Source organism: Mycobacterium sp. 852013-50091_SCH5140682 (genome assembly GCF_001665685.1).
Taxonomy (GTDB): Bacteria; Actinomycetota; Actinomycetes; order Mycobacteriales; family Mycobacteriaceae; genus Mycobacterium.
The window spans coordinates 1-56,805 of sequence record NZ_LZTB01000120.1; the positions used below are offsets into that span (position 1 = coordinate 1).

A 56,805-nucleotide genomic window follows, 5' to 3' on the forward strand; every position below is an offset into this window, starting at 1 on the left:
TCAGCGTAGTCTCGTGGGCTCGGAGATGTGTATAAGAGACCGCCTCCGCTGAGGCTGGCCGGCTTCAGCGTGGGTTCGTTGAGCTTCGGCAGATCGGGCTTGCCACCGAGCCCGGCCGGCATGCCGCCAGAAGGCGCGCCCGCAGCTGACGGGGAACCGCCTGCACCCGACGGGGAGCCACCCGACGGCGAAGCGCTGGCGGGCGAACCGGATTGCGGCTTTGTGGCGGCCTTCTGTTCAGCGCTGGCCGGTGAAATGGTCGGCGCCGTAGCCGAGTTCTCGGACTGCGGCCCGGCTTCACCCGGCTGGGGCCCACCCCCGTTGCGGGATAGACCGTTGTCTGGAGCCGTAATGGGATTGCTGGGGCCACCGACGTTGATCGCTCCGTCGGGAGGCGGCTCGAGCGTGATGGCCTTCATCATGGAGGCGTTCTTGTATGTGTTGCGAATCTCGTCGGACTCGGCTTGAAGCTTTGTCATCTCGTCGGCGATGAATTGTGCTGTCAAGCCGTTGAATTCATCGACGCCGTTGACAATCATCCACTTGAGGACCGCGTCGCCGATCATGTACCACTGATAAACGGGTGTGTGTGCCGCTTTCGCGGTTTTCTGCGCATCGGCGATCCGCTCTGCCTCGTCTGCGAGTTCCAGCCACGCGCCCGCGAGTTTGGTAAACCACACCGACATAGCGTCGAACTTTTGGGACGCAGCCTCAGCAGCACTGCCCTCCCACGGCACACCGTAAGTGTTGAACTGCGAGCTCATGGTCGTCAGCTGTGCACTGGCGATACGCCACTGGGAAGCGGCCGTGCGGAGCGAAGATCCGTCGTCGCCGTCCTGCAGACGCTCCTCGGTATCCTTGATCTGAGCGTAGCCTGCAGCCTCGAGCGCCGTCGGAGCATCGATCGCTCGAGGCGCAGGCAAAGCGTCGGTATGCGGCTGCTCGACGGCTACCGCCGGCAGCTGACCGCCGCTGCCGGCCCGGATCGCTTCGGCGACTTCGCTATCCACCCTCTCGTAGGCGTCAGCCGCCGACGTCAGGGCTTGAGTCAGCCGAGTCTTCTGGTTGTCACCGACGACCTGGTAACCCATGATGCCGTCTGCGCCGCGAGAAAAGTTCTGAGCCACCGTGTTGGCAAAATCCAACCCGCAGGGCCGCTGCACCGATGACTGACCCATACTCGTTGGAACTCTCAGGCCTTCGAGGCTCGTCGCTCGCGCCCGAATCTGGTCGGTCATTGCATTTACTTGCTCACCCATGGTCCCCCCGAACCAACTGGAGGCTCGCCTCCGAAGGATGTTGTCATTGTTCCAACGCCATCTGGTAGCGGCTCTCTTCACGCGGATTGATCAGCTGGATGGGCAGCTGTCGATGTCGCGGTGTGTCAATAAAGTTGGGCCGCAAGATGACTCGTCCAACGCCCTGATGCGGGCCGAGGTACGTCGTGGCGTGTGGCCAGGCCACCCGGGGCACGCGCCCGACGCGGCCGTTGATCAGCGACGCGAACTCGCGGAACTGCGGGCTCAGCGTGATCACGGCGCCGGCAGCCGCCGAGCGGATGAGGAACTGGGTGAACAACCGGGCGTCGCCGAGGTTGATGCTGACGTCCACGTCGTCGAACGGCATGTACACCGGGTAACGGTCTGCGGTCTCGCCGATCAGCACACCGGCGGATCCGATCGGGAGCTCGTAGTGCTTGTCGTTCACCGGGCTGATGCCCTGCAGTGCCGCTCGCTGCCCACCGAAGAGGCACGAAAAACCGCGCGGGGTAGTGGGATTGGCCAATGTGGTGAGCAACACGGTGCTGATCGGCGCCATGCCGGGGATGACCCGCACCCGCGTGGTGGTGTGATCGGCCCGCGCCGACCACCACACGTCGGGGCCGCCCGGTGCGCTGTAGGCAGCGGTAAAAGTGCTGCGGCCCTTGATAACCGACCAGGACTCCTTCTCGAAGCTGATCTCCGTGGCCTTGTCGTAGTCGTCGAAGCTGCGGCAGCATTGGGCGTCGATCCCATGGCTGGCCAGCTGATCGGCGATCCGCGTCGTCGACGCCACCAGATACCGGGCCAGGCCCGACACCCCGGAGTCGCGGCGCTGCGCAGAGCGTTGCGTCGTATCGGGATTCGCGCGCAGCACCACCCACGTCCGGCGGTTCGCCGGCGCGGGGTAGGGGCCGACGACCTGCTCGTAGAGCGCCACCAGGCTGGCCGGTGCGGTGCGGCCCACCCGATGTCCCGACGAGACGATGTCGGCCTCCAGGTCGGGGCAATGCGCGAGCAGCAGGTCTTCGACGAGCTTGCTGCTGATGATGTCGTCGGTGACAGCCTTGGAGTTGACGATCACCGTCGGGGTGAACGGCCTTGGCACCAGCTCGATTACGGAGATCAGGTAGTCACCCTGCCAGCGCACCGCGACGTGATCGCCGGGCATCACGGTCGAGCCCACGGCAGGCTCAGAAGCCGGGTCGGGGGTGGTGCGATGCCGCCGACGCCACGAGAACACGGCGGCGATCCAGCCGGTCAGCCGGCGTCCGCGGATCGTCAGTACCGAGAACAATGCGACGAGTACGCCCAGCGTGATGCCCAGCCACAGCAGGTGGAAGTGCATGCAGATGGCCACGCATGCAGGAATAAGGGCGGCGGCCCAGATCGCGTGGCCGGTGCTGAACCGAAAGCCGAACTGGCGCAGGAGGTTCATCGGCGTCGCCTCAACGCGCGCCGGGCCATGGCGGCGACGCCGAGGACGAAGGCCAACCCCAGACCGATGGCTACAACGATGGTGATCGGGCCACGGTCTGGCGGCGGGATGTACACGGGCGGTGGTACTTCCTTGACGCGCATGGGGGCCTTGGCGGGACCGCTCGGGACCTCCCAGGTGAGCGCGGCGACCGGATCGATCACGCCGGCTCCGACGTAGTTGTCCATACCGCCTCCGGGATGCCGTGCGGTGGCGGTGATTCGGTTGATGATCTGTGCGGCAGTGAGATCCGGGAAGCGCTGCTTGAGCAGTGCGGCCAAGCCGGACACGTAGGCAACCGAGAACGACGTTCCGAACAGGGGTTTGGGACCGTCCTGGTCGGCGACGGCGTTGACCGGTTGGCCGTCATACCCGAGCGCGGTGAGGTTCTCACCGGGTGCCGCAGCACCCACCCACGGTCCGGACATCGAGAAGCCGCTCGGCTGACCGTTCTCGGCGATGCTGCCGACGGTCAGCACCATCGGGTCGTACCAAGCGGGGCTCACGATGGTCTGAACTCCCCGCCAGCCGCGAGGGTCTGAGGGGATCGACGGATCCGGCGGGAGGTTCTGGGTGCAGTCGCCGCCGGTGTTGCCTGCGGCAACCAGGATCACCACGTTTTTGACGTTGACTGCGTAGTTGATCGCGGCGCCCAAGGTGGACTCGTCGATGCGCCGGGTCACCTTGTAGCAGGCCGCCTCGCTGATGTTGATGACCTGTGCGCCGATGTTGGCGGCATGCACGATGGAGCGGGCCAGGCTGCGGATGGAACCGGCGGTGGGGGTGTCGTTCGGATTGTTCGGATCCCGTTGTGCGCCCTTGGGTTGGAACATTCCCGATGTCTGGCGCAGCGACAGGATTCGGGCGTCTGGGGCGACGCCGACGAACCCGTCGGTCGGCGATGGGCGACCCGCGATGATCGACGCTGTCAGTGTCCCGTGAGCGTCGCAGTCGGACATGCCGTTGCCGCCCGCGTCGACAAAATCACCACCGGGTTCGGCAGGCACGCGCGGCGACCCGTTGACGCCGGTGTCGATGACGGCCACAGTTACCCCGGCGCCCGTTGCGAACTTCTGCGCCTCGGCGATCCGGAGGTAGTTGTTTGCCCACGGCTTGTCGGCGAAGTTCGAGTTGGGCATGACCGTGGGGCCCTTGCACTCGTAGCGCTGCTCGGTGGGCTCGTCGGGACCCAATTGGTCCGGCGGAACTGCTGCGGCGTCGATCACCGGTGGGTCGATGGCCCACGCCGGCGGTGCGCTGAACATCGCCAGCAACACCGCAAGCATCATGACGGCTAAGCGCTGCACGCCCTACGCACCCCCCTCGACGGTAGATCCGCCTGCCGTGTGCTGATGCACATCCAGCAAACAAATCTTCGCCTGCCCCGAACCGCGTCTACCTACGACAAGCCGACTGGCCATTTGCACGCAGGCAATCATAAGGGTGTACCAGACGTGGGAATTACGCTTTCTTGCTGGGGTACATGGCCGATGACAGCAAGGCCGATTGTTGTCCCAGACTTTCCGTTCGAGGGGTGGCGGCAGCGGCCATAGACTTGTCGGTCAGCAAGTCCGTCAGAATCGGAGGGGCCGATGACGCAGTTCAGGGCTGATACGAGTGCCGTGACCGGGTGGGGGCAGCAGGTCAGCAGCCTCAGCGACGAGGTTGCCAGCTTTGTCAGTGGCGCTCCGGCGACCTCAGGTGTGCAGAACAGCCACGGCACCATCGGCTTTCCGATGCAGGATGTGCTCGACGCTGCGCAGTCGGCGCGAGGCAATGCCTTGGGCGCGACTCAGTCGGCGTCGGCCAAGATCGGTGACCTGCTGAAGCAAGCCGCTCAGGCCTATGAGCGTGGGGACTCGGAGGCCGCTGCGCGACTCAAGGCCCAAGCCGATCGCATGGAATCCGCTCAGACGGAGAACGGCCAAGGCACCGGGACGGTGACGACCAAGGGTGCCCAGGGCGGCCCGCAGCCGGCGGGCCAGATGATGAGCCAGTTCGGTCAGGTGGCCGGGCAGATGATGCAAGGTATGACGCAACCGGTTCTGGGCGCTATGCAGGGGCTTTCGCAGGTCCCGCAGCAGGCCATGCAGGGTGCGCAAGGCATCGTTCAGACCGCGATGCAGGGTGCCGGCGGTGGTGGGACGGCGGCCGCCGATGCGGCGGCGAAGGCCAGCGCAGCCGGAGCCGGGCCCGGTGGGGGAGCCCCAGCCGGCCAAAGGCCACCCGTCCAGAGCGGGATCATGAGTGAAGAGCGGATGCGCGAACTTCAGGGGCTTCCACCGTTCGGCGGTGACGTCATGGGTCACTCGGGTGGCGATGTCATGGGTAATGCGGGCGGAGACGTCATCGTCCACGGTGAATCTCACCCGCGGCTTCCACCGATCTACCGGGACTGGCCTGACACCGGTGACACCTTGGGAACCGGACCTTCACAGGCACCACCGGTCACCCGAAACTGGCCCGACGATGACATGCCCGACACACGCACGTGGGAGTCGCCGCCGTTTTTGCCCGACAAGTCGTAGGGCTGGGCGGGATTTCGTGCGCGTGACCCTAGCTTCAACCTGCGATACTGGGAGTTAGCTGTAGGGATTCCGGGAGGTCGTGGTGGGGCTGCTCGATGCGTTCAATGAGACGTGGTCGCAAGCGCGGGAAACGTTCGGGCAGGGCACTCCTGAGGACGGTTCGAAGTTCGACGGCAGTTCGCGTCTGCTGCAGATGAAATCCAGTGTTGAGGCCGCGGCGCCTGATTCCCGTTGGCAGGGCACGGCTTCGGATGCCTATGCCGCGGCGAACAAGGAACACGCGCAGGTCTACGGCAAGCTCGCCGATCTGGACAAGCGGATGGCCACCGAGGTCACCAATGCCGCCAATGTGGTGACTACGGGTCGGCAGAACCTCGACAACGTCAAGAGCTGGGTCACCAGCATGGCCGCATCGATTCCCGATACCGACGCCGATGAGCGTGACCGCAAGCTGCTGCCGATCGTCAACAAGGGTGTCAGCCAGCTCAGCGACATCATCCAGAAGTCCACCAACGACATGACCGATATCCGTGGTCGCGTCCAGGGCATCAAAGGCGAATACGAGTCTCTTACGAATCAGAAGTTTGCGCCGGGTGAGAAGGGTCCGGGGGAGAAGCCGGACGAGATGGGCAACAAGAAAGGCGACAAGCCCGACGAGAAGGACGTGCACACACGGGCTGAGCAAGACGTGCACAAGACGCTCGCCGGCGATCAACAAGCTGCTGCGCAAGTGGACAAGGTTCTGTCAGGGATCAAACCAGGTCAGAAACTCACGGAAGAGCAATCGGCTTACCTGAGCCAGATGCAGGCTCAGCAGAAGGGAATGAGCGTCGAGGCACTCAAAAAAGCAGAACAACGCCTAGGCGACCACAAGGGTGTCATCGCTAATTCGTGGCAGTTGATGAGTAACAAAGACGTACAATTTTCGGTCACTGAGCCAAAGGTCGGAGCGCTCGATGATCCTAAATATACGACAAGGGGCGGCGCCGATTTATTGCCGGACAGTGTCCGAGACGTCTTGCAACGCGCTGATCAGACCATCGTCACGGACGATCGCCCACTGACGAAAGCTCTAGCATTCGGATCGGAACTGGACAGCATTGCCGACATTGTGAAGGATGGAAATCCGGCATTCCAGACGGGAACTGAACTCGACAGGCAAATGATAGTCGCCGCCGACAAGGCGATGGATGTCATTGCGGATAATCCTCGGACAGGAGGTGCCGAAGCAATCCAGAGTCTGTTCGAAGCCGTTGATGATGATCACCGAATCATCAACGACCAGCTAATGGGTAGGAACGGGGTAAGTGCTGACGACTTTCTCCATGATGTCAATGCGATCGACTGGCCCGACAACGGGAAAGCTGCTGGCCACCTCTTCAGTTGGACTAACGAATCACACGACGCGCATCTCCCGGAAGAGCGAGCTCTGGCAGCGGAAACTGCTGACAAGTATGCGAGTTACATTGGTAGCCACAAGCCTGACTTGATGGGCGGCGCCGATCACCATACGCTCGGGCAGGTAAATCCTGAGCTGGTCAGAGGATATGCTCATGGTCTAAGCCCCTATATACCGGAAATTGCTGGCCTGTCGAGTGTCGGCGACGACGGCAAAGTATTCGCAAATTTTGAACCAGATAAGCAACTATTGGATCAGCCAGTTGCCAAAGGCGTGTTCTCGGTACTGAGTACCGATCCCGAAGCGTACAAAGAGTTCCATGGCGCTGCTAACGCACACGCACTCGCCGCGAGCTACTCATGGGCGGAAGATGTCAAGAATGGGGTGCACGTTTCGCAAAATGATCCGAGGCTAACGGACGCGCAGACGCTGAAGGGACTCTCGGCGGTCGGTACTCAACAGGCAGCGGAGGCTCTCGGCAAGAACGCACACGAAATGTGGCAGGAGCAGAAGAGTGCCTACGAGTTGGGGCAAAAGGCAGTGACTGGCGGCCTGGGCACGATTCCCGGGTATGGCGTAGTTGTCGGTCCTAGCTTCGATGTGTTTGCCACGGTGATGGAAGACTCGATCATCGGCAAAGAGCCAACGGGTGACCATTACACAATTCCTCCTGCGTCAAAAGCAGAATGTGCACGCTTTGCGCTTAACGCACTGAGTGCTAATGACGTACCGCTCGTGTATGACAACATCGATAAATTTGATCCGCAAAAGTACTTTGCCGACCCGCCCCAGGTGGCGGGCACACATGCGGGTGACACGGGGACTGGTGATAATCCATACGAACCGCGCCCCGGTTATCATCCCCAAATACAAGATCTTCCTGGGCTGAAAGCCAACGGAATAAGCGTGAACGATGCTGATTCGGTTCTTGCGAATGTGCTGAACGCTACTGTGCCGGGTAGTCCGACCGATCGTCAGGACGCTACGCAGTCGATGTATGACAAATATAACCAGGTCACGCAGAACCCTGATCCGAAGATCGCGGAGCCGCCGAAATGATCTTAACGCGTACAAGGGCGCTATTGCTCCTATGTGCTGTTGCGGCGCAACTCGTGAATAGCTGCGGTACATCCCATAAAACCGAGGCGCGTGGATGGCCAGGCGTAGCAAGTGCCGTCCGGGTGCAATGGAGTGCCGACCCGGGTGTAGGACTAACTGAGGGAGTTGCCGTTCCTGTGAGGGCGTACCTGGAATCGTATGACCTCGTCGAGTTCACTGGCAATTTTGGCAATGCATACCCAGGCTTCCTCGACGCGGTGCCGCCAAATGAACCAACAAGTGCTTCGGATAAAACCTCGGCATGGGATCGGCGACCAACCGATCGATATCCCACGGGTTGGAATCTCGTCGGGAATCTTCGATTCCATATCCAGTCTGTAGAGAGCACTAGCCGTGGTGCAACCGTGACGCTATGCGAATATCGATATGGACTTGGGCAGAGAAAGCCGGATGGGACCTATGTTCCTTACCTTTCCACCGGTTGGTCCTCAGACAGAGGTATTTTCGGCGTCCGTTTGGACCTGACTGATGTGCAGGAGAAGTCCGAAGCCGACCTCGCGCCACAGCGCGGTCCCGCACTGAGCCCAAATGCCAACGTATTTGGTGGTTGGCAGATAGTCGGTTACCTTACGACCTCCAGTGCTGGATCCACTGACTGGCCGACAAAAGGTCAAGTGGTTTCTGCATGTGTCAGCGGTGCGCCAGACTCACTCGAACGGCGCAAGGATCTGGCCTCTGGTCCATTCACCGCCGCCGATTTCGCGTCATCGCCCGCTGAACCTGGGTGGCCTGAGTAATCGCACGCCGGTCCCGCGAGGACAGCATCAAACCAAATGACAACTCGCACCGTTCGAGAACGAACGGTGCGAGTTGTTGCGCGACAACTACTTACGCGTCGAGGTCTTGCTCCACGAGGCCTGCGACGGTGGCGAGGGCGTCGGCGTCGTCGGATTCGACGGTGACGGATGCTCCGTTGCCTGCGCCGAGGGTCATGATCATGAGGGCGGATCCGGCGTCTACCGGCTCACCGCCGTCGACCGAAAGGGTTACGGGCACACCGGCGTTGACGACGGCCTCGGCGATGATGGCGGCAGGGCGGGCGTGCAGGCCGATGGCGGAGCCGACGATGACGGTCTTGCTGGGCATTGATTCTTCTCCTTAGGTGGTGGCCAGCGCCGGGGCGTCCGACGTGGTGACGGTGGGTTTGGCGAACTGCTTGGCCGTGACCACGGCCAGGGCGCTGACGACGGTGCCGGCAGCGAGTGCGACCACGAACCACGCCAGGTTGCCGATCGCGAAGAACACGAAGATGCCGCCGTGCGGGGCCTTGGAGCTGACGTCGAAGGCCATGATCAGGCCACCGGTGACCGCTCCGCCGAACATCATCGACGGGATGACCCGGAACGGGTCGGCCGCGGCGAACGGGATGGCGCCCTCGGAGATGAACGAGAGACCCAAGAGCCATGCGGCGCGGCCATTTTCACGCTCGGGCTCACTGAACAGCCCGGGCCGCACGGTAGTTGCCAGCGCCATGGCCAACGGCGGCACCATGCCGGCGGCCATCACGGCGGCCATGATCCGCAGTGAGGCGGGGTCGGCGACGTTGAGTCCGGCGGTGGCGAAGGCATAGGCGGCCTTGTTCACCGGTCCGCCGAGGTCGAAGCACATCATCAGACCAAGGATGACACCAAGCAGGATCACCGAGCTGCCGGACAGGCCGCCGAGCCAGTGAGTGAGGCCGGAAGTGATGGCGGCCAGCGGCCGGCCGAGCAGCATGAACATCAGCAGGCCGACGATCAGTGAGGCTCCGAGCGGAATCACCACGACCGGCATCAGCCCACGGAACCACTTCGGCACCTTGAAGGAACTGATCCACAGGGCGGCGAAGCCGGCGATCAAACCGCCCACGATGCCGCCGATGAACCCTCCGCCGACGAAGACCGCCACGGCTCCCGCGGTGAAACCGGGTGCGATACCGGGCCGGTCAGCGATGGCGAAGGAGATGTAGCCGGCCAGCGCGGGGACGAGGAAGCCGAAGGCCAGCCCGCCGAGGCTGAACAGCACCGCCCCGAGGTACTGGGTGAACCCGCCGCTGGGCAGGTTGGTCAGCGAGTTGGTGGTGGCGATGATGTGTGCCATCGAATCCGTTTGACCGGCAGGCTTGTTGGCGATCTCGTAGCCGCCGAACAGGAAGCCGAGGGCGATGAGCAGACCACCGGCCGCGACGAACGGGATCATGTAGCTCACGCCGGTGAGCAGGATCTGCCGCAGTCGGGTGCCCCAGCCCAGGCCGCCGCCGGCGGTGGACGGCGCGGCCGACGCGGCTGCGTCCCCGGCGACCCGTGGTGCGTTGGGATCGCTTGCCGCACTGACAGCTTCGGCGATCATCTTGCCGGGCTCGTTGATGGCGCGTTTCACGCCGGAGGCGATCACGGGTTTACCGGCGAAGCGCTGCCGGTCCTTGACCCCGACGTCGGTGGCGAAGATGACGGCGTCGGCTTCGGCGATGGTCGATGCCGACAGTGGGGTGCTGCCGGACGAGCCCTGGGTCTCGACGGTGAAGTTCACCCCGGCTTCCTGGGCGGCGAGCTTCAAGGCGTCGGCGGCCATGTAGGTGTGGGCGATGCCGGTGGGGCAGGCCGTGATGGCGACTATCGAGACACTCTTGGGCGTGGCCGCCGAAGGAGCAGCTGCGGCAGTCGGAGCAGGTGCAGCAGCGGGGACGGCCGGCGCCGGGTTGACGACACCGTCCACCAGTGCCACCACCTCGTCGGCGGTCGCGGCGCTGCGCAGCGATGCCACGAAGTCCTTGCGGACCAGCGCTCGGGCCAGACTGGACAGCAGTTTCATGTGTTCGGCGCCACCGGATTCCGGCGCGGCGATGAGAAACGCGAGATCGGCCGGGCCGTCGGGGGCGCCGAAGTCGATGCCGGGGGACAGCCGCGCGAAGCCGATGGTCGGCGCGTCGACATAGGGCGATCGGCAGTGCGGGATCGCGATGCCACCCGGCAGACCGGTGGCGGACTGGGCCTCGCGGGCCAGCGCCGCGCCGATCAGGCCGTCGGCATCGGAGCTGCGTCCCGCAGAGGCGAGCGCACCGGCGAGCCGGCCGATGACGGCTTCCTTGTCACCGTCGACGGCGACGTCGAGCAGGACGAGTTCTGGGGTGATGATCGGTTGAGTCATAGCGGCACCTTCATGGCGTGGATATGGACGGCATCGAGGTCGAGTTGGGCGGGGGCGGGCAGGGCAGATCCGGGCAGAGCGGCGGCGGCACTGCCGTAGCCGACGGCCATGCGCAGCCGTTGTGGCGGTTCGGCACCGCCGGCCGCGGCGCGCAGGTAGCCGGCCAGGGAGGCGTCGCCTGCCCCGACGGTGCTGCGCGGGGTGATGGGCGGTGGCGTGGCGTGCCAGGCTCCGTCCCGGTCGACGAGCACGGCACCTGCCGCGCCCAGAGTGGCCAGTACCGCGCCGACACCGCGGTCGATCAACTGGGTGGCGGCTGCCACGACCGGTGCCGGATCACCCTGTCCGGCAGCTTCTTCGAGTTCCGCAGCCGACGCGCCGACCAGGTCGGCCAGTTCTTCGGCGTTGGGCTTGATCAGGTCGGGGGCAGCGACCTCGAATGCCGCGGCGAGTGCCGCGAGCGGGGCTTCGGAGGTGTCCACGGCCACCTGGCAGTCCAGCGGCGCCAGTTGCGCCACGATGCGGGCGTACCAGTCGACGGGGGCTCCGGGAGGCAAGGATCCGGACAGCACGACCCATGACGCAGACAGGGCCCGGTGCACCACGCAGTCGGTGAGAGCGGCCAGGGACGCTTCGTCGAGCAGCGCCCCGCGCTCGTTGACTTTGGTTGTGGTGCCGTCTGTTTCGGTGATCGCGAGGTTGGTGCGGACGGGCTCGGCGATGGGTACCGCGGTGAACGGGACGCCGCGGGAGCGCAGCGCGCTCAGCAGCGGATCGGTATCGGCGGCGGGGAGCACTGCCAGCGCGTCGACACCGGCGAGGGTGAGGGCGCGAGCGACGTTGATGCCCTTGCCGCCGGGCTCGACTGTGACGGTGTCGATGCGTTGTACCGCGCCGCGGATGAGCGGGCCCGGCAGTGTGACAGTGCGATCCAGGCTGGGGTTGGGTGTGACGGTGACGATCATGCGATCACCACCTCGACGCCGTGCGATGTCAGCTCGCCGCGGTCGCCCGCCGGGACATCGCTGTCGGTGATCAGGGTGTCGACGCTGTCGATCGGGGCGAAGCTGATGAAGTCCTCGCGGCCCACCTTGGACGAGTCCGCAGTCACCACAACGTAATTGGCGGCCGCGACCATGGCGCGTTTGATGGCCGCCTCGTCGGAGTCGGGGGTCGAGAGGCCGTGCCGCACGGTGATGCCGTTGGTGCCCATGAATGCGACGTCGACCCTCAGCGTGCTCAACACGGCCAGGGCGTGCTCGCCGACAGCGGCCTGGGTGAGGCCGCGGACCCGTCCGCCGAGCAGCTGCAATGTGATGGTCGGGCTGCCGGCCAGCCGGGCCGCGATCGGCACCGAGTTGGTCACCACGGTGAACTCCCGGTCGGTCGGCAGCTGTGCGGCGATACGTGCCGTGGTGGTTCCGGCGTCCAGCAGTATGGTGGCGCCGCTGAGCGGCAGGAAGTCGAGGGCCGCGGTGGCGATCGCATCTTTTTGTTCGGCCCGGGTGGTGTCCCGTTCACCCACGCCCGATTCGACGAGGTGCAAGGTGCGGGCCGGGACGGCGCCGCCGTGGACGCGATGCAACAGTCCGGCCTTGTCGAGGACGGCCAGGTCCCGGCGGACGGTTTCAGTAGTGACGTCATAGGTCTGTGCCAGCTCTGCGACAGAGGCGCGTCCCCTGGTCATCACCAGCGCGGCGATGGCCTGCTGACGTTCTTCGGCGTACATGACCCTCCGTTTGTGTGGGTTCCGGCACCAACTGAATGTTGATATGTGTTGTTTTACGCCTGATCGTGTTGACTTGTCAACGGTTTCTAGTAATCTGTCTCACATGAGCACTTCATCTCCGGTTACTTCACACGTCGTCCTGCGCGGAGTCCCTGTGGTGGGAGGCGTGCAGTGTGCACCCGTGATCCGCCCGGGCCGGCTGCCCGTCGTCGACGCTCCCGCGGGTGATGTCGAGGAGTCGGCACGGGCAGCGGAAGCCACGCGCTTCAGTACGGCGGCGGCGACCGTCGCCAACCGCTTGCGTGACCGGGCGGGGCGCGCCACCGGCGCGGCCTCCGAGGTGCTGGCTGCCACCGCCACGCTGGCCCAGGACCGGGCTTGGTTGGGCGCTGCCGAGAAACGCATTGCCGGCGGTGCACCTGCGGTGCGCGCGGTCGGCGAGGCCGTCGACCAGTTCGTCGCTCTCTTCACCCAGCTGGGCGGATTGATGGCCGAGCGGGTGACCGACCTGCGCGATATCCGCGACCGCGTGATCGCCGAACTGTCCGGCCTGCCTGAGCCCGGGGTGCCGCTGCCGGATGTGCCGTCGATTCTGTGCGCCGAGGACCTCGCCCCCGCGGACACCGCGGGCCTCGACCCGTCGTTGGTGATCGGCCTGGCCACGACATTGGGCGGTCCCACCAGCCACACCGCGATCATCGCCCGCCAGCTGGGTATCCCGTGTGTCGTCGCGGTCGAGGGGCTCGATGACGTCGCCGCAGGCGCCACGGTCCTGCTCGACGGAACCACCGGCACTCTCACCGTCGACCCCGATCCGCTCGAGGCGGCAACCGCCGTCACCGCCGCGCAACACGCGGCCGAACAGGCCCGGCAATGGACCGGCCCGGGGGCCACTGCCGACGGCCATGCCGTTGCGGTCCTGGCCAATGTGCAGGACGGGGCCGCGGCTCGGGCGGCGCGGCAGACCCCTGCCGAGGGGGTGGGGCTGTTCCGCACCGAGTTGTGCTTCCTCAACCGGGACACCGAACCGTCTGTCGCCGAGCAAGCCAAGATCTACGGCGAGGTGCTCGACGCGTTCGGTGGTCATAAGGTCGTGATCCGCACGCTCGACGCCGGTTCGGACAAGCCACTGAAATTCGCGGGCCATCCCGACGAGGCCAACCCGGCGCTCGGCGTGCGCGGCATCCGGATCGCCGAGGGCAATCCCGGGCTGCTGCACCGGCAGCTGGAGGCCATCGCCGCAGCCGGCACCGCGACCGGCAATCAGCCGTGGGTGATGGCGCCCATGATCGCCACGGCAGCCGAGGCCAGGAGCTTCGCCGACGCCGCCCGCTCTTACGGCCTGACCCCGGGCGTGATGATCGAGGTGCCCGCAGCGGCGCTGCTGGCCGACAAGATCCTCGAGCACGTCGACTTCCTGTCGATCGGCACCAACGACCTGGCGCAGTACACGATGGCCGCCGATCGGATGTCGGCTGACCTGGCGACCTTGACCGATCCCTGGCAGCCCGCCGTGCTGGCGCTGGTGGCCATGGCGGTACGGGGCGGCGCGGCTGTCGGTAAGCCGGTGGGCGTGTGCGGCGAAGCGGCGGCCGATCCGCTGCTGGCTTGCGTGCTGGTGGGTCTCGGGGTGACGTCACTGTCGGCGGCGTCGGCGGCGATTCCGGCGGTCGGCGCGAAGCTCGCCCAGGCCAGCTTGCAGCAGTGCCGCGAGGCGGCCGATGCGGTGTTGGGGACGGCGACCGCGACCGAGGCGCGGGCTGCCGCGTTGACCCTCCTGCAGTAAGCGGGCAGTGGGGAATAATCGGACCGCAGTCCGGTTATAGGGGTATCAGCTCAGATACCCCAGGAGGTACAGATGCCAGCCATCACCGCCGACACCCTGACCCTGCCGCGCATCGCGGCACCCAAGGCGTCGGACACCGAACGCCCCGTTCGGTCCATCACCACCGGCCCGCGCGGCTACGAGGGCGAAGGATTCCCCGTGGTGCGCGCATTCGCCGGTGTCAGTGCCGCCGACCTCGACCCGTTCGTCCACATGGACCAGATGGGTGAGGTGGAGTACCGGCCGGGTGAGCCCCGTGGCACCGACTGGCACCCGCACCGCGGCTTCGAAACTGTCACCTACATGATCGACGGCCGGTTCGCCCACCAGGATTCCCATGGTGGCGGCGGGCTGATCACCGACGGCGCCACTCAATGGATGACGGCAGGGTCCGGCATCCTGCACATCGAGACCCCGCCGGCCGAGCTCGTCGAGAGCGGCGGCACGTTCCACGGCATCCAGCTGTGGGTGAACCTGCCCCGCAAGGACAAGTTCGCGACACCGAAATACCAGGCGATCGAGGGCAACGAAGCCAAGCTGCTGTCGTCGCAGGACGGTGGTTCGCTCGTGCGCATCATCGCCGGTGAGATCGACGGAGCTCAGGGCCCTGGAGCGACGCACACGCCCATCACCATGGCGCACGCCACGGTCGAACCGGGTGCTCAGCTCAACCTGCCCTGGAACCGCGATTTCAACGCCCTGGTCTACGTGCTCAGCGGACGCGGCAGCGTCGGCCCGGTCGCACACCCGATCCACCAGGGACAACTGGCGGTCTTCGGACCCGGTGACCGCATCACGGTGGCCGCCGAGGGCACCCAGGATTCGAACCGGCCCGCGCTGGAGATCCTGCTGCTGGGTGGCCGGCCGATCCGGGAACCGGTGTTCCACTACGGTCCGTTCGTGATGAACTCCAAGGCCGAGTTGATCCAGGCGCTGGAGGACTACCAGTCCGGCAAGTTCGGACAGATCCCGGCGGACGCGCTGATGCCGCACCGGCCGTTCAACTGACGCGTTACCGCATGGTCTCGGCGGGCTGCGGATACAGCAGTTCCAGCTCGCCGAGGTTGGCGGCCACCGCCACCAGCGGCAGCGCGGCCGAGACCGCGAGATCGTCACCGGTGGACTCGGCCCGCAGACATCGCACCAGGCTGTCGCTGATCGGGATCAGTGCCCGGGTGTCGCCCCCGACCAGCCGTGCACAGATCGCCTGCGCATGCACCTCCAGTACGTCCCGCGTCCGCTGATAGGCACCCAGCGGCGGCGGGACGACATCGGCGATCAACTCGGCGGCCGCGCGAACCCGAATCGCCCGGTTGGCAGCCTTCACCACGGGAGCGCGCAGGTCCGACGGGCCGCCGTTCTCCGAAAGATAATGGCGCACAGAGTCGTCCAGAACGCGCGTCGCGCGTAGCCCGTCGTAGCTGAGGGCGTTCACGCGGTCGTCGGCCTCCTCGGACGCGCCCCGCGTGGCGCGCAACACCGCGGCGCGCAAGAATTTCGCCCCGACCACCCGGGCATCGTTGATCGCTTTCGACACCGACGCCGACGCGCCTCGCGGCCACAGCAGCAACGACACCACGATGCCGACGGACGCGCCGACCACGACATCCTCGACGCGGAGCAGGCCTACCCGCCAACCGGTCGGCACGATCAGGTTGAAGTTGATCAGCACCATCATGGTGAAAGCTGCCTGACCAGCCGTGAACGACATGACGCCCGGCACATACGCCGAGCCGAACGCGACCACCGGCAGCAGTGCCCACAGCACCACCGGATCGACCCCGACCAGTTTGATCAGGATCGCGCCGAGCACGAAACCCACTGCCGTGCCCGCCACTGCCCGCAGCACTCGCGTCCCGGTGGCCAGTGCGCTGCTGCGCAGCACTGACATGGCGCCGAGTACCACCCAGAACCCATGCTGCACGGGGAACACATGCGTGACCCAGACTGCCAGCGCCAGGCCGAGGCCGGTGCGCACGCTGTTGCGCAGCACCACCGCCCGGGTGGCCAGAAATCCCCTGGCGATGGCCGCGACCGCGACGGTCTCCGGCATCACCCAGTCGGCGGCGCCCGTCTTCGGCAGCCGCATACCCAGCACTCGGGCCCACACCGGCCGAGCGTCGGCCAATGCGGCGTTGCCGATGATCCGCCCGGTCACCGCGATGGTGGCCGAGGTGGTGCGCCGCACGAGCAGCGTTCGCCCGATGTCGACGGCGGTCTCGTCGTCGGGCGCGTCGAGCACCGCGACGATGTCGTCGCGGTAGGTGCCCTGGGCGACCGTCCGCTGTTCGGCCAGTGCTGCGTGCAGGTCCTCGCCATGGGCCGCCCGCTTGCCCACATCGCGGATGCGCAGCACCGCCGCACTGTCGCGCAGCACCCGCACCGCCGTATCGCGCATCGGGCCGAGCAGGTCCCCGGTATCGCCGGTGACCTGGTCGGTCAGCCAGCCCAGATCGTCGACCACCCGCACCAGGGCCCGACTGCCCGCGGTCAGCGCCACCGGCCGATAGTCGGCGCCGAGGAAATTCGCGTACAGCGCGTTCATCGCGCGGGTGACGTCGCGGCCCGACGCGGTGCCCTCCAGCCGGTCGGCGAGCAGCCGGCACACCTGCGCGGCGTTGCGACGCAACTCGTCGTGATGCCGCGGTGGAAACAGGAACAAGGCCGCGGGCACGCAGACCACCAGCGCGATCAGCCAGCCCAGCAGCCGGTCGGGGATCGGGCCGACGGGCGTGCACAGCGGTAGCACGAACATCAGCAGCGTGGCGCGCTGACCGGCCGCGACGATTTCGCTGAGCACCCCGGAGAACGACACCACCGCGCCGATGACGAACATCGCGGCCACGCTCAGCCAGGGATGTGGCGCCAGCAGTGTGCCGAGGACGATCAGCACGGCGCCGTTGAACGCGAGGCCGCAGTAGGCCAGCGCGCGGGCTGCCCGGTTGCCGGGGAAGTCGGCGGTGATCAGCAGGGAGACGGCGCCGAAGATCGCGAACAGCGGGGTCTGCGAGCCGGGGCCGACGGTGAAGCCGATGGCCGCCGCGATGGGGATCATGATGGCCGCCCGGATCGCCCGGCGCAGCGCGTCGCGTTCGGGGTCGCGGTCACGGATCCGATCTACTGCCCGGTGCCAGAGCTCAACCGGGTTCAGCATGACTGCCGATGCTAGCCGGGTTGACCGATTTCAGGTGCCGGAGTGAACCGGCCAGATTCCAGAGAATCCCGCAGTTGATCGGTAATCCATTGCAGGGCTTCGGTATTGCGCGGCAGGGTGCTCTGCTCATAACCGACGATGAGGTACACGCCCCACGCGGCGAAGTGCCGGGCAGTGGCTTCGTCGCCGATGATCTCCCGGGCCGATTCGTAGATGACGTCGAAGCGCAGCTGATCCACGACAGCCTGCACGGTATAGACGTCGGGATCCAGCGAACTCCACACGCGGATCGCGGCCTCGGCGCCGTGCGGCAGTGCCAGCGCCTCGGCGATGAGGGTGTCGATCCGCCGGTGCGGGTCGGGATCGGCTCGCACGGCCTCCACCACCCGCAGCGTGCGGGCCTGGCGCCAGTGGGCGATCAGCTCCCGGGTGTACGCCGCCCAGTTGGGAAAGTAGTGATAGAAGGACCCGGTGGTGACGCCGAGCCGATTGCACACCTCGGCGAGTTTCAGGCCGCCGTAACCCTGATCGGACAGCACGTCCAATCCCGTGTCGAAGTACGACTCTCGGGAAACGACGCCAGCCATCCAGGCCACGATAGTTCGTCAGTCAACCTATATCGGCCCTGATATTTTGCTGAGAATGTCGCCGATGACGTCGCGACGGCAGGTGTTGCGACAAGTGCCGGGTGTGTTGTGGCACACTTTGTCGTGTGGCGCATACCGCGAGCCGGGGACCAGGCCGTCCCCCCGCAGCTAAGGCTGCGGAGACCCGTGAGCGCATCTTGCATGCTGCGCGCGAGGTGTTCAGCGAACTCGGATATGACGCTGCCACTTTCCAGGCAATAGCCATCCGGGCGGATCTCACCCGCCCCGCGATCAACCATTACTTCGGCAGCAAAAGCGTGCTGTACCGCGAGGTGGTCGAGCAGACCAATGCGTCGGTGATTGCCGCGGGAATTGCCAAGGCCAACGAGTCGTCCACCTTGCTCGGTCGCCTGTCGGCCTTTTTCGCCGCTGCCATGGACGCCGACTCGAGCGACCGATCCACGGCCGCGTTCCTGGTCACCTCAGTGTTGGAGGCTCAGCGCCACCCCGATCTGGTGTCGGATGAGCACGACGCGCTCAAGAGCTCGCGGGCGTTCGTGTCCTGGGCGGTCAACGACGCTGTCGAGCGCGGCGAGTTGAGCGGTGACACCGATATTCCGGCGATCGTGGAGATGCTGATCGCAGTGATGTGGGGCATGGGTTTCTACGCCGGATACGTCGGCAATGCCGACGAACTCGGGGTCATCGTGGACAAGTTCGAGCTGCTGATGGCCAACAAACTCTGGCAGTTGCGCGACTGATGCGTGAGCTGGCACACGCCAGCCGATAGCTTGCCTAACTTGCTGAGTAGCATCGGACAGATGAGCTCACTGCGCAGTCACGACGACACCTGGGACATCGCCACCAGCGTCGGTACCACGGCCGTCATGGTGGCCGCCGCCCGCGCCGCGGAAACCGAGCGCGAGGACCCGCTGATCACCGACCCGTACGCCCGGCTGCTGGTCACCGGCGCCGGTACCGGCATCTGGGAAACCTTGTTGGACAAGGACTTTGCCACCAAGATCGAATCGGCCGACGCTGAGGCAGCGGCCATCTTCGAGCACATGGGCAACTACCAGGCGGTGCGCACGCACTTCTTCGACGCATACTTCGCCGACGCGGTGCAGGCCGGTATCCGTCAGGTCGTCATCCTGGCATCGGGTCTGGATTCCCGGGCCTACCGGCTGGAGTGGCCGGAAGGCACCACGGTGTACGAGATCGATCAGCCCAAGGTGCTGGAGTACAAGGCCGCCACGCTGACCGAGCATGGCGTGCAGCCGACCGCCGAGCGCCACGAGGTCCCGATGGACCTGCGCTTCGACTGGCCGAAGGCGTTGCGGGAGGCTGGTTTTGATGCGGAGAAGCCGACGGCGTGGCTGGCCGAGGGTCTGTTGATGTACCTGCCCGCCGATGCTCAGGACCGGCTCTTCGAGCAGATCACCGAACTGTCGGCGCCGGGCAGTCGCATCGCGGCCGAGACCGCCGGGCACACGGCAGCCGAGCGCCGCGAGGAGATGCGGGAGCGCTTCGCGCGGTTCGCGGCCCAGTTCAATCTGGAGCAGGCCCTCGACATCCAGAACCTGGTTTACGAGGACCCCGACCGCGCCGATGTGACGCAGTGGCTCAACGAGCACGGCTGGCAGGCGCACGGTGTGCACTCCCTCGCGGAGATGCGCCGGCTGAACCGCTCCGTCGACTTGCAGCACCCTCACGACGACGACGCCTTCGCGACCTTCGTCACGGCGCAACGGATTTAGCAGCAGCGCAACAAAAGCGGGGCACCGGATGTTCTCCGGTGCCCCGCTTGAGTTGTCTGTCAGCGGCTCTGGTGAACCGAGGTGTCGACCTGCGGCACGTTCACGTGCTGGCCGATCTGGTTGAGCCAATCCTGGTGGTCCACCCCGGCCGATGCCGGCCCAGCCAGGCCCAAGACGGCGGCGGCGAATCCGCTTGCGACGATGGCGGTGAATCCGAACTTCTTCATTTCTCTTGCCTCTTCTTTGTTCTGTTGCTTTCCTGACTGGTTCAACTTGCGGCCTGCGGTGTTCATTCCGGTAAAACCCCGCGGAACGCCGTGACAGTGCTCACTACGCCGGCGCAGCGCGTGCCTTCGGCTGACCCGGTGCATGGCCGACGATCTCGCCGCCGTATACAGAGAAGGACGCCCGACAGTGGTGATTGCTGACGGGCCCGAGCTGAGCCCCTTTAAGCGAGAGGAACCCTCATGGCAGGAGTGCAGGATCGCGTTGTTGTCGTCACCGGTGCCGGCGGTGGTCTGGGCCGTGAATACGCCCTGACGCTCGCCCGCGAGGGCGCCAGCGTCGTTGTCAACGACCTGGGCGGTGCCCGCGACGGCACCGGCGCCGGCCACAACATGGCCGACGAGGTCGTCAACGAGATCAAGGCCGCGGGCGGACGCGCCGTCGCCAACTATGACAGCGTCGCCGAGTCCGAGGGCGCCGAGAACATCATCAAGACCGCCCTCGACGAGTTCGGCAAGGTCGACGGCGTGGTCAGCAACGCAGGCATCCTGCGCGACGGCACGTTCCACAAGATGACGTTCGAGAACTGGGACGCCGTGCTCAAGGTGCACCTTTACGGTGGATACAACGTCATCCGCGCCGCCTGGCCGCATTTCCGTGAGCAGAGCTTCGGCCGCGTCGTCGTCGCCACCTCCACCAGCGGCCTGTTCGGCAACTTCGGCCAGGCCAACTACGGCGCCGCCAAGCTCGGCCTGGTCGGCCTGATCAACACGCTGGCCCAGGAAGGCGCCAAGTACAACATCAAGACCAACGCGGTCGCGCCCATCGCCGCCACCCGCATGACGCAGGACATCCTGCCGCCCGAGGTGTTCGAGAAGCTCACCCCCGAGTACGTCGCCCCGGTCGTGGCCTACCTCATGACCGAGGAACTGCCCGATACCGACTCCGTCTTCATCGTCGGCGGTGGCAAGGTGCAGCGCACGGCGCTCTTCCAGAACGAGGGCGTCACCTTCACCGAGGTGCCCTCCGTCGATGACATCGCCGCCAAGTGGGGCGAGATCACCGACCTGTCCGCAGCGCAGCAGGCCAGCTTCAAGCTGGGCTAGATCCAGTGAAAGCGCTTGTAGCGCAGGCACTTACCGGTACATCCGGGTTGGCGTACGTCGACGTCCCCGATCCCGTGTCCAACGATGCGGTGATCGTGGACGTCGGCGCCGCAGGCGTCTGCTTCCCGGATCTGCTGTTGCTGCGCGGCGAATACCAGTTGCGGCTGGAGCCGCCGTTCACCCCCGGTATGGAGGTCGCCGGTACCGTGCGGTCGGCGCCGGAAGGGTCGGGTTTCACGGCCGGTCAGCGAGTGTCGGCGATGACGATGCTGGGCGGGTACGCCGAGCAGGTCGCCGTCGCGCCGGCCAGCGTCATCCCCACGCCCGACGGCATCGACGACGGGCAGGCCGCCTCGTTGTTGGGCAACTACTACTCGATGCAGTTCGCGCTGGCTCGCCGCGGCGGGCTGCAAGCAGGCGAGACCGTGCTGGTGCTCGGCTCGGCGGGCGGCATCGGTGTCGCGTCGATCCAGCTCGCAAAGGCCATGGGCGCCAAGGTCATTGCGATGGTGCACCGGTCCGGTGCCGAGGAGTTCGTCACGTCGGTGGGTGCCGATGTGGTGTTGCCGCTGGCCGACGGCTGGCGGCAGGCCGTGCTCGACGCCACTGATGGCCACGGCGTCGACCTGGTCGTCGACCCGATCGGCGGCGAGGCCTTCGACGACGCCATCCGTGTGCTGGCACCCGAGGGCCGGCTGCTGGTGATCGGATTCGCCGCCGGTGGCGGAATCCCGACCGTCAAGGTGAACCGCCTGCTGTTGCGCAACGTCAGCGTGGTCGGGGTGGGCTGGGGCGAATTCCTACGGCGCCACCCGGCGGCCCAGGGGCAGGTCGGAGACGAACTGGCCAAGTTGGTCGCGGCCGGGCTGCGGCCGCCACCGCCCGTGCGCTATCCGTTGTCGGACGGGGCGGCGGCGCTCGACGCCCTGGCCAGTGGCGGGGTGCGGGGCAAGCTGGTGTTGGAGCCACAACGATGAAAGCCCTCGCATTCGACGTGTTCGGGACCGTCGTCGATTGGCGGTCGTCGATCATCGCCGAACTCGCGACCTTTGGTGAACACCATGGGCTGCAGCGGGATTGGCCGGCCTTCGCCGATGCCTGGCGGGCCGGCTACGCCCCGGCGATGGACCGGGTGCGGCGCGGCGAGCTGCCATGGACCCGGATCGACGACCTGCACCGGCAGATCCTGGTTTCGCTGCTGAGCGAGGCCGGGATCGAGGTGGGGGATGACGAGGTCGACCACCTCAACCGGGCCTGGCACCGGCTGAACCCGTGGCCCGATTCGGTGGCCGGGCTGACCAGGCTCAAGGACCGTTTCGTCATCACCACGCTGTCCAACGGGAATCTGTCCCTGCTCACCAACATGGCCAAACATGCCGGGCTGCCCTGGGATTGCGTGATCTCGGCTGAGCTGTTCCGGCACTACAAGCCGGACGCCGAGGCCTATCTGGGCTGCGCCGAACTACTCGACGTGGCACCCGCCGAGCTCACCCTCGTCGCCGCACATCCGTCCGACCTGCGGGCGGCCCGGGCGGCCGGGCTGGGCACGGCCTATGTGGCCCGGCCCCTCGAATACGGGCCGGATCGCGAGGCCCACGTGGTCGAACCGGGCGAGTTCGACGTGTTGGCGACGGATTTTCTCGACCTCGCCGACCAGCTCGGTGCGTAGCGTGGAGCTGTGGACACTGCGTCGAATCAAGCACTGCGCCGCGCACTCGATCTGTTGATCGATCCGCCGGCTGACCCTGACATCAGCAAGGGCTACCTCGATCTGTTGGGCGCGGGCTCGGACGCACCCAAGAACTCGGGGACGATCCAGAAGTGGTGGGCGTCCCCGGTCGGGTCGATGCTCTATGACCGTGCCCAGTTGCTGAACCGGCGGCTGCTGGCGGTGACCCGGCCGCCCGTCGACTGGTTGAACATCCCGTCCGGTGGCGTCGTGCTCGACGTCGGCAGCGGCCCCGGCAACGTCACGGCGGCGTTGGCTCGCGCCGCCGGCCTCGACGGGCTGGCCCTCGGCATCGACATCTCCGAGCCGATGCTGGCCCGGGCGGTGGCCGCCGAAGCGGGCAGGCAAGTCGGCTTCATCCGCGCCGATGCTCAGCGGCTCCCGTTCCGGGATGAATCGTTCGACGCGGTGAATTCGATCGCCGTGCTGCAGTTGATCCCCGATGCCGACGCCGCACTTTCGGAGATGGTGCGGGTGCTGCGGCCGGGCCGCCGGATCGCCGTCATGGTGCCCACCGTCGGCCGCGGCCCGGTGCGCCTGCTGTCGAAGGGCGGCGCGCGGTTCTTCGGTCAGGACGAGATCGGCGACATCTTCGAGGAACTCGGCCTGCTCAGGGTGCGCAGCAAGAGCGTCGGCGCCATTCAGTGGGTGCGCGGCCAGAAGCCGTGAGCACTCTTGGTGTCGTACTGGTCGCTTTAGCCATCGCCGTCGGGCTTGTCGGCATCGTGGTGCCGGTACTGCCGGGCGGATTGCTGGTGTTCGCCGCGATCGCGGTGTGGGCGATCGTCGAGCACACCGCAGTGTCGTGGGTGACGCTCGGGGTCGCTGCGGCGCTGTTCATCACCACCGAGGTGGTGAAGTATCTGTGGCCGGTGCGCCGCATGCGGGCCGCCGACGTCCGGACGTGGAGCCTGGTGGCCGGCGCCGTGCTGGGGATCATCGGATTCTTCGTGATCCCGGTGCTGGGCCTGCTGCTGGGCTTCGTGGCCGGCGTGTACCTGGCAGAGTTGTCGCTGCGGCGGGACGCCCGCCGGGCCTTTGCGTCGACGGTGCATGCGGTCAAGGGGGTGGCCTTGTCGGTCGGTGTGGAGTTGACCGGCGCGCTGCTGGCGACCATCGCGTGGGTGACGGGGTTGGTGTTCAGCAATTGACTGCTCAGCAATGGACACTGGACGCATCCGACGGCGAGTTGCTGCTGCACACGGGCGTCACCGGCAGGGCGGCCCGCATGGGGCACCGGTTGACCATCGCGCTGCGGTCATGGCAAGCGACCGTGGACTGGGACGGCGATCAGCCGTGCGCCGTCGAGCTCACCATCGACCTCGGCTCCCTCGACGTCGTCCACGGTGAAGGCGGGGTGACCCCGCTGTCGGGCGCCGAGAAGGCGGTGGTGCGTACCAACGCGCTGAAGACGTTGCAGGCCAAGCTGTTTCCTCAGGCCACTTTTCGGTCGTCGGCGATCGACCGTGACGGTGACACCCTGCGACTCGTCGGAAGCCTGGAGATCGCCGGGCGCAGCGGGCAGCAGACCGTCGACGTCCACGTGGAGCCGTACGGCGCGGGGCGGCGCATCACGGCTGAGGCGGCGGTGCGGCATTCCGACTTCGGCATCAAGCAGTATTCGATGCTGATGGGCGCGATGAAGGTGGCCGACGAGGTGCAGGTCACGCTCGCCGTAGAACGGTGAACGTCACGGCTCAAGGAGCGGTGGGCGAGTCGTCGATGTGCAGGAGGCCGCAGCGCCACAACATGGCGTACAGCTCACGCAACGGAACCGTCAAGACGCGCGCCACGATGTCGGCCATCGGATCGACCGACATATTGGAGGTTGTCACGCCTGTCACGGTGGGTAATCGAGACGTCGAGTAGTCGAAACCGACGTGACCGAGAGGTGACCAATGCCCGAAAACTCACGACAGGCACAGAGTCACCGCGAAGCGGTGCAAAAGGTCCGCGATGCCCGCGGCTTTGCGCTGACGTTGCCGGTGGTGGGCCGGGTCGCGGTGCCGCCCCCTGAGCAGCTGGCCTTCTACAGCGCACTGGGCCTGCTCGCGGCTGTGGAGATCATCGACTGGCCCGTCGCCGTGTTGCTCGGCGCCGGGCAGGTGCTGATGCGCAACGAACAACGCCGCATCGCTGCGGAAAACCACGAGGCCTAACCCAGGCTCAACCCAGCAGCGTCGTACGCAACCCGGCAAGGTCCGCGTCCGTCACGCCGGCCGCCTTCAGGAAGCCGGACGTCGAACCGTAGGTCTTCTCGAGCGCGCGCCACGCGGCGTCCAGGTACTCCTCGCGTACGCCGAGCACCTCGTCGGTCAGGCGAGCTTCGGCGAATGAGATGACCTCGGCATCGGCTGATCGGGCCCGCACCGACTCGAGGATGCGTCCACGCAGCGCAACGATGGCGTCGTTGCTGCGCAGGAAGTCCGCCATCACGGTGTCGCTCGGTACTCCGACGGCGTTGAGCACGGTCGCCACGGTGAACCCGGTGCGGTCCTTGCCCGCGAAGCAGTGCGCGAGCACGGGCCGGCCTGCGGCCAGCAGCGAGATCACTTGGCGCACAGCGGTATGTGCGCCGGGCAGGGTCGGGAATTCCTCATAGACCTCGACCATGTACCGCTTGGCGGCATCGACGACGTTCTCGTCGCTGGGGGACTCGGCCATCACGCGCTGGAACGTCGATTCGTGCGGCGCTTCCTGATCGGAATCGTCCTGGAAGTGGAACGGCAGCATGTGGACCTCGACGCCGTCGGGCACCAGCCCGGGGCCGCGGCGCTGCACCTCGCGGTAGGACCGCAGGTCGGCGACATCGGTGATGGCCAAGTCGCGGAACCGGTCGCGGCCCGTGTCGGAGAGCGCGCTCAGCTCACTGGACCGGTAGAGCCGGCCGGGTCGGATCCCGGTCGTCTCCGCCACATCTCGGAAGTTCCACGCTCCTGACAGTTCTCCCAGCTCAACGGTCATGCGGACGTCACCGCCGTGCTCGATCGGCCGCACGCCGCAGAAGCGAGCGGGGACTTCTCGCGCCCGAGTTCGGCACGGGCGATGGTGCGCATATGAACCTCGTCGGGCCCGTCGAACAGCCGCATCGCGCGATGCCAGCCGTAGAGCCGAGCCAGCGGGAAGTCGTCGCTGATGCCGGCTGCCCCGTGGACCTGGATGGCCCGGTCGATGACGGTGCAGGCCACCTGCGGGGCCACGGACTTGATCTGGGACACCAGCACGTGGGCAGCTTTGTTGCCGTTCTGGTCGATGGTCCACGCAGCCTTCTCGCACAGCAGCCTGGCCTGGTCGATCTCGTTGCGGGACTTGGCAATCGACTCGCGCACCACACCCTGTTCGGCCAACGGCTTGCCGAACGCGACACGCTTCTGCACCCTGTCGGCCATCAACGCCAGCGCCCGCTCGGCTGCCCCGAGCGCACGCATGCAGTGGTGGATGCGGCCGGGGCCCAGCCGGGCCTGGGCGATGGCGAAACCGCTGCCCTCCTCGTGGAGCAGATTCTCGGCAGGCACTCGCACGTTGTCGAAGACGATCTCGCAGTGCCCGTGCTGGTCCTGCCAGCCGAATACCGGAAGCGACCGCAGGATCTTGACGCCGGGAGTGTCCACCGGCACCAGGATCATCGACTGCTGGGCGTGCGAGGCCGCGTCGGGATTGGTGCGGCCCATCACGATGACGATCTTGCAGCGCGGATCGGCGGCCCCGCTGATCCACCACTTGCGGCCGTTGATGACGTAGTCCGCCCCGTCGCGCAGCATGGTTGTCTCGATGTTGCGGGCGTCCGAGGAGGCCACCGCGGGCTCGGTCATGGCGAATGCGCTGCGGATGTCACCGGCCAACAGCGGCTCGAGCCATTGCTTGCGCTGTGCCTCGGTCGCGAACAGGTGCAGGGTCTCCATGTTGCCGGTGTCGGGCGCCTGGCAATTGATCGCCTCGGGCGCGAGTTCAAGGCTCCACCCCGAGATCTCGGCCAGGGGCGCGTACTCCAGGTTGGTCAGCCCGGACTCCGACGGCAGGAACAGATTCCACAACCCGGCGGCTTTCGCCTTGACCTTGAGCTCCTCGACCACCGGCGGCACGGTGTGGTCCTTGGGGCCCCTCTCCTCGCGATACGCCTCGTAAGACGACTCTGCCGGGAACACATGCTCGGTCATGAAGTCGGTGAGCCGCTTGTGGTAATCAGTCGCCTTGGCCGACATCGCGAAGTCCATGCCAGCCACGATATGACACATGGTTAGACAGGTAGAACATAGGCATGACTGGAACCCTCCCGCCCGAGAGCCGCCCGCCGTTCCCGCCGTTCACTCTGGAAACGGCCATGCAGAAGGTGCAAGCCGCCGAAGACGCGTGGAACACCCGTGACCCGCACCGGGTCAGCCTGGCGTACACGCCGGACTCCCACTGGCGTAACCGGGCCGAGCACATCGTCGGCCGCGAGCAGATCGTGGACTTCCTGACCCGGAAATGGCTGCGCGAGCTGGACTACGTGCTGCGCAAGAGCCTGTGGGGATTCCGGGAGAACCGCATGGCGGTGCGGTTCCAGTACGAGTGGCATGACGCCGACGGGCAGTGGTACCGCAGCTATGGCAACGAGCTGTGGCAGTTCACCGACGACGGGCTGATGGCTAGGCGTGAGGCCAGCATCAACGACGTCCTCATCGAGGAATCGCAGCGGCGCTACTTCGGTCCACGTCCGGAATCGGAGTACGGCCGCGATATCGAGTTGTGGTGATCGTGCAGGCCAGTAACCCCGCCACGACTGCCAGGCCGATGACCACCCCCGCGACGGCGCTCCAACCGGCCGCGTCGAACGCCACCCCGCCGAACCAGCCGACGGCGCTCGACCCTCCGTAATAGAACAGGTTGTAGAGCGAGGAGGCTTGGGCCTTGCCGTCGGCGGATGCGGCGGTGCCGACCCAGCCCGACGCGATGGCGTGCGCCCCGAAGAATCCCGCGGTGGCGATCACCAGCCCCGCCAGCACGGCGACCAGATTGTGGCTCATGGTGATGGCGACGCCGACGATCATTGTCGCGATCGAGGCGAGCAGCACCGTCCGTCGACCGAACCGGGTGGCCTCGGCGCCGGCTCGTGCCGAGGCCCAGGTACCGGCCAGATACGCCACGAACACCAGGCTGACCACGGTCTGCGGCAGGTGGAAGGGCGCGGCCATGAGCCGGAAGCCCAGGAAGTTGTAGATCGCGACGAAACCGCCCATCAGCAGAAAGCCCTGCGCGTAGAGCACCAGTTGGCGCGGTGACCGCAGGTTGGCCCACAGACGCGGGCCCAGTTCGCGGTGACTGCGGGTGGGGGTGAATCCCTGTGCCGGCGGCGCGAGCTTGGCGAACGCGAGCGCGGCCAGGCCGCACAGGACCGCCACCGTCAGCACGCCGACGCGCCAGCCGAAGTGCTCGGCAACGGGTCCGGTGACGAGCCGACCGGCCAGTCCGCCGATGGTGGTGCCTGCGACGTAGGTGCCCGCCGCTCTGGCCGCGTGCCCCGCGTTGATCTCCTCGGTCAGGTAGGCGACTGCGACGGCCGGTACGCCCGCCACCACGAGACCCTCAAGGAACCGGCCGGTCAGCAGCAGTTGGAAACTCGGGGACAGCGGCACCAGCAGGCCGAGAACCGTTGCAGCCGTGACGGATATCGTCATCACCTGAACCCGGCCGATGCGGTCGGCCAGGGCGGCCCACGGGATCACGCCGACCGCGAGCCCGATCGTGGCGGTCGACACGGCCAGCGCGGTGCCTGCGGCGCCGGTGCCGAGATCACGTGCGATCAGCGGCAAAACCGCCTGGGGTGAATACAGTTGCGCGAAGGTGGCGACTCCGGCGCAGAACAGCGCGGCGAGCAAGCGTCGATAGTCGGCGGAGCCGCGCGTATGCCCTTGCCAGTCAGTCGAAATCGCAGGAGCGGCAGTCACTGCATCGACGTTAGGTAGCTACCGTCGATGTGTCCAATGCATAGAACTAGGTATCTTCATGCGCTTGGCGTATGACGAAGTCGGCGAAACGTTCAGCTGCAGGCGGTAGCGGCCGATCCGCGGGCCACGCCAATCCGAGCTGGCGCTTGGCCGAGGTCTGTGACAACGGGACATAGACCGCTCCCGGCTCGGCGCGCTCGGATCGAGGAACGGGCACGACCGCGACGCCGAAACCCGCAGCGACCAGACCCTCCATCGTCGGGATCTCCATCGCCTCGAACACCACCTGCGGCTCGATCCCGGCCTCGGCACACAATTCGTCGGTGAGCTGCCGCAGGCCGAACTCGGGTGCCAACGCGACGAACGGCTCGTCGCCGGCGTCGGCCAGCCGGATTTGGGTCCGATCGGCGAACCGGTGCCCGCGCGGCACCGCCAGGCATAACCGCTCCAGGTACAGGCCGCGCCACCGGTAGCCGTCCGGACGGGGCGAGGTGATGGCCAGGTCGACCCGGCCACCGGCGAGCGCGTCGACGATGTCGTGTGCGGCGCCCTGGATGAGCGCGAACTGCACGCGCGGCGCCTCGGCGCGGAACCGCCGCAGCAGGTCCGGCACGAACCAGCTGGCCTGGGAATGCAGGAACGCCAACCGAACGGTCCCGGTGTCAGGGTCGCGCAACGCGGCGATTCGCTCAGTGGCAGAACGCATCTCGGCCAAGCTGCGGCGGGCGTGCTCGAGCAGGAGCTCGCCGTAGGCGTTGAGCCGCAGCCGGCGGCCGACCCGGTCGAACAACGGGGTGCCCACCTCGTCCTCCAACCGGGCCAAGGCTCGCGACAGAGTGGGTTGGCTGATGTGCAGCTCGGCTGCTGCGTCGGTGACGTGCTCGGTCTCGGCGAGGACGACGAACCAGTGCAGCTCGTCCAGATGCATGAGGGTGATTCTTGCGTGTTTTTCGGGGTTCCGACGTTATTGCCTGTGGGATGCTGTGCGCCATGGCCGAGAAGGTGCGGGTGGTGGTGGGCGATGACCATCCGATGTTCCGCGAGGGTGTGGTGCGGGCCTTGATCTCCAGCGGCGAGATCGACGTGGTGGCCGAAGCCGACAACGGCGCGGACGCACTGGAACTCATCAAGACCCACCGGCCCCAGGTTGCTCTGCTGGATTACCGCATGCCGCAACTGGACGGCGCTCAAGTGGCGGCCGCTGTCAACCGCGACGAGCTCGGCACCCGGGTGTTGTTGATCTCCGCGCACGACGAGTCGGCCATCGTGTACACGGCGCTGCAGCAGGGTGCCGCGGGTTTTCTGTCCAAGGAGTCCACCCGAAGCGAGCTGGTCAACGCGGTGCTGTCCTGCGCCAAGGGCCGGGACGTGATCGACCCGAACCTGGCCGCCGGATTGGCCGGCGAGATCCGGCGGCGCAACGAACCCGACGCGCCGGTGCTCAGCCCGCGCGAGCGGGAGGTGCTCGATCTCATCGCCAAGGGACGGAGCATCCCTGCCATGGCCAAGGAGCTCTACCTGGCCCCCTCGACCGTCAAGACCCATGTGCAGCGGCTCTACGAGAAGCTCGGGGTGTCAGACCGTGCCGCCGCGGTCGCCGAGGCGATGCGGCGCAAGCTGCTGGACTGACATGGCGTTCCAACGGACCGTCGACTTCTTTGCCTCCCAACCCGTCCGGGTGTCAGCCGTGCTGCGGGTTCCGCTGATCATCTTGATCCTTGTGCTGGTCTCGGTGTGGGAGGTGGACCACTGGCTGCCCGAGGTCTACGCGGTGATCATCGGCGTGTACGCCGTCGCGGCGGTGATCTGGCTGGTGGTGGTGCTGCGCGGGCCGATGCCGCGCTGGGTGGAATGGGCCTCGACGGCCGTCGATGTGCTGGTGTTGGTGGCGCTGTGCGCGGTCTCCGGGGGTGCGACGGCCGCGCTGCTGCCGGTGTTCTTCCTGCTGCCGATCTCCATTGCCTTCCAGGACCGCCCGGTGCTCACCGCGCTGCTCGGCGCCGCGACCGCACTGGGCTATCTGGTGGTGTGGATCTTCTACTCCAAGCGTGACGACAACGTCGGACTGCCCAACGTCGTCTACATGCACGTCGGATTCCTGGTCTGGCTGGCCGTGGCGACGACCGCGTTGTCGCTGGTGCTGGTGCGCCGGTCGGCACGGGTGCGGTGGCTGCTGGAGGTGCGCCGCCGCTTGGTGTCGGAATCGGCGCGCGCCGACGACATCCGCAATGCCGAACTCGCCGAGCACCTGCACGACGGGCCGTTGCAGACGCTACTGGCGGCGCGGCTGGATCTCGACGAGATCCGGGAACGCATACCGGATCCCGCCCTGGACAGGGTGCGCGCGGCGCTGCAGGAGACCGCGGCCGGGCTGCGCTCGACGGTCACCGAGCTGCACCCGCAGGTGCTGGCCCAGCTCGGGCTGGCTGCTGCGGTGCGAGAACTGTTGCGCCAGTATGAGAATCGCGACGTGGTGGTGAACTCTGACATCGAAGACGTCGGGCAACCGGAGTCAGAGGCCCTGCTGTACCGGGCGGCGCGGGAACTGCTGGCGAACGTGAACAAGCATGCCCGCGCCACCGAGGTGACCGTAGGACTGCATCGCAAGGGGGACCGAATTGTGTTGGTAGTAGCCGATGACGGCGTGGGTTTCGACCCGGCGAAGGTCACGACATCCGTGTCCAGTGGGCATATCGGCCTGGCGTCCTTGCAGGTTCGCGTTGAAGCCAATGACGGAACCATGGACATCGACACCTGGCCGGGAACCGGTACGCGGGTGACGGTGACGCTCTAGCAACCTATTTCACACACGGAATACCGGACACCTTCATCTGGGTCAGGTCGGTTGGCGCGGGCGTGTAGCTGCCGGTCGCGGTGGCGGCCACAGTGGTCACCGGGGCGCTCACGGTGGTGGATGAAGTGGTTGTCGAAGACGTCGTCTCGCTGCTCGACAGCGCGTCGGTGTTGCGGTCGGCGTATTCGTCGGCGGGAAAGTCGGTCCCGATGGTCAGTTGCACGGCGCCGGGGGCGACGCCGGTGGACGGCTCTGCCGTCAGCCCCAGTTCGTCGGCAAGGGCATGGCCCGCCGTGTCGGCGCCATGCCCGTACTCGACGGTGGTGGTGGCCGACAACGACGATGCGTCACCCACCTGGCCCTCGGTGAATCCCTTTGCCGCGAAAAGAGTTTCGAGATGGGTGGCCAGCCCGTTGAAGGACGACGCATTGATCACGTCGAGCACTGCGCCGTGACCGTTGAGTGTCGAGTCCTTCGCCGGTGTGCTCGTGGGTGCCGAGGCGGAGTCGGGGCCGGAGACCAGGTCGTGCACGATCTTGCGGACGGTGGGGACGTCGATGATGTTGACGTCCTCGCCGAGGGAGTCCTGCCCGAACTCCTTGATCGGCAAGGTGTACAGCGACGGCGGATGATCGGTGAGAGCCGATGCGCGCTTGGCGAATTCGGCGAGGTCGAAACCTGAGTCCAGGGCGACGTTCTGCTTCGCGACGTTGAGCAGGTTGCGCAGCGTGCTGGCGTTGTTGAGCCCACCGCCGTGGCTCAGCGCGGACACCAGGGCGGCGATGAAGGCCTGCTGACGACGCGTGCGGTCCAGGTCGGTGAAGTTCTCGTCGTTGACGTCGCGGCGCTGCCGGACGAACGCCATCGCCTGCGCGGCGTCGATCTCCTGCACACCCTTGTGGAAGTTGGCCCCCGAATAGGGATCCTCGGTGTCGGCGTTGAGACACACGGTGATCGGTTCGACGGCCTTGGCGATCTGGAAGAACGCGCCGAGGGTGACCTCGACGAAGTGGTCGATCGGGATGCCCAGCAGATTGCGCACCGTGGCGATCTCGGCCTTGCGCCCGGCCTCGCGGGCCTGCTGCTCGTGGATGGCCGCGTTGTCGGAGCTCGACTCCATGTTGTCCATCGCGTGCTGGTAGGCCAGCCCGTAGGCCTGCTTGACCTTGCCCTTGCAGGTGCCGCTGGGGCACCCGGCGAGTTGCACGTAGTCGTCGCGGGGGATGGAGAACGCGGTGGCCGGGCCGCCGTCGCCGGGGAGATGGACGACGATCAGCACGTTGGAGTTGTAGCCGCCCACCGTCTCGTCGCCGGCGTGCAGTGCGTCGTAGATGTCCTGCGGGAGCGGATTGCCGTGCTGATCGAGCCGGCTGTCCAGCCCCATGATGAGGATGTTCTGGGTATTACCCGACGACGCGGGACCACCAGCCAGCGCATTGGACGTGGTGATGCCGTTGAGCGCTCCGTGATAGCCGGCCCAGCCCATGCCGGTGCCTGCCAAGACGGCCGTCGCAGCCAGGCTGACGGCAACCCTGCGGGCAACGCGAAGGCCGCGACGCGGGGCGCGGCTGCCCATCCGGTGCCGAGCCGGAGGCTGCGCATGTGCAGGTTGTGTCATAGTCGCCAGTCATTATGGGGTTACCTGCCATTATGCGGCCTGTCAGGACCCCAAACTCCGCGCGATCACCATCCGCTGGATCTGGTTGGTGCCTTCGAAGATCTGCGTGATCTTCGCTTCTCGCATGAACCGCTCCACGCGGTAGTCGCGGGTGTAGCCGGCGCCGCCGAATACCTGCACGGCATCGGTGGTGACTTTCATCGCAGCGTCGGTGGCGATCAGCTTGGCCACGCTGGCCTGCGTCGAATACGGCAGACCGGCATCACGGCGGCGGGCGGCATCCAGGTAGGTGGCCCGGGCGCTGACCACCGCGGCGGCCATGTCGGCCAGCAGGAAGCCCAGGCCCTGATGGTCGATGATCTTGCGCCCGAACGTGGTGCGCTCGTTGGCGTAGCGCACAGCCTCGTTCAGCGCGGCCTGTGCGATGCCGACGGCCACCGCCGCGATACCGAGCCGGCCCGAGTCCAGAGCCGAGAACGCGATCGACAGGCCCTGACCCTCGGAGCCGATGAGTCGGTCGGCGTCGAGCAGTGCGTTGTCGTAGAACGCCGATGTGGTGGGCACCGCGTGCAGCCCCATCTTCTCCTCGGGCTTGCCGAAGGTCAGACCGTCGAGATCCCCGGGCACCAGGAAGCACGACACTCCGCGAGAACCCTCGCCGGTGCGCGCGAACAACGTGTAGAAGTCCGCCTTGCCGCCGTGGGTGATCCACGCTTTGGACCCGTTGAGCACGTAGCCGTCGCCGGACCGCGTGGCCGAGCAACGCAGCGCAGCGGCGTCCGACCCCGCCTGGGGCTCCGACAGGCTGTAGGCGCCGATCTGGGTACCCGAGAGCATGCCGGGCAGCCAGCGCTGCTTCTGCTCGTCGGTGCCGTAGGCCAGCAGCGGATGCGATGACAGGCTGTGCACGCTGACGGCCACGGCAATGGCAGCCCAGCGGGCGGCGATCTCCTCGAGTACCTGCAGGTACACCTCGTAGGGCTGACCGCCGCCGCCCCACTCCTCGGGCTGGGGCAGGCTCAACAGCCCCGCCTGCCCCAGTTGGGCGAAGACCCCTTCCGGATACTTTTCGTCCCGCTCGTGTTCGTCGACGATCGGATCGAGCACCTTGTCCGCGATATCGCAGGTCAGGGCGATGAGTTCACGCGACTCATCGGATGGCAGTAAGCGGTCCACCGGCATACTTGCACATCCTAGTTTCTGGCGGGCTACACGCGTTCGACGGCGGGCAGGGCGGCGAGGATGTCGTTGACGCGGTCGCGGGCGTCGCCGAAGAGCATCTGGGTGTTCTCGCGGAAGAACAGCGGGTTCTGCACGCCGGCGTAGCCCGAGGCCATGGAGCGTTTGAACACGATGACGTTGTCGGCGTTCCACACCGTGAGCACGGGCATACCGGCGATCGGGCTGCCCGGGTCCTCGGCGGCGGCCGGGTTGACTGTGTCGTTGGCGCCGATGACGAGGACGACGGAGGTGCCGTCGAAGTCGTCGTTGATCTCGTCCATCTCCAGCACGATGTCGTAGGGCACCTTGGCTTCGGCCAGCAGCACGTTCATGTGACCGGGCAGGCGACCGGCGACGGGGTGGATGCCGAAGCGGACGTTGACGCCGCGCTCACGCAGCTTGCGGGTCAGGTCGGCCACCCCGTACTGGGCCTGTGCCACGGCCATGCCGTAGCCCGGCGTGATGATCACCGAGTCGGCGTGGGCGAGCAGTTCGGCCGCGCCTTCGGCGTTGATCTCGCGGTGCTCGCCGTAGTCCTTGTCCTCAGCCGGGCCTGCCTCGATGCCGAAACCGCCTGCGATGACGGAGATGAACGACCGGTTCATGGCCTTGCACATGATGTAGGACAGGTAAGCACCGGAGGAGCCGACGAGGGCGCCGGTGATGATCAACAGATCGTTGGACAACAGGAAGCCCGACGCCGCCGCGGCCCAGCCGGAGTAGCTGTTGAGCATCGACACCACCACGGGCATGTCGCCGCCGCCGATGGAGGCGACCAGGTGCCAACCCAGCAGCAGGGCCAGCGCGGTCACCACGGCCAGCAGCCACAGGTGCGGGGAGATGACGAACCACACGGTCAGGACGAAGAACGCGACCAGCGCGCCGACGTTGAGGAAATTCTTGCCGGGCAGCATCAGCGGGGCGGACTTGATGCGGGCCGACAGCTTGAGGTTGGCCACGATCGAACCGGTGAAGGTCACCGCACCGATGAAGACGCCGACGAACACCTCGGCGGAGTGGATGCCGAGCATGCCCTCGGCATGAAGGTGAGCGGCCTCGGCGCCGGCGAGATCATTCTCGACGTGCAGGTAGCCGTTCCAGCCGACCAATACCGCGGCCAGACCGACGAACGAGTGCAGCAGCGCGATCAGTTCGGGCATGCCCGTCATCTCGACCACGCGGGCGCGCCACAGTCCGATCGCCGCGCCGACGATCATGGCGCCGATCAGCAGGGCCAGCCCCAGGGGTTCGATCTTGCGGTCCAGGGCCAGTGCGATGGTCGCGATCAGCGCCACTGCCATGCCGACGATGCCGAATGTGTTTCCGGCCCTTGATGTCTCATGTTTGGACAGGCCGGCCAGGGCGAGGATGAACAGTAGTGCTGCGATGACGTAGGCCGCTGAGGCGACGTTTTCTAAGGTGAACATGGAATCCGTTCGGAGAAAGTCTGTGGTGGGGGCGCAGGCTCTAGCTGCGGGAGAACATCGCGAGCATGCGGCGCGTCACCGCGAAGCCGCCGAAGACGTTGATGCTGGCGAGCAGGATCGCCAGGCAGGCCAGCACGGTCACCGGGACGTTGTGCTGGCCGATCTGCAGCAGCGCCCCGACGACGATGATTCCCGAGATCGCGTTGGTCACCGACATCAGCGGGGTGTGCAGCGCGTGGTGCACATTGCCGATCACGTAGTAGCCGATCACGATCGCCAGCGCGAACACGGTCAGGTGCACCTGCAGTGCGCTCGGGGAGATCGCGATCAGCGCGAAGACCGCGGCGGCGACAGCGAATGTCACTCCGAGGCGGCGTCCGGTCGACATCGGCTGCTTCTGCGGCTTGGCGGCCGGGGCTTCGGCGGCGGCCTTGGCGGCCGGTGCGGCAGACACCTGCACCGGAGGCGGCGGCCAGGTGATCTCGCCGTCGCGCACCACGGTCACCGACCGCTGCACGACGTCGTCGAAGTCCAGGATGAGCTTGCCGTCCTTCTCAGGCGTGAGCAGCTTCAGCAGGTTCACCAGGTTGGTGCCGTACAGCTGGGAGGCCTGAGCGGGCAGTCGGCCGGCCAGATCGGTGTAGCCGATGATCGTCACACCGTTGTCGGTCACGATCGCCTTGTCCTTGACGGTGCCTTCCACGTTGCCGCCGTTGGCCGCAGCCATGTCGACGATCACGCTGCCCGATTTCATCGACGCGACCATGTCGGCGGTGATGATGCGGGGCGCGGGCCTGCCGGGGATCAGCGCGGTGGTGATGATGATGTCGACATCTTTGGCCTGCTCGGCATAGAGCTGCGCTTCGCGGGCCTTGTAGTCCTCACCCATCTCTTTGGCGTAGCCCGTGGTCGAGACCTCGGCCGCAGCCGGATCCACCGCGAGGTATTCCCCGCCCAGGGACGCGACCTGATCGGCGACCTCCGGGCGGGGGTCGGTGGCCCGCACGATGGCGCCCAGGCTGCCCGCGGCGCCGATGGCGGCCAGGCCGGCGACCCCGGCACCCACCACGAGCACCTTGGCCGGGGGCACCTTGCCTGCCGCGGTCACCTGACCGGTGAAGAACCGGCCGAACTCGTGAGCGGCCTCGATCACTGCGCGGTAGCCGGCGATGTTGGCCATCGAGGACAACACATCCAAGGACTGCGCCCGCGAAATGCGTGGCACCGCGTCCATGGCCAGCACGGTGATGCGGCGCGTGCCGAGCTTCTCGACCAGTTCGGGCTTGAGGGCCGGAGAGATCAGGGCGACCAGGGTCGCACCGTCGCGCAGCGCGGCGATCTCATCGTCGGTGGGCGCGTTGACCTTCAGCACCACCTCCGCCGCCCATACCTGCTCGAACGAGCCGATCTCGGCGCCGGCCGCTACGTAGGCACTGTCGGCGAAGCTCGAGGCCGACCCGGCGCCGGATTCGACGACGACGGCATAGCCGAGCTTGGTAATCTGTCCGACAGTCTGCGGTGTGGCAGCGACGCGTGTTTCTCCCGGCTGAGACTCGCGCGGAATCCCGATGATCATCTACTTGTGTCCGATCTGTTGATTGGGCATGGATGAGTCTTGCATTTGAGTTCGGGTCTCTCTCACGTCCTCCAACGGTGAACAGCGCTCTAGGGTTTGAGTCCTATCGTTGACCTGCGGCGTTCAATTCGGTCTGACTCCCAATATCCCCCAAAAGGGGGAGCTGTGAGATGCGTCTCAGAGCCAGTCGCGACGCTTGAACATCACGTACAGCAGGACTACCAGCACGACGATCAGGGTGGAGCTGGCGATGAAGCCCACCACGGTGTTGATGCCCGGATACACGACGTTCTGGCCGTAGAAACCGGTGATGGCCGTCGGGACCGCGATGATCGCGGCCCAGCCGGTGAGCTTCTTCATCACGGTGTTGAGCCGGGCGTCCTGCAGCGACAGATTCGTCTCGAAAACGGTGGTGACCATATCGCGCAGGGATTCGGTCCACTCCGATGCCCGCAGCACGTGGTCGTACAGGTCGGCGTAGAGCGGGTCGAGTTCGGGCGAGATCTTCGAATCCATGCGGCGATGCTGGATGGTGCTGACCACCTCCCGCATCGGCAGGACCACGCGGCGCAGCTGGACGAGATCCTTGCGCAGCCGGAAGGTGCGTCGCTGCAGGCCGCGTTGGGGACCGCCGTCGTCGAACAGTTCGTCCTCGAGCGATTCGATGGCGTCGTCGAGTTCCTGGACCGCCTCGAAGTGTCCGTCCACCACGACGTCGAGCAGGCCGTGCACGAGTGCGCCGACTCCGTACTGTTGCCCGCCGAGTTCGTCGAAGCGCCGTGAGACCTCGTCGGCATCGAAATTGGTGGGCTCCGGTTCGGCCGGCAGTCGCACGGTGATGAGTCCGCGGGGCAGCACGAACGCCGAGATGCGGTGCTTGACCAGTGTGCTCGAGATGTCGTCGGTCGGGATCCTCAGGTGCACCGCATACACCGTGAAGAACGTATGTGTGTGGTACACAGACGCTTTCGTGCGTTCCATGGGCGCCATGGCGTCCTCGACGGCCCAGATGTTGAGCCCGAGTTCCGCGGCGAGAGCCCGCAGTGTGTCGTGATCCGGATCGTAGATGTCAGCCCAGATCAGGGTGTTCTCATCTGTCAGACAGTCCGAGATCCCGTCGAATGTGAAACCGTCGACCGCCCGGCCCGCTCGCCAGATCCTCCCCTGCACCTGGGTCATGGTTATCGAGTCAATCACGCTCCGCTGCAGTGACCATCGGCAACAGGTATGTCCGCACGTACTCACGAGTGTCTTCGAGCGTGGTGAGTTTGATGCTGGAGTGCGGCGTGACGATGAAGGACAACGTCAGCCGGGTGTGCAGTTCGGCGACGGTACGCAGGTGGCGCTCCTGGGCTTCGGTGGTCTGCGTCGTCCCGTACAGGTCGGTGCGCAGCTGTGCGGCGGAGTGCTCGGTGGCGAAATCGATGATGGCGCCTGCGTCGACGGTGAGGCTGGGCAGGATCGTCTCGGGCTCGGTGCGCAGCAGCTGCTTGAGCAGGGCGTGCTCGCGCAGGAACGTCACGGTGAAAACGGTGTCGAACACCATGCGGTCCTCCAAGGTGTCGGCCTGCGCCCGAGCCCGGTCGCTGCCCTCCAGGTAGCGGCGCGCCTCGGCGAGCACGAGGGCGTCGATCAGGGCGTCCTTGGTGGGGAAACGTCGGTAGAGCGTCGCGCGGCCAACCCCGCTGCGTCGCGCGACGTCTTCCATGGTTGTGCGCCGGATGCCCACCAGCTCAGCCTGTTCCAGGGCTGCGGCCAGGATGCGGGTGCTGATCGCGTCCGGCTCGCGGACCAGGGTCAGCACCGCGGGGTCGGGGCGGGCGAGCCGTCGCACGAAGTCGGCTGTTCGCGTCGTCGTCACGCAACTCCTCCTTGCCTGCGGATGCCCGTCGTCGTAGCGTAGTCATCGGCACAAGAGAGACGATGAGTGTCTATTTGTCTCTCCGTCTCATTCTAGTGATCGATCGGGGAGGGTGTTGATGAACATCGGACTTTGGGCGCGGTGGGTGGCCCTGCACGCGGTACCGAGGACGTTCATGAGAATTCAGGCGGTGCGGGGCAATCCAGTGGCCGGGCTGATCGCCAATCACGGGCAAGGCCTCGATCCGTATCCGCTGCTGGAGGAGATCCGGGCGCGCGGGCCACTGATCCGTACCCCCTTCGCGTGGGCCAGCGTCGACCACGCTGTGTGCCGAGAGATATTGCGGGACAAGCGCTTCGGGGTGACGCCGCCGACGGGTATGGAGTTGCCCGCACCGCTGCGGGCATTGCTGGCACGCACCGACCCGGGCGTCGCGAACCCGGTCGAGCCGCCCGCGATGGTGATCGTCGATCCGCCCGACCACACGCGCTACCGCCAGCTGGTGGCGCAGAGCTTCACGCCGCGGGCCATCGACACGCTCGACACCCGGGTTGCCGAGGTGACGCGCGAACTGATCGACCGACTCGCGGAGAGCTCGCAGCCGGACCTGATCGCAGACTTCGCCTCGGCGCTGCCGGTCGCGATGATCGCCCAGATCCTGGGTCTGCCCGACGACACCCATGCGCGGCTGCTGCAGTGGGGACACCACGGAGCACCGTTGCTGGACATCGGAATCCGCTGGCGCACCTACCGCCAGGCCATCGAGGGGTTACGCGGCATCGACGGTTACCTCACCGAGCACTTCCGCCGGGTGCGCACCGGCGCTCCCGACGACAACCCGTTCAGCCGCATGGCCGCCGACAACACCCTCACCGAACGCGAACTCACCGCCAACGCAGCACTTCTCATCGGCGCCGGATTCGAGACCACGGTGAATCTCATCGGCAACGGCATCGTCCTGCTCCTACAGCACCCCCAGCAGCTGCAGCGACTGGGCGACCAGCCCGAGCTGTGGCCCGCCGCCGTTGAGGAGATCCTGCGCATCGACAGCCCGGTCCAGATGACCGCCCGCACCGCGCACTGCGACATCGAGGTTGCGGGACAACGTATTCGGGCCGGTGACATGGTCGCGCTGCTCCTCGGCGGCGCGAACCGGGATCCGAGGGTGTTCCCCGATCCGGCAGTCTTCGACGTCACCCGACGCAATGCGCGCGACCACCTGGCATTCGCGTCAGGAATTCATGCGTGCCTCGGCGCCGCGCTGGCCCGCATCGAAGGCGCCACGGCATTGCGCGCCCTGTTCGAGTCCTATCCCGATCTTCGGCTGACCGAGCCCCCGAAACGGCGGGATCTGGTCAACCTCCACGGATTCGAGCGGCTGCCGGCCCAATTGGGCTGCAGGCGAACGGAGGTCGTCAGGTTGACCGGGTGAGCGCCGTCAGATCCGGTCGAAGATGCTGTTGACGATGTCGTCGCCGATGCCGAAGCCCGCTCCGTTGACGATCGCCTGACCGAACCGCCCGCCCAGGAAGTGCTGCAGCGCCCCGCCCTGTTGCGGTTGGTACTGCGGCTGATAGGCCTGCTGGGCAGGGTATTGCGGCTGCTGGTACTGCGGTTGGTACTGCGGTTCGGGCTGCTGATACACCGGGGCCTGCACGTGGTTGTCCACCAACGCATGGATGGCGGTCAACAGCTGGGTGGTGGAGCTCTCCTCGTCACGGATCGCCAGCGCGATCTCCTTGAGGTCGAGCGCCCACTCCCGTGCGTTGGTGTCCCCGGCGGCAGCCGCAGTCGACAGCTTGCCTGCCAGCGCCTGCAGCAACGCCGACGTCTGCTGTGCTTGTTGCTGCAGTGCGGCGTACTGGCTGTCTACGGTCGCAGTGTCCATGCGCACATGTCTACCGGGCGGCGCTGTGATCCAGCTGAAAGTTTGCCGCCCACGGCATGCAGTGGGGTGAAACGTTGCGCTGCCATGATTCTCGACCGCCGTCCGGATGAGGAACTCCGCCGGTACGCTCAGCTGAGCCGTGTCCGCAGTGATCGGGGGGCAACCGTGAGCGATCGGTCGTCGATATCGGGAGCCACCAGGTTCTGGATCAGCCTGGCCGCCGGCCTGGTCGTCGGCGCCGGAGCCGGCGCGGTGTCGGGGCGCTGGCCGGTCGGATTGCTGACGGTCGTCATCGTCGCGGCGGGGCTCAGCGTGGTGTGGGCGTTGGCCGTGCTGTGGCCCATGGATCCGGACCAGACGCGCGACCATGCGAGTGCTGCCGACGTCCACAATGACGTCGGAGATCTGATGCTGGTGCTGATCCTCGCCGCCAGCCTGACCTCGATCGCCATTCTGCTGGCATCGGCCAACGACGCCGACAAAGCCAAATATGCCGGCATGTCGCTGGTGGCTATTCTCCTGTCGTGGTCCCTGCTGCACACCATGTACGCCGCGCGCTACGCCCGCATCTACTACCAGGGTGAGGTGCGGGACATCGACTTCAACTCCAAAGTCCCGCCACGGTATGTCGACTTCTACTACTTCTCGTTCAACCTCGGCATGACGTATCAGGTGTCCGACACCAACGTCACCACCTCTCATATGCGCGGAGAGGTACTCAAGCACTGCCTGTTCAGCTACATCTACGGCACCGTGATCATCGCGTGCACCATCAATCTGGTTATCAACCTCGTCGGATAAAAACTCTGCGTGAGCAGAGATCTTCTCGTGCGCGCTCAAGCCCGGTACCAATACTCCTCGTGAACCCGACACCGCCGCGACGCTGCTGCCTGCGCGCCTCGTAAGCCTTTCCATCACACAGAAAGTCAAGGTGCGTGTCCGTCGTAACGAGTATTTCCCCAACTGAGCCCGTGGCCGGCGCAACAACCGTTGTTGCCCCACCGTCGCGCTGGCGGGCCCGGTTGACCAAACTCGCCCTGCCGTTGGCGTCGGTCGTCGTGTTCCTGGCTGTGTGGCAGGTGGTGGCATGGGCGGGCATCTGGAATCAGACGTTCGTGCCGTACCCGAGCACGGTGTGGCGCGCCTTCATCGATGTCTCCACCACGCATGACGGCACCCGCGGGTATGCCGGATACCTGCTGATCGAGCACCTCTATATGACGCTGCGCCGAGTCCTGGCAGGCGTGGTGATCGGAGTGGGAGTCGGTGTCGCGCTTGGCCTGCTGATGGGTTCGGTGGGCTGGCTGCGCAGCGTCCTCGAACCCTGGCTGACCTTCCTGCGCGCGCTGCCGCCGCTGGCCTACTTCTTCCTGCTGGTCATCTGGCTGGGCATCGACGAAGCACCCAAGATCACCCTGCTGGCGCTGGCCGCGCTGCCGCCGGCAGCTGTGGCCACCACCGCTGCCGTTCTCGCCGCCCCGGTCGGGTTGCAAGAAGCCGCGCGTGCGCTTGGCGCGACGCGTGCGCAGGTGATCCGTGACGTCGTGGTGCCGGCCGCACTGCCCGAGACGTTCACCGGTATCCGGTTGGCCGTCGGGATGGCGTATTCGTCGGTGGTCGCCGCCGAACTGTTCAACGGCATCCCCGGAATCGGTGGATTGGTCAAGGACGCAAGCAATTACAACAACACACCGGTGGTTCTCGTCGGCATCTTCGCCATCGGGATATCGGGTCTGGTGATCGACGGGGCGCTGCGTACCGCCGAACGCCGGGCGGTCCCCTGGAGAGGAAAGATATGAGAATCGGCAGACTTGCCGCACTGGTCGCGGCGACAGCGCTCACCTTGGCCGGCTGCGCCGTCGACCACTCCGGCCAGGACTCTGCGAAGCCGACCATTCGCATTGGGTACCAGTCATTCCCGAGCGGAGACCTGGTCGTCAAGAACAGCAAGTGGCTGGAACAGGCCCTGCCCGGCTACAACATCAAGTGGACGAAGTTCGACTCGGGCGCCGATGTCAACACCGCGTTCATCGCCAAGGAACTCGACTTCGGCGCCCTCGGGTCGAGCCCGGTGGCGCGTGGACTGTCCGCGCCGCTGAACATCCCGTACAAGGTGGCGTTCGTTCTCGATGTCGCGGGTGACAACGAGGCGCTGGTGGCGCGCAACGGCACCGGCATCAACACGATCGCCGATCTGCGGGGCAAGCGGGTCGCCACCCCGTTCGCGTCGACCGCGCATTACAGCCTGCTCGCCGCACTGGCCCAGAATGGCTTGTCGCCCAATGATGTTCAGCTGATCGATCTGCAGCCCCAGGCCATTCTGGCGGCGTGGGACCGCGGTGACATCGCCGCCGCATACACGTGGTTGCCGACCTTGGATCAGTTGCGCAAGAGCGGCAAGGATCTGGTCACCAGCCGGCAGCTGGCCAAGGACGGCAAACCGACGCTGGACCTCTCTGCGGTGTCCGACGAGTTCGCGGCTGCGCATCCCGACGTGGTCGACGTGTGGCGGCAGCAAGAGGCCCGCGCGCTCAACCTCATCAAGGACGATCCGAGCGCTGCTGCCAAAGCGATCGCCGCGGAGGTGGGGCTGAGCCCCGACGAGGTCACCGGGCAGCTCAAACAGGGCGTGTATCTGACACCCGAGCAGGTGGCCTCGCCGGAATGGCTTGGTACCGAAGGCAAGCCGGGCAACATCGCAGTCAACCTGCAGAGTGCCTCGCAGTTCCTCGCCGACCAGAAGCAGATCCCGGAGCCTGCCCCGTTGGCGACGTTCCAGGGCGCCATCTACACGAAAGGACTCCCCGGTGTCCTCACCAAACAGCAATGACGCCAAGGGCAGTCTGCGCATCAACAACGTGGCACACCGCTACGGCCGTGGCGCCGACAAGGTGACCGCGCTGGGGCCGGTCGACCTCGATGTCGAGCCGGGCGCCTTCCTGGTGCTGGTGGGCGCCTCGGGCTGCGGCAAGAGCACGTTACTGCGATTGATCGCCGGGTTCGAAACCCCGTCCGAGGGCGAGGTACAGGTGGCCGGATCCCGACCGACCCCTGGCGTGAGCTCCGGTGTGGTGTTCCAGCAGCCGAGGCTGTTCCCATGGCGCACCGTCGGCGGCAACATCGACCTCGCACTCAAGTACGCCAAGGTGCCGCGCGAGCGGCGGGCGGACCGGCGTGAGCAACTGCTGGAGCGAGTCGGCTTGGAAGGCACCGGGAACCGCAAGATCTGGGAGATCAGCGGCGGCCAGCAGCAGCGGGTGGCGATCGCCCGGGCCTTGGCGGCCGAGACCCCGCTGTTCCTGCTAGACGAGCCGTTCGCCGCACTCGACGCGCTGACCCGCGAGCGGCTGCAGGACGACGTGCGTCAGGTGAGCGCGGAGTCGGGCCGCACCACGGTGTTCGTCACCCACAGTGCCGACGAGGCGGCGTTTCTGGGCTCACGCATCGTCGTGCTGACCCGGCGGCCCGGCAAGGTCGCGCTGGACCTGCCGGTCGAATTGCCGCGGACCGGGGTGTCCGCCGACGAATTGCGGCGTTCCCCTGAGTATCTGAAGCTGCGTGCCGAGGTGGGCGACGCCGTGAAGGCAGCCGCGGCGTAGCTCCGTGTGCAACACTTGCGCCGAATTCGACGCAAGTGTCGCAAATCCGCAGGCGCAGCTGCCTTTTCGTCGAATTCGGGGTTAGGCGACCCGATCCAGGAAAGCCTTGATCAGTCCGGCCACGTCATCGTTGGCGGTTTCCAGCAGGAAGTGGCCGCCGTCGAGGACGTGGATTTCGGCGTCGACCGCATCTTTGCCGAACGCGCGCGCACCGTCGGGTCCGAAGATCGGGTCGCCGCCGCCCCACACCGCCAGCACCGGAACGGCACTCGTGCGCAGGTATTCGTGCAGGGCCGGGTACAGCGGGGCGTTGGTTGCGTAGTCGCGGAACAGCTGTAGCTGCACAGCGTCGTTGCCGGGGCGGGCCAGCTGCGCGGCGTCGTGCACCCAGGTGTCCGGGTCGACCAGGCTTTCGTCCGAAACACCGGTCAGGTACTGCCATTTGATGCCCTCGATGTCCAGCGCGGTGCGCACGGCGGCCTCGGTCTCGGGCGTCTGCTCGCGCTGGTAATCCCACACGGTGGTCCAGAAGCTCTCGACGAACCCCTCGTCGTAGCCGTTGCCGTTCTGCGTGACGATCGCGGTGATGGCCTGCGGATGCCGCAGGGCCAGCCTCCAGCCGATGGGTGCGCCGTAGTCCTGAACGTAGATCGCGTAGCGGGTGAGGCCCAGCTGTCGCAGGAGGCCCTCGGTCAGGTCGGTGAGCGCGTCGAACGTGTAGGTGAATTCGTCGACGGTCGGTGCGTCGGAGTGGCCGAAGCCGAGGTGGTCCGGTGCGATCACGTGGTAGAGCTCGGCGAGCAGCGGGATGAGGTTGCGGAACATGTACGAGCTGGTGGGAAAGCCGTGCAGCAGAACGATCGCGGGGGCATCGGGGGATCCGGCTTCGCGGTAGAACAGCCGCCGGCCGTCGACGGTGGCGTAACGGTGGTGGACGCGAGCCGACATCTCTAACTCCCTTGATTGGCATTACCGGTTAGGGATAGTCAACGCCGGAGGACATAACCTGTCAATAGGCATTTGATAGTTAGAAATCTACGGCATGAAACAGTGAGGCCTGCTCAGGCGGCGGGGAGGGTGTGCAGATGCCGCGTCCGGCGATTGGACGAGGTCGGTGCAGATCGAACGCCCGGTGCGGTCACGGGCGGCAGGGACCGGGCTGACGTGCCGGTTCGACGGTTACTTGTGGAAATGCGTGAAGGCGCGTCCTTGTCGAGAACGCGCCGAGACGTCAGGACAGCGATTACACCGGGGGATACGCCGGGGGCGGGTACACGCCGCGTATCCCCCAGGGAACCCAGTTGAAGAAGTACTCGATCTCGTCACTGGCGTCGTAGTCCGGATTCGGATCCATGCGCGAAGTCTAGACCGGTTGCCTCCGCGCGGACCAGGCATTGCCTACACTGGTCAACCAACGAGTTGATAGGTGAAGTACGGAGATTCCTATGGCATCCGATCCAGAGGCCGGGCGAGGCCGCGGTGCCGCGTCCACGAACGGTACATCGCGGCGCGACGAATTACTGACGGTGGCCGCCAAACTGTTCGCCGCGCGCGGCTACCACGGCACCCGGATGGATGACGTGGCCGAGGCCGTCGGGCTGAACAAGGCCACGGTCTACCACTACTACGCCAGCAAGTCGCTGATCCTCTACGACCTCTACAAGAGCACAGCGGACTTCACCGTGGAGGCCCTGCACGACGATCCGAGCGCGTCGGCCCGCGAGACCATCTACAACTTCACCCGTCGGCTGCTGGTCGGCATCGCCAACGACCTGGAGAAGGCGGCGGTGTACTTCCAGGAGGGGCCCTACATCACCGAGTGGTTCACCGAGGAGCAGGTCGCCTACATCCGGCACGCCGAGGCGCAGGTCTACGAGCATGTGCGCGACGTCATCGACCGCGGCATCGCCAGCGGCGAGTTCTACGACTGTGACTCGCACGTGCTGGCGCTGGGCTACATCGGGATGACCCTGGGTGCCTACCGGTGGCTGCGGCCGCACGGCAGGCGCTCGGCGCAGGAGATCGCCGTCGAGTTCAGCACCGCCCTGCTGCGGGGACTGATCCGCGACGAGACCGTCCGCAACGAGTCGCCGCTGGGTGTCGAGGTCTAGAACCGGAACTGGTTCAACACGTCGTAGCGGCCGGCGACGGTGGCGTTGAAAAAGCCCAGCAGCAGCCGCTGCGGTGTGAGCGGAATCGTCCGGTAGTTGGCGTACGCCGGAACGCGGTCGATGAGACGCAGCCGCGGAACCCAGCGTTCGACCTCGCTCATGTCGCTGATGCCCCACTTGACCATCCCGTTGCTGAACATTCGGGACAGCTTGGGGCCGATCGGGGCGATGGTGTCGAAATCGATCTCGCCGTGTTCGAAGCGGTCGGTCAGGCGCTGCAGCAGCTCGCGCACGTCACTCTCGGCCAGGTACATCAGCAGCCCTTCGGCCACGATCAAGGTCGGGCGGCCTGTGGGTACCTCGTCGAGCCAGCCGGCAGCGGTCACCGACGATCCGATCATGCGGTAGCCCGGCCCGTCGTCGTAGAGCTTGCGCCGCAGCTCGACCACACCGGGCTGGTCCACGTCGAACCAGTCGACGGTGGCGGGGCGCCGCACGCGGAAGGCGCGGGTATCGAGCCCGCATCCCAGGTGCAGCACGACGGCGTCGGGGTGCCGGGTCAGGAAGTCATTGGTCCAGTCGTCGAGTTGTTTGGCGCGCAGCCCGACGAGGAACTGATTGGCCCACGGCTGCGAGGCCCGGTGCATGCGCTTGAAGTCGTAGTCGATGCGGTCGACGGCTTCGGCGGCCGCATGATCGCCGAGAACCGGTTGCGCCAAGCGGCTTTCGCATGCCCGCAGATACAGCGTGCACAGATTGGTCCATTCCACCGATCCCCAGCGCACCGCGCTGAAGTCAACCTTGCTTGTCGTCATGACCCCTCCTTCGTGATTCCCGGTATTCCGCCCACAGTCGGAGCATTTCGTCGTGGTACGCCCGGCTGGAGAACTCGCAGAAGTGCTTGAAATCCTCGAGTCGTTCGCGTTGGTCGGGGCGGTCCCCGTCGAGGATCGCCAGCCCGAAATCGGCGGCCTCGATGCCGAGCTTCATTCGGGACAGCTGCACGCTGAGCACGCTCGTGAAACCCCCGGGTCGCACGCGGTACCGGTGCTGCCGGCTGGCACTGGGCAGCCGCTCGATCAGCCCGCCCTCCTGAAGCTGGCGCGTGACGGTGCTCACCGAGGCCTTGCTGACCGAGAGCGTGTCCGCCAGCGCGGTCAGCGACTGCTCGGGCGGATCGGAGATCATCAGCCAGCCGTAGACCCGGCCCATCGTGCGCGACCCGCCGAGCAGCTCCATGAACAGCCCGATGCGGTCGACGAATTCCGACTCTTCCGGTGTCAACGTCCCTCCGTACATATCGTTCAGTACAAACTAAACGAACTATACGTCGGGTCGGGCGGTGGTCGTCAACAGTCGAAGCCCAGACTGGTCGCATGAAGTCGACCATCATGTCGCGCCGGGATCTGGACTTTCTGCTCTACGAATGGCTGCATGTCGAGGAGCTCACCAAGCTGGACCGCTTCGCCGAGCATTCGCGCGAGACCTTCGACGGCGTGCTCGAATTGTCGGAGCAACTCGCGACCCGCTACTTCGCTCCGCACAACAAGCTCTCCGACGCCAACGAGCCGAGCTTCGACGGGCAGACCGTCACGCTGATCCCCGAGGTGAAAGCAGCCTGGGATGCGTTCGCGGCGGCCGATCTGCTGGCTATGGGTATGGACGCCGAGATCGGCGGTGCACAGTTGCCCGCCGTCGTGGCGCAGGCCGCGTTCACCTGGATCGCCGCGGCCAACGTGTCGACATCGGGATACCTGATGCTGACCATCGCCAACGCCAACCTGCTCGCGCACTTCGGGACGCCCGAGCAGATCGAGACCTACGTCAAACCGATGCTGGCGGGCCGCTTTTCGGGAACCATGGCGCTCTCGGAAACGCAGGCCGGGTCATCGCTGGCCGATATCACCACCCGCGCCGAGCCTGCCGGCGACGGCAGCTACCGGCTGTTCGGTTCGAAGATGTGGATTTCCGGCGCCGAACACGAACTGACCGAGAACATCGTCAACCTGGTGCTGGCGAAGATCCCCGGTGGGCCCGCCGGAACCAAGGGCATCTCGCTGTTCATCGTGCCGAAGTACCTCGCCGACGGCACCCGCAACGGCGTGGCCATCTCCGGGCTGAATCACAAGATGGGACAACGGGGTATCACCAACACCGTGCTCAACTTCGATGGCGCGGTCGGCTATCTGGTCGGCGAATCGCATCACGGCATCGTCTACATGTTCCACATGATGAACGAGGCCCGGCTCGGCGTCGGTATGGGTGCGGTGGCGCTGGGCTACACGGGCTATCTCAAATCAGTGCAGTATGCCCGGGAGCGGCCCCAGGGCCGCCCGTTGGGTGTCAGGGATCCGGCGACGCCGCAGGTGCCGATCATCGAGCATCCCGACGTGAAGCGAATGCTGTTGGCGCAGAAGGCCTATGTCGAAGGAGGTCTGGCGCTGGGCCTGTACTGCGCCAAGCTCGTCGACACCGGGGACACCGCCCTGCTCGACATCCTGACCCCGGTGGCCAAGAGCTGGCCGTCGCAGTGGTGTCTGGAGGCCAACAGCCTGGCGATCCAGGTGCACGGCGGCTACGGCTACACCCGCGAGTACGACGTGGAACAGCACTACCGGGACAATCGGCTGAACCCGATCCACGAGGGCACCAACGGCATCCAGAGCCTGGATCTGTTGGGCCGCAAGGTCACCCAGAACGGCGGGGCCAGTATGGTCGCGCTGGGGGAGCGCATCGCCGACACCATCGCGCACGCGAGGAGCGAAAGGGCCGGAGCGGTGGCCCGTGACGGCGTGGCCGCAGACCTGGCCGATCAGCTCGATGCCGCCTGGCAGCGCCTGGCCGCGGTGACTGCGGGGATGTTCGCCGCGGGGGACGTCGAGGCCGCGATGGCCAACAGCGCTGTGTACCTGGAGGCGTTCGGACACATTGTGGTGGCGTGGATCTGGCTGCAGCAGGTGCTGGCCGCCGACGGGCACGACGGCGATTTCTATGACGGCAAGCGGCAGGCCGCCCGCTACTTCTTCGCCTACGAACTGCCAAGGACCGCACCACAGTTGGATCTGCTGGAGAGCTTGGACCGCACCACCCTCGAGATGCGCGACAGCTGGTTCTAGTCGAACGCGATGATCTGGCGCACCGCGGCGCCGTCGGCGAGCGCGTCCATGCCGGCGTTGATGTCGTCGAGCGATATGGTCGCCGACACCAGTTGCTCGACCGGCAGCCGTCCGGCCCGCCACAGTTCCACAAAGCGGGGGATGTCGCGCGCAGGCACGGCCGAACCGAGGTAGCTGCCGATCAGTGACCGGCCCTCGGCGACGAAACCCAACGGGGACACCGAGATCCGCGCGTCGGGCCGGGGCAGGCCGACGGTGATGGTGCGTCCGCCTGGGCCCGTCAGCCCGATCGCGGTCTCCAACGCGGCCGGGTGCCCGGCCGCTTCGATCACCACCGTGGCCTTGACGTCGGCGGCCTGTTCGGGGGTGTAGGTCTCGTGCACGCCGAGTGCCCGGGCCCGGTCGAGCTTGTCGGTCACCTGGTCCACACCGATGACGCGGACGTCGTCGTGGGCCAGCGCGGTCAGCGCCGCCGCCATCCCGACCCCGCCCAGCCCGACGACGACGACCGTCTGGCCGGGCTGCGGTTTGCCCACATTGAGGACGGCGCCGCCGCCGGTGAGCACCGCGCAGCCCAACAGTGATGCGACCACCGGTGGGACGTCCGCGGGCACCGGCACCACTGAGCGTCGGTCCACCACGGCGTACGTGGCGAACCCGGACACCCCGAGGTGGTGGAACACCGGCTCGCCGTCGCGGCTCAGCCTGATACTGCCGTCCATCAACGTGCCCGCGCCGTTGGCGGCACTGCCGGGACCGCACGGCGTCAAACCGTCGGTCGCGCAGGCCGGGCAGTTGCCGCAGCGGGGCAGGAAGGTCATCACGACGCGCTGGCCAAGGGGCAGGTCACTGTCGCCGGCCTCGACGATCCCGGCGGCTTCGTGACCCAGCAGCATCGGCACCGGGCGCACCCGGTTGCCGTCCACCACCGAAAGGTCCGAATGACACAGGCCCGCCGCCTCGATGCGGACCAGCAGCTCACCGGGGCCCGGCTCGGCGAGATCGAGCTCGGACACCGTCAGCGGCCGGGATCCGGTGTACGGGCGCGGTGCGCCGATGGTTTCCAGGACAGCTCCACGGATTCTCACATCCACCACCCTGTCAGACTGGCGGGCATGGATCAGCCGCTGTCGAGCGACGATTTCCCGCTGCACTGGCCGGTGCTCACCCGGTGGACCGACAACGACATGTTCGGGCACCTCAACAACGCCGTGTACTACGAATTGTTCGACACCGCGATCAACGCGTGGATCAACACGAACTGCGACATCGACCCGATCACGGCGCCGTGGCTGGGCGTGGTGGCGGAGTCCGGCTGCCGGTTCCTGTCCGAGCTGAAGTTCCCGGATTCGCTGGTCGTGGGGCTGTCGGTGACGCGGCTGGGCCACAGCAGCGTCACCTACCGGCTCGGGCTCTTTCGGTCCGGCGGGCCGGTCGCCGCGGTCGGTCACTGGGTGCACGTCTACGTCGAACGGGAGTCCCGTCGCCCGGTGCCCATTCCCGATGGGATCCGGTCCCTGCTGAGGTCGATATGCTCGGCGGATGCCGCTGGTAAGTAAGACAGTCGAAGTCGACGCCCCCGCCGAGACGATCATGGCGATCGTCGCCGACTTCGAGGCCTATCCGCAGTGGAACCCAGAGATCAAGGGATGCTGGATCCTGGCCCGTTACGACGACGGCCGGCCCAGCCAGCTGCGGTTGGACGTCGAGATCCAAGGCCAGGCCGGGGTGTTCATCACCGCGGTCTACTACCCCGCCGAGAACCAGATCTACACCGTGCTGCAGCAGGGCGATCACTTCTCCAAGCAGGAGCAGCGGTTCTCGGCCGTGCCGCTCGGGGCCAGCACGCTGCTGCAGGTCGACATGGAGGTCGAGGTCGACACCAAGTTGCCGATCCCGAGCCTGATGGTGAAGAAGCTCATCGGCGACACCCTCGACCACCTGGCCAACGCCCTGATTGCCAGGGCGCAGCAGCTGTCCGCCTAGTCGTACTTCTCGCCGAGTGGCCAGTTGTGCACGATTTTTCGCGCTCTGAGCGTGGCATAACTGGCCACTGGGCAAGGGAGACCGTGCCTAGAACTGCCCACAGTTCGGTGTGGTCGGCACGCCGTTGAACCGGTCGGCGATCCACTGCATGCCGCGCTCGCCGTCCATGAAGTAGGCCAGCGCATGGTTGACCGCCAGCTTGTTGAGGAACGGCGGTTGGTCGTTGGTCCAGAACTCGACGTCGGCGCCCTGCGCGCACCAGTCCCGACCGAGCTGGTTGGCTCCGGTCCACGGCACCAACGGATCGAAGTGGTTGCTGTCGATGAAAACCGGCGCAGCGGGTTTGAGCCGGCCGATGCGTTGCAGATCGAGCAGGCTCTTGAACGGCTCGTTGGCGATCACCTCGTAGGGGTCGCCGTTGAAATACGAACGCAGATGGTGGAATCCGAAGGTCAACGCGGTTTCGACGACGCACTGGTCCTTGGTCTTGGCGAGCAGGTCTTCGCCTTGCGGGGTGAGCTTGTCGTGGATCGCGTCGGCGGCTTCGGGATAGGCCGCGATGGCGCCGTTGATGAGATAGCCGACGGCTCCGACCAGGATGCTGCCGTCGACGTAGGGCAGCAACTCGGGCAGATCGGCGGGCGGGGCGCCGGCGTATGCGCCCACCACATGCAGCTCGGGCGCATAGCCCGGCGCCGACTCCGCGGCCGCCGCGCTCGCGCCGCCGCCCTGCGAATAACCCCACAGTGCCACCGGCCCGTCGGGTGTCAGTGACGTCCCCGGCAGTCTCTTGGCCGCCCGCGCGGCATCAAGGAGCGCCTGCGCCTCGGCCAGCCGGTTGACGTAGGTGTGCACACCCGGAGTGCCCAAACCCTCGTAATCTGTTACCACGACCGCGAATCCACGCGCGACCATGGTGGCCACGAACAACTCCTCGTAGCCCATGGTGATGTCGAGGCCGCTGGAGAAGTGGATGCTCTGGCCGAACACCCGAGACGGCGCGCACTGGTCACCTTGGCCCTGCGTGCCCGGCGCGAACGCGATCAACGGGCGTGGTCCGGCTCCCGGCCACGGTCGGTCGGGTTCGAAGTAGGTGCCGGTGACCGCGGTGGGCTTACCGCGAGAGTCATTGCTGAGGTACATGATTCGGGTGGCAGCGGCCACCCAGCTGCCGAGTTGCCCGGACGGTTCGTAGACGATGCGCATAGGCTCGCTGCGGATCAGATCACCGGGGTTCCCTGCGGGCAGCGGGTCCGGCGGGGTGTAGAACTCGCCGTACCGATTGCACTGAAATTCCTTGGCGTATATGTCATCCGGCTCGAAACCGCAGTTCCCGGTGACCGGGTCGGCGGCAGCGGGCACGGTGGTGGCGCACAGCAGTGCGACGGCAGCGAGCAACGACATGAACCAGTTACGGTTGACCCCCACCCGCGGATCGTTACATATCCGATGCCGGATCGGACTCGTTTTCGTGATTCCACATGCCGCTCTCGTCCAGCCGGGCGATCAACCGCGTTGCGCCATCGGTGAACTGGACGGCGTTGAGCCGGACCGCGCTGTCGATGTCGCGACGGCGCAGTGCCGCGATCAACTCGCGGTGGTGTTCGATCGCCTCGGCGCCCCACCGTGGATCGTTCGAATAGACCAGCGCGGGCAGATACCGTGCGACGTGAAGAAGGAACCAGGCCAACTTGATTCGGCCGCTGGCCCGGTTGAACGCGCGGTGGAACGCGAACTCCGCCGACGAGACCTCGTCGGCGTCCATCCGGGCGACCGCCACTTCGAGGTCGGCGGTCAGGCGCTCGAGCTCGTCGATCTCCTCGTCGGTGATGCGCTCGGCCGCGGTGGCGGCGAGTTCGCGCGCGATGGTGGCCTGCAACCAGAAGATGTCCTCGACGTCGGTGCGGGTCAACGGGACCACGACATGGCCGCGGTGCGGCTCCAGTTGCACCATGCCCTCACCGCGCAGTGTGCGCAGTGCCTCGCGCACGGGTGTGATGCTGACGCCCAGCGTGGCCGCGGTTTCGTCGAGCCGGATGAACGTGCCGGGCCGTAGTACGCCGGTCATGATCTCGGCGCGCAGATGGGCCGCCACCTCGTCGGAGAGTTGCTCGCGACGGGCGACACGACGGCGCCGCGCGGCGGGGCGGGCGGGTGCGTTCACATGATCTCCGGTCAGGCTTGTACTCGTGAGGCCGAGGCCATAGTGTGACCGGGGCAACCCAATGTTTGATCAAATATCAACATCATGCAACTGGAGTACCGGACCGTTGACAGCCGAGCCGTCCCCCACCGAGCAGCCGTATCTGGCGCGTCGTCAGAACTGGACCAACCAACTGGCGCGGCACGCGCTCATGCAACCGGACAACACCGCGCTGCGATTCTTGGGACACACCACCACCTGGCGTGAGCTCCACGAGCGGGTCGACAAACTGGCCGGTGCCCTGAGCCGACGCGGTATCGGCCCGGGCGACCGGGTGCTGATCCTGATGCTCAACCGCCCCGAGTTCATCGAATCATTCCTTGCCGCAAACAAACTCGGGGCCATCGCGGTGCCGGTGAACTTCCGGATGACGCCTCCGGAAGTCGCCTTCCTGGTCAGTGATTGTCAGGCGTGCGTGATCGTCACCGAGTCCGTCCTGGCCGGGGTGGCCACCGCGGTGCGCGACCTGGATCCGACGTTGCAGACGGTGATCGTCGCAGGCGGTGACGGCGAGGATGGTGTGCTCGGCTACGACGACCTCATCGCAGAGCCCGGGGAGAGCCCGGAAGTCGTTGACATTGCCGATGATTCGCCTGCGCTGATCATGTACACGTCCGGGACCACCGGCCGGCCCAAGGGTGCGGTGCTCACGCACGCAAACCTCACCGGTCAGGCCATGACCAACATGTTCACCGTCGGCGTCGACCTCAGCAACGACGTCGGTTTCATCGGCGTCCCGCTGTTCCACATCGCCGGAATCGCAGGCAATGTGACCACCGGGCTGCTGTTGGGCTTACCCACCGTGCTCTACCCGCTGGGCGCCTTCGATCCCGGTGCACTGCTCGACGTGCTGGAGGCCGAGAACGTCACCGGCATCTTCCTGGTGCCCGCGCAGTGGCAGGCCGTCTGCGCCGCGCAGCAAGCCAAGCCCCGCAACCTCAAACTGCGCGTGCTGTCCTGGGGTGCGGCCCCGGCGTCGGACACGCTGCTGCAGACGATGGCCGAGACGTTCCCCGGCGCCCAGATCCTCGCGGCGTTCGGGCAGACCGAGATGTCACCGGTCACCTGCATGCTCTTGGCCCAGGACGCCATTCGGAAACTCGGATCCGTCGGCCGCGTCATCCCCACGGTGTCGGCCCGCATCGTCGACGAGAACATGAACGATGTGGCGGTCGGTGACGTCGGCGAGATCGTTTATCGGGCACCGACACTGATGGCCGGCTACTGGAACAACCCGAAGGCTACGGCCGAAGCGTTCGCCGGCGGCTGGTTCCACTCCGGTGACCTGGTACGCCAGGACGAGGAGGGCTACGTCTGGGTGGTGGACCGCAAGAAGGACATGATCATCTCGGGCGGCGAGAACATCTACTGCGCCGAGGTCGAGAACGCCCTCGCAGCCCACCCTGCGATCGTCGAAGCCGCCGTGATCGGGCGGCCCCACGAGAAGTGGGGCGAGGTGCCCGTGGCGGTCGTGGCGCTCAGCGGTGGCCAGGACTCGCCACTGAATCTGGCCGATCTCGACGAGTTCCTCACCGAGCGACTGGCCCGCTATAAGCACCCCAAGGCACTCGAGATCGTCGAGGCGCTTCCGCGTAATCCGTCTGGCAAGGTACTCAAGACCGAGCTCCGTGAGCGGTTCGGTCGCGGCGGGCAGATTAACGTTAGCGAAACTTATTCTCCGTCAACGGTTTCTGCAGGTCACTCAGGAAAATAAAGAACGGGGTCGGGGTTTGCTAACGGTTCACGGCATAATCCAGCCGATGCGGTGCACGGCCACGTTTGTATCGGGTACAGTCCTGTGGTCTCACTTACTACCCACGAGTAGGGAGATGCAGATCACGTACGCGGGGTTGAGGCAAGGAGGGGGCGTGCGACACGTCCAGGGGGTGCACCGGTGACGGCGTCGTCCAACGCGCTTGTCGGCTACGTTCGTGATCAGCTCGAGAAGCCGATGGCGATGGTCGGTGGCTTCTTCAAGATGACAGTACTCACCGGCAAGGCACTCCTCACCCGGCCGTTCCAGTGGAAGGAATTCGTCCTTCAGAGCTGGTTCCTTATCCGGGTCGCATTCCTGCCGACACTGGCGGTGTCCATCCCGCTGACGGTGCTCATCATCTTCACGCTGAACATCCTGCTCGCGGAGTTCGGTGCCGCCGACATCTCCGGCGCCGGTGCCGGTCTGGCCGCGGTGACGCAGCTCGGACCCCTGGTGACGGTGTTGGTCGTGGCCGGTGCCGGGTCGACGGCCATCTGTGCCGACCTCGGCGCCCGGACGGTCCGCGAAGAGATCGACGCCATGGAGGTGCTCGGCATCGATCCGATCGAGCGCCTCGTGGTTCCGCGCGTCGTCGCCGCGACGTTCGTCGCCTTCTTGCTCAACGGCACCGTGATCATCATCGGCCTCGTCGGTGGCTTCTTCTTCGGTGTGTACATCCAGAACGTCTCCGCCGGTGCGTAC

Annotated in this window: 56 protein-coding genes (1 of these 56 only partly in view); 27 read left to right on the forward strand and 29 right to left on the reverse strand. The window is 66.3% G+C overall.

Going from position 1 to position 56,805, the window contains the following annotated elements:
• The 3 genes from A5784_RS31320 to mycP all read right to left on the reverse strand — a co-directional run.
• The coding region (locus A5784_RS31320; RefSeq protein WP_353651929.1) for a PPE domain-containing protein at positions 1–1,259 on the reverse strand (1,259 nt) is incomplete at its 3' end.
• Between the two features lie 43 nt (positions 1,260–1,302).
• On the reverse strand, positions 1,303–2,697 hold the full coding sequence (eccE, locus tag A5784_RS31325) for a type VII secretion protein EccE (RefSeq protein WP_064948761.1): 1,395 nt from the start codon (positions 2,695–2,697) through the stop codon (positions 1,303–1,305).
• On the reverse strand, positions 2,694–4,025 hold the full coding sequence (gene mycP / locus A5784_RS31330) for a type VII secretion-associated serine protease mycosin (RefSeq protein ID WP_502687555.1): 1,332 nt from the start codon (positions 4,023–4,025) through the stop codon (positions 2,694–2,696). The genes eccE and mycP overlap by 4 nt, the downstream gene beginning before the upstream one ends.
• 303 nt (positions 4,026–4,328) lie before the next feature.
• Between mycP and A5784_RS31335 the strand changes: the two genes are divergently transcribed.
• Together A5784_RS31335 and A5784_RS38620 are read left to right on the forward strand one after the other, a co-directional pair.
• Positions 4,329–5,264 carry an ESX-1 secretion-associated protein gene (locus A5784_RS31335; protein ID WP_064948763.1) on the forward strand — a complete coding sequence of 312 codons (936 nt, stop codon included), beginning with the start codon at positions 4,329–4,331 and terminating at the stop codon, positions 5,262–5,264.
• Between the two features lie 82 nt (positions 5,265–5,346).
• Positions 5,347–7,722 (forward strand): TPR repeat domain-containing protein, encoded by a 2,376-nt coding sequence (locus tag A5784_RS38620; protein ID WP_156750887.1) that lies wholly within the window; start codon positions 5,347–5,349, stop codon positions 7,720–7,722.
• 888 nt (positions 7,723–8,610) lie between these two features.
• Here A5784_RS38620 and A5784_RS31345 read toward each other — a convergent pair.
• From A5784_RS31345 to A5784_RS31360, 4 genes are read right to left on the reverse strand one after another with little or no spacing between them, the layout of a single operon-like run.
• Entirely contained in the window at positions 8,611–8,868 is a 258-nt protein-coding gene (locus A5784_RS31345) for an HPr family phosphocarrier protein (RefSeq protein ID WP_029368877.1), read from the reverse strand.
• 12 nt (positions 8,869–8,880) lie between these two features.
• Entirely contained in the window at positions 8,881–10,908 is a 2,028-nt protein-coding gene (locus tag A5784_RS31350) for a PTS fructose transporter subunit IIABC (protein ID WP_064948765.1), read from the reverse strand.
• The gene (locus tag A5784_RS31355) at positions 10,905–11,873 is read right to left on the reverse strand and encodes a 1-phosphofructokinase family hexose kinase (protein WP_064948766.1); all 969 of its coding nucleotides are present in this window, start codon (positions 11,871–11,873) and stop codon (positions 10,905–10,907) included. The genes A5784_RS31350 and A5784_RS31355 overlap by 4 nt, the downstream gene beginning before the upstream one ends.
• Positions 11,870–12,637 (reverse strand): DeoR/GlpR family DNA-binding transcription regulator, encoded by a 768-nt coding sequence (locus A5784_RS31360; RefSeq protein ID WP_064948767.1) that lies wholly within the window; start codon positions 12,635–12,637, stop codon positions 11,870–11,872. Before A5784_RS31360 ends, A5784_RS31355 begins: the two co-directional genes overlap by 4 nt.
• A gap of 103 nt (positions 12,638–12,740) precedes the next feature.
• Here A5784_RS31360 and A5784_RS31365 point away from each other — a divergent pair, with 103 nt between their 5' ends.
• Together A5784_RS31365 and A5784_RS31370 are read left to right on the forward strand one after the other, a co-directional pair.
• Positions 12,741–14,423, forward strand: a complete 1,683-nt coding sequence (locus tag A5784_RS31365; RefSeq protein ID WP_232006325.1) for a phosphoenolpyruvate--protein phosphotransferase — start codon at positions 12,741–12,743, stop codon at positions 14,421–14,423.
• Between the two features lie 72 nt (positions 14,424–14,495).
• Positions 14,496–15,470, forward strand: a complete 975-nt coding sequence (locus A5784_RS31370) for a pirin family protein (protein WP_064948769.1) — start codon at positions 14,496–14,498, stop codon at positions 15,468–15,470.
• A 4-nt stretch (positions 15,471–15,474) separates the two neighbouring features.
• Here the strand turns inward: A5784_RS31370 and A5784_RS31375 are convergent, their stop codons facing one another.
• Complete coding sequence (locus A5784_RS31375) at positions 15,475–17,616, reverse strand: FUSC family protein (protein WP_064948770.1); 2,142 nt, start codon at positions 17,614–17,616, stop codon at positions 15,475–15,477.
• Positions 17,617–17,627: 11 nt separating this feature from the next.
• Entirely contained in the window at positions 17,628–18,203 is a 576-nt protein-coding gene (locus A5784_RS31380; RefSeq protein ID WP_064948771.1) for a TetR/AcrR family transcriptional regulator, read from the reverse strand.
• A gap of 125 nt (positions 18,204–18,328) precedes the next feature.
• Here A5784_RS31380 and A5784_RS31385 point away from each other — a divergent pair, with 125 nt between their 5' ends.
• Together A5784_RS31385 and A5784_RS31390 are read left to right on the forward strand one after the other, a co-directional pair.
• The gene (locus A5784_RS31385; RefSeq protein WP_064948772.1) at positions 18,329–18,964 is read left to right on the forward strand and encodes a TetR/AcrR family transcriptional regulator; all 636 of its coding nucleotides are present in this window, start codon (positions 18,329–18,331) and stop codon (positions 18,962–18,964) included.
• A 60-nt stretch (positions 18,965–19,024) separates the two neighbouring features.
• Entirely contained in the window at positions 19,025–19,960 is a 936-nt protein-coding gene (locus A5784_RS31390; RefSeq protein WP_064948773.1) for a class I SAM-dependent methyltransferase, read from the forward strand.
• A gap of 59 nt (positions 19,961–20,019) precedes the next feature.
• Here A5784_RS31390 and A5784_RS31395 read toward each other — a convergent pair whose 3' ends face one another.
• Positions 20,020–20,187, reverse strand: a complete 168-nt coding sequence (locus A5784_RS31395; protein ID WP_156750889.1) for a hypothetical protein — start codon at positions 20,185–20,187, stop codon at positions 20,020–20,022.
• Positions 20,188–20,427: 240 nt separating this feature from the next.
• Between A5784_RS31395 and A5784_RS31400 the strand changes: the two genes are divergently transcribed.
• Genes A5784_RS31400 through A5784_RS31425 form a run of 6 tightly spaced genes read left to right on the forward strand, consistent with a single transcriptional unit; the run spans position 20,428 to position 24,707 of the window.
• Positions 20,428–21,291 carry an SDR family oxidoreductase gene (locus A5784_RS31400; protein WP_064948775.1) on the forward strand — a complete coding sequence of 288 codons (864 nt, stop codon included), beginning with the start codon at positions 20,428–20,430 and terminating at the stop codon, positions 21,289–21,291.
• A 5-nt stretch (positions 21,292–21,296) separates the two neighbouring features.
• Entirely contained in the window at positions 21,297–22,268 is a 972-nt protein-coding gene (locus A5784_RS31405) for an NADPH:quinone oxidoreductase family protein (protein WP_064948776.1), read from the forward strand.
• Positions 22,265–22,960 (forward strand): haloacid dehalogenase type II, encoded by a 696-nt coding sequence (locus A5784_RS31410; RefSeq protein WP_064948777.1) that lies wholly within the window; start codon positions 22,265–22,267, stop codon positions 22,958–22,960. Before A5784_RS31405 ends, A5784_RS31410 begins: the two co-directional genes overlap by 4 nt.
• Positions 22,961–22,969: 9 nt before the next feature.
• On the forward strand, positions 22,970–23,689 hold the full coding sequence (locus A5784_RS31415) for a methyltransferase domain-containing protein (RefSeq protein WP_064948778.1): 720 nt from the start codon (positions 22,970–22,972) through the stop codon (positions 23,687–23,689).
• A complete protein-coding gene (locus A5784_RS31420) occupies positions 23,686–24,171 on the forward strand; it encodes a DUF456 domain-containing protein (protein ID WP_064948779.1) in 486 nt (161 codons plus the stop codon). Before A5784_RS31415 ends, A5784_RS31420 begins: the two co-directional genes overlap by 4 nt.
• On the forward strand, positions 24,168–24,707 hold the full coding sequence (locus A5784_RS31425; RefSeq protein WP_232006326.1) for a YceI family protein: 540 nt from the start codon (positions 24,168–24,170) through the stop codon (positions 24,705–24,707). The genes A5784_RS31420 and A5784_RS31425 overlap by 4 nt, the downstream gene beginning before the upstream one ends.
• 10 nt (positions 24,708–24,717) lie before the next feature.
• On the opposite strand, the gene A5784_RS38625 is transcribed toward A5784_RS31425, so the two are convergent.
• Positions 24,718–24,855, reverse strand: a complete 138-nt coding sequence (locus A5784_RS38625) for an Rv1535 domain-containing protein (protein WP_156750890.1) — start codon at positions 24,853–24,855, stop codon at positions 24,718–24,720.
• A 63-nt stretch (positions 24,856–24,918) separates the two neighbouring features.
• On the opposite strand from A5784_RS38625, the gene A5784_RS31430 reads away from it, so the two are divergent.
• Positions 24,919–25,179, forward strand: coding sequence for a hypothetical protein (locus A5784_RS31430; protein WP_064948781.1), 261 nt, complete (start codon positions 24,919–24,921; stop codon positions 25,177–25,179).
• Between the two features lie 7 nt (positions 25,180–25,186).
• Here the strand turns inward: A5784_RS31430 and A5784_RS31435 are convergent, their stop codons facing one another.
• Positions 25,187–25,984 carry a tyrosine-protein phosphatase gene (locus A5784_RS31435; RefSeq protein WP_064948836.1) on the reverse strand — a complete coding sequence of 266 codons (798 nt, stop codon included), beginning with the start codon at positions 25,982–25,984 and terminating at the stop codon, positions 25,187–25,189.
• On the reverse strand, positions 25,981–27,222 hold the full coding sequence (locus A5784_RS31440; RefSeq protein WP_197514947.1) for an acyl-CoA dehydrogenase family protein: 1,242 nt from the start codon (positions 27,220–27,222) through the stop codon (positions 25,981–25,983). The genes A5784_RS31435 and A5784_RS31440 overlap by 4 nt, the downstream gene beginning before the upstream one ends.
• 56 nt (positions 27,223–27,278) lie before the next feature.
• Here A5784_RS31440 and A5784_RS31445 point away from each other — a divergent pair, with 56 nt between their 5' ends.
• Entirely contained in the window at positions 27,279–27,755 is a 477-nt protein-coding gene (locus A5784_RS31445) for a nuclear transport factor 2 family protein (RefSeq protein ID WP_064948783.1), read from the forward strand.
• On the opposite strand, the gene A5784_RS31450 is transcribed toward A5784_RS31445, so the two are convergent.
• Together A5784_RS31450 and A5784_RS31455 are read right to left on the reverse strand one after the other, a co-directional pair.
• Entirely contained in the window at positions 27,679–28,947 is a 1,269-nt protein-coding gene (locus tag A5784_RS31450; protein WP_156750892.1) for an MFS transporter, read from the reverse strand. The two genes, A5784_RS31445 and A5784_RS31450, sit on opposite strands and share 77 nt — an antisense overlap.
• 46 nt (positions 28,948–28,993) lie before the next feature.
• Entirely contained in the window at positions 28,994–29,875 is an 882-nt protein-coding gene (locus A5784_RS31455) for a LysR family transcriptional regulator (protein ID WP_064948784.1), read from the reverse strand.
• A gap of 50 nt (positions 29,876–29,925) precedes the next feature.
• Here A5784_RS31455 and A5784_RS31460 point away from each other — a divergent pair, with 50 nt between their 5' ends.
• Both A5784_RS31460 and A5784_RS31465 read left to right on the forward strand, forming a co-directional pair.
• Positions 29,926–30,576: a response regulator gene (locus A5784_RS31460; RefSeq protein WP_064948785.1), complete on the forward strand. Its 651-nt coding sequence runs from the start codon at positions 29,926–29,928 to the stop codon at positions 30,574–30,576.
• A gap of 1 nt (position 30,577) precedes the next feature.
• Complete coding sequence (locus A5784_RS31465; RefSeq protein ID WP_064948786.1) at positions 30,578–31,741, forward strand: sensor histidine kinase; 1,164 nt, start codon at positions 30,578–30,580, stop codon at positions 31,739–31,741.
• 4 nt (positions 31,742–31,745) lie between these two features.
• Here the strand turns inward: A5784_RS31465 and A5784_RS31470 are convergent, their stop codons facing one another.
• The 6 genes from A5784_RS31470 to A5784_RS31495 form a co-directional block, all read right to left on the reverse strand.
• The gene (locus tag A5784_RS31470) at positions 31,746–33,317 is read right to left on the reverse strand and encodes an LCP family protein (protein WP_156750897.1); all 1,572 of its coding nucleotides are present in this window, start codon (positions 33,315–33,317) and stop codon (positions 31,746–31,748) included.
• Between the two features lie 84 nt (positions 33,318–33,401).
• On the reverse strand, positions 33,402–34,541 hold the full coding sequence (locus A5784_RS31475) for an acyl-CoA dehydrogenase family protein (protein WP_064948788.1): 1,140 nt from the start codon (positions 34,539–34,541) through the stop codon (positions 33,402–33,404).
• Between the two features lie 26 nt (positions 34,542–34,567).
• Positions 34,568–36,007 carry a Re/Si-specific NAD(P)(+) transhydrogenase subunit beta gene (gene pntB / locus A5784_RS31480; protein ID WP_064948789.1) on the reverse strand — a complete coding sequence of 480 codons (1,440 nt, stop codon included), beginning with the start codon at positions 36,005–36,007 and terminating at the stop codon, positions 34,568–34,570.
• 40 nt (positions 36,008–36,047) lie between these two features.
• Positions 36,048–37,583: a Re/Si-specific NAD(P)(+) transhydrogenase subunit alpha gene (locus A5784_RS31485; protein WP_064948790.1), complete on the reverse strand. Its 1,536-nt coding sequence runs from the start codon at positions 37,581–37,583 to the stop codon at positions 36,048–36,050.
• A gap of 177 nt (positions 37,584–37,760) precedes the next feature.
• Positions 37,761–38,762, reverse strand: a complete 1,002-nt coding sequence (locus tag A5784_RS31490) for a magnesium transporter CorA family protein (protein WP_064948791.1) — start codon at positions 38,760–38,762, stop codon at positions 37,761–37,763.
• Between the two features lie 10 nt (positions 38,763–38,772).
• The gene (locus A5784_RS31495; RefSeq protein WP_064948792.1) at positions 38,773–39,444 is read right to left on the reverse strand and encodes a TetR/AcrR family transcriptional regulator; all 672 of its coding nucleotides are present in this window, start codon (positions 39,442–39,444) and stop codon (positions 38,773–38,775) included.
• A 118-nt stretch (positions 39,445–39,562) separates the two neighbouring features.
• Between A5784_RS31495 and A5784_RS31500 the strand changes: the two genes are divergently transcribed.
• Complete coding sequence (locus A5784_RS31500) at positions 39,563–40,876, forward strand: cytochrome P450 (protein ID WP_064948793.1); 1,314 nt, start codon at positions 39,563–39,565, stop codon at positions 40,874–40,876.
• Positions 40,877–40,882: 6 nt separating this feature from the next.
• Here the strand turns inward: A5784_RS31500 and A5784_RS31505 are convergent, their stop codons facing one another.
• On the reverse strand, positions 40,883–41,332 hold the full coding sequence (locus tag A5784_RS31505; protein ID WP_064948794.1) for a hypothetical protein: 450 nt from the start codon (positions 41,330–41,332) through the stop codon (positions 40,883–40,885).
• Positions 41,333–41,515: 183 nt separating this feature from the next.
• Between A5784_RS31505 and A5784_RS31510 the strand changes: the two genes are divergently transcribed.
• The 4 genes from A5784_RS31510 (at position 41,516) to A5784_RS31525 (ending at position 44,931) form a co-directional block, all read left to right on the forward strand.
• Complete coding sequence (locus tag A5784_RS31510) at positions 41,516–42,133, forward strand: DUF1345 domain-containing protein (RefSeq protein WP_064948837.1); 618 nt, start codon at positions 41,516–41,518, stop codon at positions 42,131–42,133.
• A 134-nt stretch (positions 42,134–42,267) separates the two neighbouring features.
• Positions 42,268–43,131 (forward strand): ABC transporter permease, encoded by an 864-nt coding sequence (locus A5784_RS31515; protein ID WP_064948795.1) that lies wholly within the window; start codon positions 42,268–42,270, stop codon positions 43,129–43,131.
• Positions 43,128–44,162, forward strand: coding sequence for a taurine ABC transporter substrate-binding protein (locus A5784_RS31520; protein ID WP_064948796.1), 1,035 nt, complete (start codon positions 43,128–43,130; stop codon positions 44,160–44,162). The genes A5784_RS31515 and A5784_RS31520 overlap by 4 nt, the downstream gene beginning before the upstream one ends.
• Positions 44,140–44,931, forward strand: a complete 792-nt coding sequence (locus A5784_RS31525; RefSeq protein ID WP_064948797.1) for an ABC transporter ATP-binding protein — start codon at positions 44,140–44,142, stop codon at positions 44,929–44,931. Before A5784_RS31520 ends, A5784_RS31525 begins: the two co-directional genes overlap by 23 nt.
• Before the next feature lie 81 nt (positions 44,932–45,012).
• On the opposite strand, the gene A5784_RS31530 is transcribed toward A5784_RS31525, so the two are convergent.
• Together A5784_RS31530 and A5784_RS38630 are read right to left on the reverse strand one after the other, a co-directional pair.
• On the reverse strand, positions 45,013–45,879 hold the full coding sequence (locus A5784_RS31530; RefSeq protein ID WP_064948798.1) for an alpha/beta fold hydrolase: 867 nt from the start codon (positions 45,877–45,879) through the stop codon (positions 45,013–45,015).
• 295 nt (positions 45,880–46,174) lie between these two features.
• The gene (locus tag A5784_RS38630) at positions 46,175–46,285 is read right to left on the reverse strand and encodes a hypothetical protein (RefSeq protein WP_109784125.1); all 111 of its coding nucleotides are present in this window, start codon (positions 46,283–46,285) and stop codon (positions 46,175–46,177) included.
• A 91-nt stretch (positions 46,286–46,376) separates the two neighbouring features.
• Here A5784_RS38630 and A5784_RS31535 point away from each other — a divergent pair, with 91 nt between their 5' ends.
• Entirely contained in the window at positions 46,377–47,042 is a 666-nt protein-coding gene (locus tag A5784_RS31535; protein ID WP_064948799.1) for a TetR/AcrR family transcriptional regulator, read from the forward strand.
• Here A5784_RS31535 and A5784_RS31540 read toward each other — a convergent pair.
• The gene (locus A5784_RS31540) at positions 47,039–47,857 is read right to left on the reverse strand and encodes a class I SAM-dependent methyltransferase (protein ID WP_064948800.1); all 819 of its coding nucleotides are present in this window, start codon (positions 47,855–47,857) and stop codon (positions 47,039–47,041) included. The genes A5784_RS31535 and A5784_RS31540 overlap by 4 nt on opposite strands.
• Positions 47,838–48,326: a GbsR/MarR family transcriptional regulator gene (locus tag A5784_RS31545; RefSeq protein WP_064948838.1), complete on the reverse strand. Its 489-nt coding sequence runs from the start codon at positions 48,324–48,326 to the stop codon at positions 47,838–47,840. The genes A5784_RS31540 and A5784_RS31545 overlap by 20 nt, the downstream gene beginning before the upstream one ends.
• Positions 48,327–48,418: 92 nt before the next feature.
• On the opposite strand from A5784_RS31545, the gene A5784_RS31550 reads away from it, so the two are divergent.
• Positions 48,419–50,158, forward strand: a complete 1,740-nt coding sequence (locus A5784_RS31550; protein ID WP_064948801.1) for an acyl-CoA dehydrogenase — start codon at positions 48,419–48,421, stop codon at positions 50,156–50,158.
• Here A5784_RS31550 and A5784_RS31555 read toward each other — a convergent pair.
• Positions 50,155–51,246, reverse strand: coding sequence for an alcohol dehydrogenase catalytic domain-containing protein (locus A5784_RS31555; RefSeq protein ID WP_064948839.1), 1,092 nt, complete (start codon positions 51,244–51,246; stop codon positions 50,155–50,157). The genes A5784_RS31550 and A5784_RS31555 overlap by 4 nt on opposite strands.
• Before the next feature lie 27 nt (positions 51,247–51,273).
• Between A5784_RS31555 and A5784_RS31560 the strand changes: the two genes are divergently transcribed.
• Positions 51,274–51,717: an acyl-CoA thioesterase gene (locus A5784_RS31560; RefSeq protein ID WP_064948840.1), complete on the forward strand. Its 444-nt coding sequence runs from the start codon at positions 51,274–51,276 to the stop codon at positions 51,715–51,717.
• Complete coding sequence (locus A5784_RS31565; RefSeq protein ID WP_064948802.1) at positions 51,701–52,144, forward strand: SRPBCC family protein; 444 nt, start codon at positions 51,701–51,703, stop codon at positions 52,142–52,144. The genes A5784_RS31560 and A5784_RS31565 overlap by 17 nt, the downstream gene beginning before the upstream one ends.
• Before the next feature lie 87 nt (positions 52,145–52,231).
• On the opposite strand, the gene A5784_RS31570 is transcribed toward A5784_RS31565, so the two are convergent.
• Together A5784_RS31570 and A5784_RS31575 are read right to left on the reverse strand one after the other, a co-directional pair.
• Positions 52,232–53,548, reverse strand: coding sequence for a lipase family protein (locus tag A5784_RS31570; RefSeq protein ID WP_064948841.1), 1,317 nt, complete (start codon positions 53,546–53,548; stop codon positions 52,232–52,234).
• 34 nt (positions 53,549–53,582) lie between these two features.
• Entirely contained in the window at positions 53,583–54,308 is a 726-nt protein-coding gene (locus A5784_RS31575) for a GntR family transcriptional regulator (protein WP_064948803.1), read from the reverse strand.
• 61 nt (positions 54,309–54,369) lie between these two features.
• Here A5784_RS31575 and fadD5 point away from each other — a divergent pair, with 61 nt between their 5' ends.
• Positions 54,370–56,061, forward strand: a complete 1,692-nt coding sequence (fadD5, locus tag A5784_RS31580; RefSeq protein ID WP_064948804.1) for a fatty-acid--CoA ligase FadD5 — start codon at positions 54,370–54,372, stop codon at positions 56,059–56,061.
• 237 nt (positions 56,062–56,298) lie between these two features.
• On the forward strand, positions 56,299–56,805 hold the 5' portion of the coding sequence (locus A5784_RS31585; RefSeq protein WP_197514948.1) for an MlaE family ABC transporter permease. The gene runs 237 nt beyond the window's last position; 507 of the gene's 744 nt are visible here — the first part of the coding sequence; the start codon lies at positions 56,299–56,301; its stop codon lies off the right edge, out of view.

Coding starts and splice junctions, on each gene's coding strand:
- A5784_RS31470 (WP_156750897.1), bottom strand. CDS start 33,317: ATGGGCAGCCGCGCCCCGCGTCGCGGCCTTCGCGTTGCCCGCAGGGTT.
- A5784_RS31410 (WP_064948777.1), top strand. CDS start 22,265: ATGAAAGCCCTCGCATTCGACGTGTTCGGGACCGTCGTCGATTGGCGG.
- A5784_RS31395 (WP_156750889.1), bottom strand. CDS start 20,187: ATGAAGAAGTTCGGATTCACCGCCATCGTCGCAAGCGGATTCGCCGCC.
- A5784_RS31430 (WP_064948781.1), top strand. CDS start 24,919: ATGCCCGAAAACTCACGACAGGCACAGAGTCACCGCGAAGCGGTGCAA.
- mycP (WP_502687555.1), bottom strand. CDS start 4,025: ATGATGCTTGCGGTGTTGCTGGCGATGTTCAGCGCACCGCCGGCGTGG.
- A5784_RS31500 (WP_064948793.1), top strand. CDS start 39,563: ATGAACATCGGACTTTGGGCGCGGTGGGTGGCCCTGCACGCGGTACCG.
- A5784_RS31380 (WP_064948771.1), bottom strand. CDS start 18,203: ATGGCTGGCGTCGTTTCCCGAGAGTCGTACTTCGACACGGGATTGGAC.
- A5784_RS31370 (WP_064948769.1), top strand. CDS start 14,496: ATGCCAGCCATCACCGCCGACACCCTGACCCTGCCGCGCATCGCGGCA.
- A5784_RS31490 (WP_064948791.1), bottom strand. CDS start 38,762: ATGACCCAGGTGCAGGGGAGGATCTGGCGAGCGGGCCGGGCGGTCGAC.
- A5784_RS31355 (WP_064948766.1), bottom strand. CDS start 11,873: ATGATCGTCACCGTCACACCCAACCCCAGCCTGGATCGCACTGTCACA.
- A5784_RS31535 (WP_064948799.1), top strand. CDS start 46,377: ATGGCATCCGATCCAGAGGCCGGGCGAGGCCGCGGTGCCGCGTCCACG.
- A5784_RS31440 (WP_197514947.1), bottom strand. CDS start 27,222: ATGTCGGCCAAGGCGACTGATTACCACAAGCGGCTCACCGACTTCATG.
- A5784_RS31540 (WP_064948800.1), bottom strand. CDS start 47,857: ATGACGACAAGCAAGGTTGACTTCAGCGCGGTGCGCTGGGGATCGGTG.
- pntB (WP_064948789.1), bottom strand. CDS start 36,007: ATGTTCACCTTAGAAAACGTCGCCTCAGCGGCCTACGTCATCGCAGCA.
- A5784_RS38630 (WP_109784125.1), bottom strand. CDS start 46,285: ATGGATCCGAATCCGGACTACGACGCCAGTGACGAGATCGAGTACTTC.
- A5784_RS31560 (WP_064948840.1), top strand. CDS start 51,274: ATGGATCAGCCGCTGTCGAGCGACGATTTCCCGCTGCACTGGCCGGTG.
- A5784_RS31345 (WP_029368877.1), bottom strand. CDS start 8,868: ATGCCCAGCAAGACCGTCATCGTCGGCTCCGCCATCGGCCTGCACGCC.
- A5784_RS31460 (WP_064948785.1), top strand. CDS start 29,926: ATGCTGTGCGCCATGGCCGAGAAGGTGCGGGTGGTGGTGGGCGATGAC.
- A5784_RS31335 (WP_064948763.1), top strand. CDS start 4,329: ATGACGCAGTTCAGGGCTGATACGAGTGCCGTGACCGGGTGGGGGCAG.
- A5784_RS31435 (WP_064948836.1), bottom strand. CDS start 25,984: ATGACCGTTGAGCTGGGAGAACTGTCAGGAGCGTGGAACTTCCGAGAT.
- A5784_RS31485 (WP_064948790.1), bottom strand. CDS start 37,583: ATGATCATCGGGATTCCGCGCGAGTCTCAGCCGGGAGAAACACGCGTC.
- A5784_RS31360 (WP_064948767.1), bottom strand. CDS start 12,637: ATGTACGCCGAAGAACGTCAGCAGGCCATCGCCGCGCTGGTGATGACC.
- A5784_RS31565 (WP_064948802.1), top strand. CDS start 51,701: ATGCCGCTGGTAAGTAAGACAGTCGAAGTCGACGCCCCCGCCGAGACG.
- A5784_RS31570 (WP_064948841.1), bottom strand. CDS start 53,548: ATGTCGTTGCTCGCTGCCGTCGCACTGCTGTGCGCCACCACCGTGCCC.
- A5784_RS31550 (WP_064948801.1), top strand. CDS start 48,419: ATGAAGTCGACCATCATGTCGCGCCGGGATCTGGACTTTCTGCTCTAC.
- fadD5 (WP_064948804.1), top strand. CDS start 54,370: ATGTTTGATCAAATATCAACATCATGCAACTGGAGTACCGGACCGTTG.
- A5784_RS31455 (WP_064948784.1), bottom strand. CDS start 29,875: ATGCATCTGGACGAGCTGCACTGGTTCGTCGTCCTCGCCGAGACCGAG.
- eccE (WP_064948761.1), bottom strand. CDS start 2,697: ATGAACCTCCTGCGCCAGTTCGGCTTTCGGTTCAGCACCGGCCACGCG.
- A5784_RS31375 (WP_064948770.1), bottom strand. CDS start 17,616: ATGCTGAACCCGGTTGAGCTCTGGCACCGGGCAGTAGATCGGATCCGT.
- A5784_RS31400 (WP_064948775.1), top strand. CDS start 20,428: ATGGCAGGAGTGCAGGATCGCGTTGTTGTCGTCACCGGTGCCGGCGGT.
- A5784_RS31390 (WP_064948773.1), top strand. CDS start 19,025: ATGAGCTCACTGCGCAGTCACGACGACACCTGGGACATCGCCACCAGC.
- A5784_RS31505 (WP_064948794.1), bottom strand. CDS start 41,332: ATGGACACTGCGACCGTAGACAGCCAGTACGCCGCACTGCAGCAACAA.
- A5784_RS31530 (WP_064948798.1), bottom strand. CDS start 45,879: ATGTCGGCTCGCGTCCACCACCGTTACGCCACCGTCGACGGCCGGCGG.
- A5784_RS31350 (WP_064948765.1), bottom strand. CDS start 10,908: ATGACTCAACCGATCATCACCCCAGAACTCGTCCTGCTCGACGTCGCC.
- A5784_RS31465 (WP_064948786.1), top strand. CDS start 30,578: ATGGCGTTCCAACGGACCGTCGACTTCTTTGCCTCCCAACCCGTCCGG.
- A5784_RS31445 (WP_064948783.1), top strand. CDS start 27,279: ATGACTGGAACCCTCCCGCCCGAGAGCCGCCCGCCGTTCCCGCCGTTC.
- A5784_RS31475 (WP_064948788.1), bottom strand. CDS start 34,541: ATGCCGGTGGACCGCTTACTGCCATCCGATGAGTCGCGTGAACTCATC.
- A5784_RS31520 (WP_064948796.1), top strand. CDS start 43,128: ATGAGAATCGGCAGACTTGCCGCACTGGTCGCGGCGACAGCGCTCACC.
- A5784_RS31365 (WP_232006325.1), top strand. CDS start 12,741: ATGAGCACTTCATCTCCGGTTACTTCACACGTCGTCCTGCGCGGAGTC.